Annotated in this window: 57 protein-coding genes, 1 other RNA gene and 2 pseudogenes (2 of these 60 cut by a window edge); 34 read left to right on the plus strand and 26 right to left on the minus strand. The window is 53.9% G+C overall.

Going from position 1 to position 55,988, the window contains the following annotated elements; genetic code table 11:
* On the minus strand, positions 1 to 53 hold the beginning of the coding sequence (locus tag EBC_RS06565) for an ACP phosphodiesterase (protein WP_013201008.1). The gene continues 529 nt to the left of window position 1, outside the view; 53 of the gene's 582 nt are visible here — the first part of the coding sequence; the start codon lies at positions 51 to 53; the stop codon falls past the left edge of the window.
* Between the two features lie 181 nt (positions 54 to 234).
* Here EBC_RS06565 and queA point away from each other — a divergent pair, with 181 nt between their 5' ends.
* From queA to secF, 5 genes are all read left to right on the plus strand, one after another.
* The gene (gene queA, locus EBC_RS06570) at positions 235 to 1,305 is read left to right on the plus strand and encodes a tRNA preQ1(34) S-adenosylmethionine ribosyltransferase-isomerase QueA (RefSeq protein ID WP_013201009.1); all 1,071 of its coding nucleotides are present in this window, start codon (positions 235 to 237) and stop codon (positions 1,303 to 1,305) included.
* Positions 1,306 to 1,388: 83 nt separating this feature from the next.
* Positions 1,389 to 2,513: a tRNA guanosine(34) transglycosylase Tgt gene (gene tgt, locus EBC_RS06575; protein ID WP_013201010.1), complete on the plus strand. Its 1,125-nt coding sequence runs from the start codon at positions 1,389 to 1,391 to the stop codon at positions 2,511 to 2,513.
* Positions 2,514 to 2,537: 24 nt separating this feature from the next.
* Complete coding sequence (yajC, locus tag EBC_RS06580; protein ID WP_013201011.1) at positions 2,538 to 2,870, plus strand: preprotein translocase subunit YajC; 333 nt, start codon at positions 2,538 to 2,540, stop codon at positions 2,868 to 2,870.
* Between the two features lie 27 nt (positions 2,871 to 2,897).
* The gene (gene secD / locus EBC_RS06585; RefSeq protein WP_013201012.1) at positions 2,898 to 4,745 is read left to right on the plus strand and encodes a protein translocase subunit SecD; all 1,848 of its coding nucleotides are present in this window, start codon (positions 2,898 to 2,900) and stop codon (positions 4,743 to 4,745) included.
* Positions 4,746 to 4,755: 10 nt separating this feature from the next.
* Entirely contained in the window at positions 4,756 to 5,724 is a 969-nt protein-coding gene (secF, locus tag EBC_RS06590; RefSeq protein ID WP_013201013.1) for a protein translocase subunit SecF, read from the plus strand.
* A 45-nt stretch (positions 5,725 to 5,769) separates the two neighbouring features.
* Here the strand turns inward: secF and EBC_RS06595 are convergent, their stop codons facing one another.
* Together EBC_RS06595 and lysM are read right to left on the minus strand one after the other, a co-directional pair.
* Positions 5,770 to 6,342: a SadB/YajI family lipoprotein gene (locus EBC_RS06595; RefSeq protein WP_013201014.1), complete on the minus strand. Its 573-nt coding sequence runs from the start codon at positions 6,340 to 6,342 to the stop codon at positions 5,770 to 5,772.
* Positions 6,343 to 6,369: 27 nt separating this feature from the next.
* Positions 6,370 to 6,807 (minus strand): peptidoglycan-binding protein LysM, encoded by a 438-nt coding sequence (lysM, locus tag EBC_RS06600; RefSeq protein ID WP_013201015.1) that lies wholly within the window; start codon positions 6,805 to 6,807, stop codon positions 6,370 to 6,372.
* A 213-nt stretch (positions 6,808 to 7,020) separates the two neighbouring features.
* Between lysM and nrdR the strand changes: the two genes are divergently transcribed.
* The 6 genes from nrdR to pgpA all read left to right on the plus strand — a co-directional run bounded on the left by nrdR (position 7,021) and on the right by pgpA (position 11,089).
* On the plus strand, positions 7,021 to 7,470 hold the full coding sequence (gene nrdR / locus EBC_RS06605; protein ID WP_013201016.1) for a transcriptional regulator NrdR: 450 nt from the start codon (positions 7,021 to 7,023) through the stop codon (positions 7,468 to 7,470).
* 3 nt (positions 7,471 to 7,473) lie between these two features.
* Entirely contained in the window at positions 7,474 to 8,580 is a 1,107-nt protein-coding gene (ribD, locus tag EBC_RS06610; protein WP_013201017.1) for a bifunctional diaminohydroxyphosphoribosylaminopyrimidine deaminase/5-amino-6-(5-phosphoribosylamino)uracil reductase RibD, read from the plus strand.
* A gap of 84 nt (positions 8,581 to 8,664) precedes the next feature.
* Positions 8,665 to 9,135, plus strand: a complete 471-nt coding sequence (ribH, locus tag EBC_RS06615; RefSeq protein ID WP_013201018.1) for a 6,7-dimethyl-8-ribityllumazine synthase — start codon at positions 8,665 to 8,667, stop codon at positions 9,133 to 9,135.
* 16 nt (positions 9,136 to 9,151) lie between these two features.
* Positions 9,152 to 9,571, plus strand: coding sequence for a transcription antitermination factor NusB (gene nusB / locus EBC_RS06620; protein ID WP_013201019.1), 420 nt, complete (start codon positions 9,152 to 9,154; stop codon positions 9,569 to 9,571).
* Between the two features lie 56 nt (positions 9,572 to 9,627).
* A complete protein-coding gene (gene thiL / locus EBC_RS06625; protein ID WP_013201020.1) occupies positions 9,628 to 10,605 on the plus strand; it encodes a thiamine-phosphate kinase in 978 nt (325 codons plus the stop codon).
* Complete coding sequence (gene pgpA / locus EBC_RS06630; protein WP_041691923.1) at positions 10,583 to 11,089, plus strand: phosphatidylglycerophosphatase A; 507 nt, start codon at positions 10,583 to 10,585, stop codon at positions 11,087 to 11,089. The genes thiL and pgpA overlap by 23 nt, the downstream gene beginning before the upstream one ends.
* A gap of 58 nt (positions 11,090 to 11,147) precedes the next feature.
* Here pgpA and EBC_RS06635 read toward each other — a convergent pair.
* The 4 genes and pseudogenes from EBC_RS06635 to xseB all read right to left on the minus strand — a co-directional run bounded on the left by EBC_RS06635 (position 11,148) and on the right by xseB (position 15,238).
* A pseudogene (locus EBC_RS06635) lies at positions 11,148 to 12,114 on the minus strand (aldo/keto reductase).
* 97 nt (positions 12,115 to 12,211) lie between these two features.
* The gene (gene dxs, locus EBC_RS06640; protein WP_013201022.1) at positions 12,212 to 14,077 is read right to left on the minus strand and encodes a 1-deoxy-D-xylulose-5-phosphate synthase; all 1,866 of its coding nucleotides are present in this window, start codon (positions 14,075 to 14,077) and stop codon (positions 12,212 to 12,214) included.
* Between the two features lie 19 nt (positions 14,078 to 14,096).
* Positions 14,097 to 14,996 (minus strand): (2E,6E)-farnesyl diphosphate synthase, encoded by a 900-nt coding sequence (gene ispA / locus EBC_RS06645; protein ID WP_013201023.1) that lies wholly within the window; start codon positions 14,994 to 14,996, stop codon positions 14,097 to 14,099.
* Entirely contained in the window at positions 14,996 to 15,238 is a 243-nt protein-coding gene (xseB, locus tag EBC_RS06650; protein ID WP_013201024.1) for an exodeoxyribonuclease VII small subunit, read from the minus strand. The genes ispA and xseB overlap by 1 nt, the downstream gene beginning before the upstream one ends.
* A gap of 230 nt (positions 15,239 to 15,468) precedes the next feature.
* On the opposite strand from xseB, the gene thiI reads away from it, so the two are divergent.
* Positions 15,469 to 16,917 (plus strand): tRNA uracil 4-sulfurtransferase ThiI, encoded by a 1,449-nt coding sequence (gene thiI, locus EBC_RS06655; protein WP_013201025.1) that lies wholly within the window; start codon positions 15,469 to 15,471, stop codon positions 16,915 to 16,917.
* A gap of 95 nt (positions 16,918 to 17,012) precedes the next feature.
* On the opposite strand, the gene yajL is transcribed toward thiI, so the two are convergent.
* Positions 17,013 to 17,618, minus strand: a complete 606-nt coding sequence (gene yajL / locus EBC_RS06660; protein ID WP_041691924.1) for a protein deglycase YajL — start codon at positions 17,616 to 17,618, stop codon at positions 17,013 to 17,015.
* Entirely contained in the window at positions 17,572 to 18,492 is a 921-nt protein-coding gene (panE, locus tag EBC_RS06665) for a 2-dehydropantoate 2-reductase (RefSeq protein ID WP_013201027.1), read from the minus strand. The genes yajL and panE overlap by 47 nt, the downstream gene beginning before the upstream one ends.
* A 162-nt stretch (positions 18,493 to 18,654) precedes the next feature.
* On the opposite strand from panE, the gene EBC_RS06670 reads away from it, so the two are divergent.
* Positions 18,655 to 19,146 carry a YajQ family cyclic di-GMP-binding protein gene (locus EBC_RS06670; protein ID WP_013201028.1) on the plus strand — a complete coding sequence of 164 codons (492 nt, stop codon included), beginning with the start codon at positions 18,655 to 18,657 and terminating at the stop codon, positions 19,144 to 19,146.
* A gap of 55 nt (positions 19,147 to 19,201) precedes the next feature.
* Here the strand turns inward: EBC_RS06670 and EBC_RS06675 are convergent, their stop codons facing one another.
* The 8 genes from EBC_RS06675 to EBC_RS06710 all read right to left on the minus strand — a co-directional run bounded on the left by EBC_RS06675 (position 19,202) and on the right by EBC_RS06710 (position 28,082).
* A complete protein-coding gene (locus EBC_RS06675) occupies positions 19,202 to 20,569 on the minus strand; it encodes an MFS transporter (protein ID WP_013201029.1) in 1,368 nt (455 codons plus the stop codon).
* A gap of 127 nt (positions 20,570 to 20,696) precedes the next feature.
* Positions 20,697 to 21,584 (minus strand): heme o synthase, encoded by an 888-nt coding sequence (cyoE, locus tag EBC_RS06680; RefSeq protein ID WP_013201030.1) that lies wholly within the window; start codon positions 21,582 to 21,584, stop codon positions 20,697 to 20,699.
* A gap of 14 nt (positions 21,585 to 21,598) precedes the next feature.
* Entirely contained in the window at positions 21,599 to 21,928 is a 330-nt protein-coding gene (locus tag EBC_RS06685; protein WP_013201031.1) for a cytochrome o ubiquinol oxidase subunit IV, read from the minus strand.
* The gene (locus EBC_RS06690; RefSeq protein WP_013201032.1) at positions 21,928 to 22,542 is read right to left on the minus strand and encodes a cytochrome o ubiquinol oxidase subunit III; all 615 of its coding nucleotides are present in this window, start codon (positions 22,540 to 22,542) and stop codon (positions 21,928 to 21,930) included. The genes EBC_RS06685 and EBC_RS06690 overlap by 1 nt, the downstream gene beginning before the upstream one ends.
* The gene (gene cyoB / locus EBC_RS06695; RefSeq protein WP_013201033.1) at positions 22,532 to 24,523 is read right to left on the minus strand and encodes a cytochrome o ubiquinol oxidase subunit I; all 1,992 of its coding nucleotides are present in this window, start codon (positions 24,521 to 24,523) and stop codon (positions 22,532 to 22,534) included. The genes EBC_RS06690 and cyoB overlap by 11 nt, the downstream gene beginning before the upstream one ends.
* A 4-nt stretch (positions 24,524 to 24,527) precedes the next feature.
* On the minus strand, positions 24,528 to 25,454 hold the full coding sequence (cyoA, locus tag EBC_RS06700; protein WP_013201034.1) for a cytochrome o ubiquinol oxidase subunit II: 927 nt from the start codon (positions 25,452 to 25,454) through the stop codon (positions 24,528 to 24,530).
* A 519-nt stretch (positions 25,455 to 25,973) separates the two neighbouring features.
* Entirely contained in the window at positions 25,974 to 27,455 is a 1,482-nt protein-coding gene (gene ampG, locus EBC_RS06705) for a muropeptide MFS transporter AmpG (protein ID WP_013201035.1), read from the minus strand.
* A 48-nt stretch (positions 27,456 to 27,503) separates the two neighbouring features.
* Positions 27,504 to 28,082: a lipoprotein gene (locus EBC_RS06710; RefSeq protein WP_013201036.1), complete on the minus strand. Its 579-nt coding sequence runs from the start codon at positions 28,080 to 28,082 to the stop codon at positions 27,504 to 27,506.
* A gap of 294 nt (positions 28,083 to 28,376) precedes the next feature.
* On the opposite strand from EBC_RS06710, the gene bolA reads away from it, so the two are divergent.
* From bolA to EBC_RS06755, 9 genes are all read left to right on the plus strand, one after another.
* Positions 28,377 to 28,691, plus strand: a complete 315-nt coding sequence (bolA, locus tag EBC_RS06715) for a transcriptional regulator BolA (protein ID WP_013201037.1) — start codon at positions 28,377 to 28,379, stop codon at positions 28,689 to 28,691.
* A 322-nt stretch (positions 28,692 to 29,013) separates the two neighbouring features.
* Positions 29,014 to 30,318 carry a trigger factor gene (tig, locus tag EBC_RS06720; RefSeq protein ID WP_013201038.1) on the plus strand — a complete coding sequence of 435 codons (1,305 nt, stop codon included), beginning with the start codon at positions 29,014 to 29,016 and terminating at the stop codon, positions 30,316 to 30,318.
* A 337-nt stretch (positions 30,319 to 30,655) separates the two neighbouring features.
* Positions 30,656 to 31,279: an ATP-dependent Clp endopeptidase proteolytic subunit ClpP gene (gene clpP, locus EBC_RS06725; protein WP_041691925.1), complete on the plus strand. Its 624-nt coding sequence runs from the start codon at positions 30,656 to 30,658 to the stop codon at positions 31,277 to 31,279.
* Positions 31,280 to 31,398: 119 nt separating this feature from the next.
* The gene (gene clpX / locus EBC_RS06730; protein ID WP_013201040.1) at positions 31,399 to 32,673 is read left to right on the plus strand and encodes an ATP-dependent protease ATP-binding subunit ClpX; all 1,275 of its coding nucleotides are present in this window, start codon (positions 31,399 to 31,401) and stop codon (positions 32,671 to 32,673) included.
* Positions 32,674 to 32,864: 191 nt separating this feature from the next.
* A complete protein-coding gene (lon, locus tag EBC_RS06735; protein ID WP_013201041.1) occupies positions 32,865 to 35,219 on the plus strand; it encodes an endopeptidase La in 2,355 nt (784 codons plus the stop codon).
* Between the two features lie 214 nt (positions 35,220 to 35,433).
* On the plus strand, positions 35,434 to 35,706 hold the full coding sequence (gene hupB / locus EBC_RS06740; protein ID WP_013201042.1) for a nucleoid-associated protein HU-beta: 273 nt from the start codon (positions 35,434 to 35,436) through the stop codon (positions 35,704 to 35,706).
* Positions 35,707 to 35,951: 245 nt separating this feature from the next.
* Positions 35,952 to 37,823, plus strand: coding sequence for a peptidylprolyl isomerase (ppiD, locus tag EBC_RS06745; RefSeq protein WP_013201043.1), 1,872 nt, complete (start codon positions 35,952 to 35,954; stop codon positions 37,821 to 37,823).
* Between the two features lie 139 nt (positions 37,824 to 37,962).
* Positions 37,963 to 38,295 carry a helix-hairpin-helix domain-containing protein gene (locus EBC_RS06750; RefSeq protein WP_041691926.1) on the plus strand — a complete coding sequence of 111 codons (333 nt, stop codon included), beginning with the start codon at positions 37,963 to 37,965 and terminating at the stop codon, positions 38,293 to 38,295.
* A gap of 110 nt (positions 38,296 to 38,405) precedes the next feature.
* Positions 38,406 to 38,807: an acyl-CoA thioesterase gene (locus EBC_RS06755; RefSeq protein ID WP_013201045.1), complete on the plus strand. Its 402-nt coding sequence runs from the start codon at positions 38,406 to 38,408 to the stop codon at positions 38,805 to 38,807.
* Here EBC_RS06755 and queC read toward each other — a convergent pair.
* Together queC and EBC_RS06765 are read right to left on the minus strand one after the other, a co-directional pair.
* A complete protein-coding gene (queC, locus tag EBC_RS06760) occupies positions 38,799 to 39,494 on the minus strand; it encodes a 7-cyano-7-deazaguanine synthase QueC (RefSeq protein WP_013201046.1) in 696 nt (231 codons plus the stop codon). The genes EBC_RS06755 and queC overlap by 9 nt on opposite strands.
* Positions 39,495 to 39,560: 66 nt before the next feature.
* Positions 39,561 to 41,261 (minus strand): SgrR family transcriptional regulator, encoded by a 1,701-nt coding sequence (locus EBC_RS06765; protein ID WP_013201047.1) that lies wholly within the window; start codon positions 41,259 to 41,261, stop codon positions 39,561 to 39,563.
* Positions 41,262 to 41,362: 101 nt separating this feature from the next.
* Between EBC_RS06765 and cof the strand changes: the two genes are divergently transcribed.
* Complete coding sequence (gene cof / locus EBC_RS06770; RefSeq protein WP_013201048.1) at positions 41,363 to 42,184, plus strand: HMP-PP phosphatase; 822 nt, start codon at positions 41,363 to 41,365, stop codon at positions 42,182 to 42,184.
* A gap of 69 nt (positions 42,185 to 42,253) precedes the next feature.
* On the opposite strand, the gene EBC_RS06775 is transcribed toward cof, so the two are convergent.
* Complete coding sequence (locus tag EBC_RS06775; RefSeq protein ID WP_013201049.1) at positions 42,254 to 43,288, minus strand: PLP-dependent cysteine synthase family protein; 1,035 nt, start codon at positions 43,286 to 43,288, stop codon at positions 42,254 to 42,256.
* Positions 43,289 to 43,400: 112 nt separating this feature from the next.
* On the opposite strand from EBC_RS06775, the gene EBC_RS06780 reads away from it, so the two are divergent.
* The 5 genes from EBC_RS06780 to amtB all read left to right on the plus strand — a co-directional run bounded on the left by EBC_RS06780 (position 43,401) and on the right by amtB (position 49,368).
* Positions 43,401 to 43,859: an Lrp/AsnC family transcriptional regulator gene (locus EBC_RS06780; RefSeq protein WP_013201050.1), complete on the plus strand. Its 459-nt coding sequence runs from the start codon at positions 43,401 to 43,403 to the stop codon at positions 43,857 to 43,859.
* A gap of 47 nt (positions 43,860 to 43,906) precedes the next feature.
* Positions 43,907 to 45,676, plus strand: coding sequence for a SmdA family multidrug ABC transporter permease/ATP-binding protein (locus EBC_RS06785; protein WP_013201051.1), 1,770 nt, complete (start codon positions 43,907 to 43,909; stop codon positions 45,674 to 45,676).
* Positions 45,669 to 47,432 (plus strand): SmdB family multidrug efflux ABC transporter permease/ATP-binding protein, encoded by a 1,764-nt coding sequence (locus EBC_RS06790; RefSeq protein WP_013201052.1) that lies wholly within the window; start codon positions 45,669 to 45,671, stop codon positions 47,430 to 47,432. Before EBC_RS06785 ends, EBC_RS06790 begins: the two co-directional genes overlap by 8 nt.
* Before the next feature lie 272 nt (positions 47,433 to 47,704).
* Positions 47,705 to 48,043 carry a P-II family nitrogen regulator gene (gene glnK, locus EBC_RS06795; protein WP_007886947.1) on the plus strand — a complete coding sequence of 113 codons (339 nt, stop codon included), beginning with the start codon at positions 47,705 to 47,707 and terminating at the stop codon, positions 48,041 to 48,043.
* Positions 48,044 to 48,063: 20 nt separating this feature from the next.
* Complete coding sequence (amtB, locus tag EBC_RS06800; RefSeq protein WP_013201053.1) at positions 48,064 to 49,368, plus strand: ammonium transporter AmtB; 1,305 nt, start codon at positions 48,064 to 48,066, stop codon at positions 49,366 to 49,368.
* A gap of 88 nt (positions 49,369 to 49,456) precedes the next feature.
* On the opposite strand, the gene tesB is transcribed toward amtB, so the two are convergent.
* A complete protein-coding gene (gene tesB, locus EBC_RS06805) occupies positions 49,457 to 50,323 on the minus strand; it encodes an acyl-CoA thioesterase II (protein ID WP_013201054.1) in 867 nt (288 codons plus the stop codon).
* Between the two features lie 221 nt (positions 50,324 to 50,544).
* Between tesB and EBC_RS06810 the strand changes: the two genes are divergently transcribed.
* The gene (locus EBC_RS06810; protein ID WP_013201055.1) at positions 50,545 to 51,102 is read left to right on the plus strand and encodes a YbaY family lipoprotein; all 558 of its coding nucleotides are present in this window, start codon (positions 50,545 to 50,547) and stop codon (positions 51,100 to 51,102) included.
* 24 nt (positions 51,103 to 51,126) lie between these two features.
* On the opposite strand, the gene EBC_RS06815 is transcribed toward EBC_RS06810, so the two are convergent.
* A complete protein-coding gene (locus EBC_RS06815; RefSeq protein ID WP_013201056.1) occupies positions 51,127 to 51,438 on the minus strand; it encodes an MGMT family protein in 312 nt (103 codons plus the stop codon).
* A gap of 236 nt (positions 51,439 to 51,674) precedes the next feature.
* On the opposite strand from EBC_RS06815, the gene ffs reads away from it, so the two are divergent.
* Positions 51,675 to 51,771, plus strand: an RNA gene (gene ffs, locus EBC_RS24790) — signal recognition particle sRNA small type.
* Positions 51,772 to 51,829: 58 nt separating this feature from the next.
* On the opposite strand, the gene EBC_RS06820 is transcribed toward ffs, so the two are convergent.
* From EBC_RS06820 to EBC_RS06830, 3 genes are all read right to left on the minus strand, one after another.
* Entirely contained in the window at positions 51,830 to 52,048 is a 219-nt protein-coding gene (locus EBC_RS06820; RefSeq protein ID WP_013201057.1) for an HHA domain-containing protein, read from the minus strand.
* A gap of 29 nt (positions 52,049 to 52,077) precedes the next feature.
* Positions 52,078 to 52,458 carry an Hha toxicity modulator TomB gene (gene tomB / locus EBC_RS06825; RefSeq protein ID WP_013201058.1) on the minus strand — a complete coding sequence of 127 codons (381 nt, stop codon included), beginning with the start codon at positions 52,456 to 52,458 and terminating at the stop codon, positions 52,078 to 52,080.
* Between the two features lie 144 nt (positions 52,459 to 52,602).
* On the minus strand, positions 52,603 to 52,956 hold the full coding sequence (locus EBC_RS06830; protein WP_013201059.1) for a hypothetical protein: 354 nt from the start codon (positions 52,954 to 52,956) through the stop codon (positions 52,603 to 52,605).
* Positions 52,957 to 53,246: 290 nt separating this feature from the next.
* Here EBC_RS06830 and EBC_RS26230 point away from each other — a divergent pair, with 290 nt between their 5' ends.
* From EBC_RS26230 to EBC_RS06845, 4 genes and pseudogenes are all read left to right on the plus strand, one after another.
* Entirely contained in the window at positions 53,247 to 53,372 is a 126-nt protein-coding gene (locus tag EBC_RS26230; RefSeq protein WP_258166976.1) for a hypothetical protein, read from the plus strand.
* Positions 53,372 to 54,058 carry a metal ABC transporter ATP-binding protein gene (locus tag EBC_RS06835; RefSeq protein ID WP_013201060.1) on the plus strand — a complete coding sequence of 229 codons (687 nt, stop codon included), beginning with the start codon at positions 53,372 to 53,374 and terminating at the stop codon, positions 54,056 to 54,058. Before EBC_RS26230 ends, EBC_RS06835 begins: the two co-directional genes overlap by 1 nt.
* On the plus strand, positions 54,058 to 54,927 hold the full coding sequence (locus EBC_RS06840) for a metal ABC transporter permease (protein WP_013201061.1): 870 nt from the start codon (positions 54,058 to 54,060) through the stop codon (positions 54,925 to 54,927). Before EBC_RS06835 ends, EBC_RS06840 begins: the two co-directional genes overlap by 1 nt.
* A pseudogene (locus tag EBC_RS06845) lies at positions 54,924 to 55,803 on the plus strand (metal ABC transporter substrate-binding protein). The gene EBC_RS06840 and the pseudogene EBC_RS06845 overlap by 4 nt, the downstream one beginning before the upstream one ends.
* 92 nt (positions 55,804 to 55,895) lie before the next feature.
* Here the strand turns inward: EBC_RS06845 and ykgO are convergent.
* Positions 55,896 to 55,988, minus strand: partial view of a type B 50S ribosomal protein L36 gene (ykgO, locus tag EBC_RS06850; RefSeq protein WP_013201062.1) — the 3' portion only. Its footprint extends 48 nt past the window's final position; the window shows 93 of its 141 coding nt (coding positions 49-141); the start codon falls outside the window, past its right edge; it ends in the stop codon at positions 55,896 to 55,898.

A 55,988-nucleotide genomic window follows, 5' to 3' on the forward strand; every position in this document is an offset into this window, starting at 1 on the left:
AACAGGGAGCTTTCGGCCAGCGAGGCCAGGTGGAGGTGCGCAAGAAAGTTCATCCGGGGAGTATATCGCCTAATCCGCTGGTGGTGTAGTTGCGTTAGCCGGTGCAGGAACGCTGGATGAATGCGGCTCTGGCAGGACTCCGGAGGTGTTCCCGGCGCGTGCGGCATTAGATTGTTTAGAAATGGCGGGATTTCAGCTAGAATGTGCGCCCTGATTTCCCAACAGTGAATGACCATGCGCGTTGCCGATTTTTCGTTTGAGTTGCCCGAATCTTTGATTGCCCATTATCCGCAGGCCCAGCGCAGCGGATGTCGTCTCCTTTCCCTTAACGGGCCGGACGGCGAGTTGTCTCATGGCATCTTTACGGATTTGCTGGATAAGCTCACCCCTGGCGACCTGCTGGTGTTCAACAACACCCGCGTTATCCCTGCGCGCGTGTTTGGTCGTAAAGTCAGCGGCGGCAAAATTGAAGTGCTGGTTGAGCGCATGCTCGATGACCATCGCGTGCTGGCCCATGTGCGGGCGTCGAAAGCGCCTAAGCCGGGTGCAGAGTTACTGCTCGGCGATGATGAAAGCGTCAAAGCGACGATGGTTGCCCGCCACGATGCGCTTTTTGAACTGCAGTTTGACGATGAGCGCGCGGTGCTCGATATCCTCAATGCGGTGGGGCATATGCCGCTGCCGCCTTATATTGACCGTCCTGATGAAGACGCTGACCGTGAGCTGTATCAGACCGTCTACAGCCAGCGGCCAGGTGCTGTCGCTGCGCCAACGGCCGGCCTGCATTTCGATCAGCCCATGCTCGACGCGCTGCGTGAAAAGGGCATCGAAACGGCCTTTGTCACCCTTCACGTTGGGGCAGGGACCTTCCAGCCCGTGCGGGTTGACAGCATTGAAGACCACATTATGCACGCGGAGTATGCCGAAGTGCCGCAGGATGTGGTGGATGCGGTGCTGGCCTGTAAAGCCCGTGGCAACCGCGTGGTGGCCGTAGGCACCACTTCCGTACGTTCGCTGGAAAGCGCCGCGCAGGCGGCTCAGGATGCGCTGATCGCGCCGTTCTTCGACGATACCAAAATCTTTATTTTCCCCGGCTACCAGTATCAGGTGATTGATGCGCTGGTGACCAATTTCCACCTGCCGGAGTCCACGCTGATTATGCTGGTCTCGGCGTTTGCGGGTTACCGCAATACGATGCACGCCTACCAGCAGGCGGTGGCAGAGCAGTACCGATTCTTCAGCTACGGCGATGCGATGTTTATCACCCGCAATCCCGAGGCTGTTACCGAGCAGGTTGGCGAATAACACCCAACCGGCAGTATCCTCAGCCGTGCACCCTGTGCGGCTGATAACACTTAACATCAGACTGTATCTCTGGTGGAGGCAACGTGAAGTTCGAATTAGATAAAACTGACGGGCGCGCGCGCCGTGGCCGTCTGATCTTCGATCGCGGCGTGGTGGAAACCCCGGCATTTATGCCCGTGGGCACTTACGGCACGGTAAAAGGCATGACGCCGGAAGAAGTGATTGATACCGGTGCACAGATCATCCTCGGCAACACCTTCCACCTGTGGCTGCGTCCTGGCCAGGAAGTGATGAAGCTGCACGGCGATCTGCATGACTTTATGAACTGGAAAGGCCCGATCCTTACCGATTCCGGCGGCTTCCAGGTGTTCAGCCTCGGCGACATCCGTAAAATCACCGAAGCCGGCGTGCACTTCCGCAATCCGATCAACGGCGATGCGATCTTCCTCGACCCGGAAAAGTCGATGGAGATCCAGTACGATCTCGGTTCTGACATCGTGATGATCTTCGATGAATGTACCCCCTATCCTGCTGACTGGGATTACGCCAAGCGCTCGATGGAGATGTCACTGCGCTGGGCGCAGCGTAGCCGCGATCGCTTTGATTCTCTTGAGAATAAAAATGCGCTTTTCGGCATAATCCAGGGTGGGGTTTACGAAGATTTACGAGATGTCTCGGTAAAAGGGCTGGTAGAGATTGGCTTTGATGGTTACGCTGTGGGCGGCCTGGCGGTCGGTGAGCCAAAAGAAGATATGCACCGTATTCTGGAGCATGTCTGCCCGCAGATCCCGGAAGACAAACCCCGTTACCTGATGGGCGTCGGTAAACCTCAGGATCTGGTGGAAGGCGTACGTCGCGGAATCGATATGTTCGACTGCGTGATGCCTACCCGCAACGCGCGCAACGGCCACCTTTTTGTGACCGACGGCATCGTAAAAATCCGTAATGCGAAGTATAAAGATGACACCGCAACGCTGGATGCGGAGTGTGATTGCTACACCTGTCGCAATTACAGCCGTGCCTACTTGCATCATCTTGATCGTTGTAACGAAATACTGGGTGCGCGTCTGAACACCATTCACAACCTGCGCTATTACCAGCGTTTAATGGCTGGTTTACGTCAGGCGATTGAAGACGGTAAGTTAGAGCACTTTGTGACTGAATTCTACGACCGGACGGGTAACACGGCTCCGCCACTATCCGTTTGATAATTAAACAATGAGGGAAATTTAATGAGCTTGTTCATTTCTGACGCAGTGGCAGCAGCTGGCGCGCCGTCTCAGGGAAGTCCTTATTCACTGGTTATTATGCTGGTGGTTTTTGGTCTGATTTTCTACTTCATGATCCTGCGCCCGCAGCAAAAACGCGGTAAAGAGCACAAGAAGCTGATGGACTCCATCTCTAAAGGTGATGAAGTGCTGACCACCGGTGGCCTGGTTGGCCGCGTCACCAAAGTGGCTGACACCGGTTATGTTGCTATCGCGCTGAACGAAACTACTGAAGTGGTAGTTAAACGTGACTTCGTGGCTGCCGTTCTGCCGAAAGGTACGATGAAGGCGCTTTAATTTTTTGTTTTCCCTAAGGGAACTGCCGTGTTAAACCGTTATCCTTTGTGGAAGTACATCATGCTGATCGTCGTGTTACTCGGCGGCCTGCTGTACGCACTTCCCAACCTGTATGGTGAGGATCCGGCCGTTCAGATCACTGGTGCGCGCGGAAGCGCCGCCAGTGAGCAGACGCTGGTTCAGATCCAAGATGCCTTGAAGCAAGATAATATCCAGAGCAAATCCATTGCACTGGAAAATGGCGCAATTCTGGCGCGTTTCGCAAACGGTGACGTGCAGCTGCGTGCCCGTGATGCCATTACCAAAGTGTTGGGTGAAGACTTCGTTGTCGCGCTTAACCTTGCTCCCGCAACGCCAACCTGGCTGACCTTGCTGGCCGCAGAGCCGATGAAACTCGGTCTCGATCTGCGCGGCGGCGTACACTTCCTGATGGAAGTCGATATGGATACCGCTCTGGGTAAACTCCAGGAGCAGAACATCGATAACCTCAGAAGCGATCTGCGTGACAAAAACATTCCTTATACCAACGTTCGCAAAACCGACAATTACGGTCTGGAAATTCGTTTCCGTGATGCCGCGTCGCGTGATGCTGCCGTCAGCTATCTGTCGGACCGCCATCGTGACCTGGTGATCAGCGGAACCAGCGGTAATACCCTGCGAGCGGTGATGACTGACGATCGTCTGCGTGAAGCCCGTGAATATGCGGTTCAGCAGAACATCAATATCCTGCGTAACCGTGTTAACCAGCTTGGCGTAGCCGAACCGCTGGTTCAGCGTCAGGGTTCCGATCGTATTGTGGTTGAGCTGCCTGGTATCCAGGACACGGCCCGTGCGAAAGAAATTCTGGGCGCGACCGCCACGCTGGAATTCCGTCTGGTGAACACCACTGTTGATCCAACCGCTGCGGCTAACGGCCGTGTACCGGGTGATTCAGAAGTGAAAAACACCCGTGACGGTCAGCCAGTGACCCTGTACAAGCGCGTGATCCTGACCGGTGACCACATTACTGACTCCACGTCGAGCCAGGATGAGTACAACCAGGCACAGGTGAACATCTCGCTGGACAGCGCAGGCGGTAACATCATGTCCAACTTCACCAAGGATAATATCGGTAAGCCGATGGCAACGCTGTTTGTGGAATACAAAGACAGCGGTAAGAAAGATGCCAACGGCCGTGCGATCCTGGCGAAGCAGGAAGAGGTGATCAACGTTGCGAACATCCAGTCCCGGCTGGGTAACAGCTTCCGTATTACCGGCATCAGCAACCCGAACGAAGCCCGCCAGCTGTCACTGCTGCTGCGTGCCGGTGCGTTGATTGCGCCAATCCAGATTGTTGAAGAACGTACCATTGGTCCAACCATGGGTGCGCAGAACATCACTCAGGGTCTGGAAGCCTGTCTGTGGGGCCTGATCGCCTCTATCGTGTTTATGGTGGTTTACTACCGTAAGTTCGGTGTGATTGCCACCTCGGCGCTGGTGGCTAACCTGGTGCTGATTGTCGGCATCATGTCGCTGCTGCCGGGTGCAACGCTGACCATGCCGGGTATTGCCGGTATCGTATTGACGCTGGCGGTTGCGGTGGATGCGAACGTACTGATTAACGAGCGTATCAAGGAAGAGATCAAGAATGGACGTTCCATTCAGCAAGCTATCCATGAAGGCTATAAAGGCGCGTTCTCCAGTATTGTCGATGCCAACGTCACCACGCTGATCACTGCAATTATTCTGTATGCGGTGGGCACCGGGTCAATCAAAGGCTTTGCAATTACGACCGCGATTGGCGTCGTGACCTCGATGTTTACCGCCATTGTCGGTACCCGTGCCCTCGTCAACCTGTTGTACGGCGGCAAACGCATCACCAAGCTGTCTATCTGAGGAGTGCGTTGTGGCACAGGACTATACCGTTGAACAACTGAACTACGGGCGTAAAGTTCATGACTTTATGCGCTGGGATAAAGTGGCCTTTACCATTTCAGCTCTGCTGCTGATCGCGTCCTTTGCGATCATGGGACTGAAAGGGTTTAACTGGGGCCTGGATTTTACCGGCGGAACCGTTATTGAAATCACCCTGGAGAAACCAGCGGATATTGACAGCCTGCGCGGTGCGCTGGAGAAGTCAGGATTCGTCGATCCTCAGGTACAGAACTTCGGCAGCAGCCGTGACGTGCTGGTGCGTATGTCCCCTAACGAGGGCAATGCGGGCCAGGAGCTGGGTAACAAGGTGGTGAGCATCATCAACCAGGCCAGCGAGCAGAACGCCACGGTTAAGCGTATCGAATTTGTTGGGCCAAGCGTGGGTAGCGATTTGGCGCAGGCTGGCGGCATGGCGCTGCTGGTGGCGCTGATTGCCATCCTGATCTACGTCGGTTTCCGCTTTGAGTGGCGACTGGCGTTAGGTGCGGTGCTGGCACTGGCGCATGACGTGATCATCACCATGGGTATCCTCTCTCTGTTCCATATTGAGATTGATTTAACCATCGTGGCGTCACTGATGTCGGTTATCGGTTACTCGCTGAACGACAGTATCGTGGTATCGGACCGTATTCGTGAGAACTTCCGCAAGATCCGTCGCGGCACGCCTTACGATATCGTTAACGTCTCGCTGACGCAGACGTTAAGCCGTACCATCATGACCTCGGCGACCACGCTGATGGTGGTGCTGATGCTGTTTATCTTCGGCGGCGCGCTGCTGGAAGGCTTCTCGCTGACGATGCTGATCGGGGTTTCTATCGGGACCGTTTCCTCTATCTACGTGGCTTCAGCGCTGGCGCTGAAACTCGGCATGAAGCGTGAGCACATGCTGCAGACCAAAGTAGAAAAAGAGGGTGCCGATCAACCTTCGATTATGCCGTAAGCTGTGACGTTACGATGAGAAAGGGCCGCGAAAGCGGCCCTTTTTTTATGGCGCGGTGGCCGGTTTTGGCGGGTCTTGCAACACGATATCGTGAACCCTGATATAGCCCAACTGCTCAGGGGTGATATTGCTCAGGCGTAAGGGCACGGTAACTTCACTGCGCGCCAGCAGCGAGTCTTTCACCGTCAGTGACTGACTCTGGCTGTCTACCTGCAGCGGTTTACCGGTAGTGGGGTCCATTTCGCCCCATTCAACCTGCGCGGTAAAGGCCGGTATGGTGTTATCCGCTGCCGAGCGGATATGCAGAATGGCACGGGTGCCGTTAGCATCACCTTCAATCTGGCTGAGGGAAAGGCGGACTTCGCCAGCCTGGCTCTTCAATGCCACTGCCGTTTTAGTGGCGGGCAGCAACCAGGCACCCTGGTTTAAGGTACTGTTCAGCATGTTTTGCTGTTCAAGGCTGGCAGCCTGTTGAGTGAGCTGCTGCATTTCAATATTGAGTTTACCGACCTGATTATGCAGTTTGTTCAGCTCTGGCTGCTGCTTGGGTGCTGCACAACCCGCCAGCATCAATGCTGCGACCAGCAGCAGAGGTTTTTTCTTTAAGTCTTTCGCCATACCCGCTCAGAGCTCCTTGCCGTCAATTTATTCTGGAATGCGCAATGTCTGCCCGGGATAAATTTTATTCACATCAGACAGCATCGGCTTGTTAGCTTCAAATATCTTATTGTATTTATTAGCATCGCCATAGACTTCTTTCGAAATGGCGCTCAGCGTGTCGCCTTTTTTCACCGTGTAGAAACGGGCTTCCGTGGCGGGTTGCTCCACGTTTACGTTGTCTTCCACTGCGGTGATGCCGGCGACGTTACCGACAGCAATCAGCACTTTCTCTTTCAACTCCTGTGAAATGGCATCGCCACTGATGCTGGCTTTGCCGTCGGCAACCTTCACGTCAATCTTGTCGCTGCCGGGCAGGTTGAGCTTGGTGATGTGCTCCTGCAGCTTTTTGTTCTGGTCATCGCCTCCGGTGACGGAGTCCCACAATTTCTCACCTGCTTCTTTTACGAAGTTAAACAATCCCATATATCCTCCGGTTTATCCTTGGTTAGAGAAGAAATAACGCTATACAACCTGCTTATTATAGCGGGTAAAGCGTTAAGCCACGTCAGGACACGCGCAGGTTCTGAGCGGCGAGGCAACATTCGCCAAAGGCACGGAAAGGGCGATGACGTTATTTTGTTAGTAGCCACTTCGCGCTACACTGTGGGCCAATTTCCAGGATTATCAGGAATTATCATGCATTGCCCGTTCTGTTCTGCTGTGGATACCAAAGTGATCGACTCCCGTTTGGTTGGGGAAGGCACTTCGGTGCGCCGTCGTCGCCAGTGTCTGGTGTGCCATGAACGTTTTACCACCTTTGAGGTGGCCGAACTGGTGATGCCTCGGGTCGTTAAAAGCAATGATGTCCGCGAACCCTTCAATGAAGACAAGCTGGCCAGCGGCCTGATGAAAGCGCTGGAGAAGCGTCCGGTCAGCTCTGACGATGTGGAAAATGCCATCAGTCATATCAAAAGCCAGCTGCGCTCCACCGGCGAGCGTGAAGTGCCGAGCAAAATGATCGGCAATCTGGTGATGGATGAGCTGAAAAAACTGGATAAGGTGGCCTATATCCGCTTTGCCTCCGTCTACCGCAGCTTCGAAGATATTCGCGAGTTTGGCGAAGAGATTGCCCGTTTACAGGATTAAACCATGAGCGATGAAATCTGGATGGCGCGCGCCCTTGAGCTCGCCCGCCGTGGCCGGTTTACCACCACGCCCAATCCGAATGTCGGCTGCGTGATTGTCCGCGATGGCGTGATGGTCGGCGAAGGCTACCATTTTCGCGCCGGTGAACCGCATGCTGAAGTCCACGCGCTGCGGATGGCTGGCGATAAGGCGCAAGGGGCAACGGCCTATGTCACCCTTGAACCCTGTAGCCACCACGGCCGGACGCCACCTTGCTGTGATGCGCTGATTGCCGCGGGCGTCAGCCGGGTTATTGCAGCGATGCAGGATCCCAATCCGGAAGTGGCCGGTCGCGGGCTATATCGCCTGCAGCAGGCGGGCATTGAGGTCAGCCATGGGCTGATGATGCAGGAAGCAGAAGCACTTAATCGCGGCTTCCTGAAGCGGATGCGAACCGGTTTCCCATGGGTGCAGTTGAAGCTCGGCGCCTCTCTCGATGGCCGCACGGCGATGGCCAATGGCGAAAGCCAGTGGATCACCTCAGCAGAAGCCCGCCGCGACGTTCAACGCCTGCGCGCCCAGAGTTCGGCTATCCTCAGCACCAGCGCCACCGTATTGGCCGATAATCCGTCGTTAACCGTGCGCTGGCAGGATTTAGCCGCGGATACCCAGGCCGCGTATGCCGAAGCGGATCTGCGCCAGCCGGTACGGGTGGTGATTGACAGTCAAAATCAGGTGACGCCTGAGCACCGTTTGATTTCCCAGTCCGGTGAGACCTGGCTGGCACGCCAGCAGGCAGATAACCTGAACTGGCCGGAGAACGTGGAGCAGTTCCTCGTTCCGCGCCATAATGACCATACCGATTTAGTGTCGCTGATGATGCTGCTGGGTCGCCGACAGATCAATACGGTCTGGGTGGAAGCCGGCGCAAAACTGGCCGGCGCACTGCTTACCGCGGGCGTCGTGGACGAGTTGATTGTCTATATGGCACCGAAATTACTGGGAGATAATGCACGCGGTCTGTGCCATTTACCGGGCATAGCACATCTTGCTGACGCTCCCGCCTTCACCTTCAGCGATAGTCGCCAGGTTGGGCCCGACATTCGCCTGACGCTGACGCCTGACTCTTAGCTTTTAAAAGCGGAGCAGAGCGGTGAAGAGTATGATAGAATCCGCCCCCCTGCGGGGCCATAACTGAACCCTGAAAGGAAGATTATGAACGTTATTGAAGCTGCTGTTGCTACTCCTGACGCGCGCGTTGCCATCGTCATTGCGCGTTTCAACAACTTTATCAACGACAGCCTGCTGAGCGGTGCCCTTGATGCGTTAAAGCGCATCGGCCAGGTGAAAGATGAAAATATCACCGTGGTGTGGGTGCCAGGCGCCTATGAAATGCCAATGACCGCACGTGCGCTGGCTAAAGCCGGTAAGTACGACGCTGTTGTCGCCCTCGGAACCGTTATTCGTGGCGGGACTGCCCACTTCGAATATGTCGCTGGTGAAGCCAGTTCTGGCCTGGCCAGCGTCGCGATGAACAGCGATATTCCGGTCGCATTTGGTGTCCTGACGACTGAAAACATCGAACAGGCCATTGAACGTGCCGGAACCAAAGCGGGTAATAAAGGCGCAGAAGCTGCCCTGACCGCACTAGAAATGATTAACGTATTGAAAGCCATCAAAGCCTGATTTTAAGGGGAATTTCGTGAAACCTGCTGCTCGTCGCCGCGCCCGTGAATGTGCTGTCCAGGCGCTTTACTCCTGGCAGTTGTCTAAAAACGACATCTCTGATGTCGAATATCAGTTTCTGGCGGAGCAAGACGTCAAAGACGTTGATATCAGCTACTTCCGCGAGTTGCTGGTAGGCGTTGCAACCAACAGCGCATACCTGGATGGCCTGATGAAGCCGTACCTGTCGCGTCAGCTCGAAGAGCTGGGCCAGGTAGAAAAAGCCATCCTGCGTATCTCGCTGTTTGAGCTGAGCAAGCGTGCCGATGTTCCCTACAAGGTGGCCATCAATGAGGGCATTGAGCTGGCGAAAGTGTTCGGCGCCGAAGACAGCCATAAGTTTGTCAATGGCGTGCTGGATAAAGCCGCTCCCTACATCCGCCCCAACAAGAAGTAATCCTCCAAGGCCGGTCTGACCGGCCTTCTTCATTTTTCAAACTCGGAACGCATAGTATGGCATGTGGCGAATTCGAACTTATCGCGCGTTATTTCGATCGTGTGACAAGCTCCCGTCGCGATGTGGAAAAGGGCATCGGCGACGACTGCGCATTACTGACGCTGTCTGAAAAACAGACCCTCGCTATCAGCACCGATACGCTGGTAGAAGGCGTTCACTTCCTGCGTGATATCCATCCTGCCGATCTGGGCTACAAAGCGCTGGCGGTTAACCTCAGCGATCTGGCTGCAATGGGCGCCGATCCGGCCTGGCTGACGCTGGCCTTAACCCTGCCATCCGTCAACGAAGCCTGGCTGAAGGACTTCAGCGACAGCCTGTTTGAGCTGCTCGACTACTACGATATGCAGCTGATTGGCGGTGACACCACGCGTGGGCCGCTGAGCCTGACGCTGGGCATTCATGGCCTGGTGCCGCAGGGCAGGGCGCTGAAACGTTCAGGTGCCCGTCCCGGCGACTGGATCTACGTCACCGGCACGCTGGGCGACAGTGCCGCAGGCTTAGCGCTGCTGCAACACCTCGTGAAGATTAACGATCCGGTGGCGCATGAAATGCTGATCAAACGCCATCTGCGTCCGATGCCGCGTATTTTGCAAGGACAGGCGCTGCGCGACCTGGCCAGTTCGGCGATCGATCTGTCCGATGGGCTGATTTCCGATCTGGGTCATATCCTGAAAGCCAGCGACTGCGGCGCCAGACTGAATCTGGAAGCCTTGCCGCTTTCTGAAGTGATGAAACTGCACTTCGAGCCAGAGCAGGCGATCCGCTGGGCGTTAAGCGGTGGCGAAGATTACGAACTGTGCTTCACCGTGCCGGAGATTAACCGTGGCGCGTTAGACGTGGCGCTGGGGCATTATGGCGTGCCGTTTACCTGTGTGGGTCAGATCGCCCCACAATCCGAAGGCTTGGTGCTGTTACAGGACGGCAAGCCCGTCGAAAAAGACCTGAAAGGATTTGACCATTTTGGCCGCGAATAAGGATGTGGCGAAAAGCCGCCTGAAAATGAGCAACCCCTGGCATCTGCTGGCCACCGGTTTTGGCAGCGGACTCAGCCCCTATGTCCCGGGCACCATGGGCTCGCTGGCTTCGATCCCGTTCTGGTATCTGATGACCTTTTTGCCGCAGGATATTTACTCGCTGGTGGTGATGTTCGGTATCTGTATCGGGGTCTATCTTTGCCACCGTACGGCGAAAGATATGGGCGTTCACGATCACGGCAGCATTGTCTGGGATGAGTTTATCGGCATGTGGATCACGCTGATGGCGATCCCGGTCAACAGCTGGCAGTGGGTGCTGGCGGGGTTTGTGATCTTCCGTATTCTGGATATGTGGAAGCCGTGGCCAATCCGGTGGTTCGATCGCAACGTGCACGGTGGCATGGGGATTATGGTCGACGATATCATCGCCGGCATTCTCTCCGCGGGCATTCTCTATTATGCCGGGCTGCATTTTACGTTCTGAACCGCGTGTTCTGAAGCGGCAGGATAAGAAAGGGCGACGTAACCGTCGCCCTTTTTCTTTACTCGAAGCCGACCACGTTATGCGGCTGGTAGGCACTTTCAAGCTGGATAATCTCTTCCAGCGTCAACTCAACGTCAACCGCCTGTACCAGGTCGGCGAGCTGTTCGGTTCTTGATGCGCCGATGATCGGGGCAGTGACCGCCGGCTTAGCCAGCATCCACGCCAGCGCGACCTGCGCGCGGCTGATGCCCTTATCTTCCGCAATCGCGGCCACCCGGGCGGCAATCGCGCCGTCGTTCTCTTCGGTTTTGTCATACAGCGTGCTGCCGAACTCATCAGAGACGGAACGCGCGGTGGTTTCGCCCCATGGACGCGTCAGGCGGCCTCGCGCCAGCGGACTCCACGGCAATATTCTCGGCCTGACACAGCGGATGCATTTCCCGCTCTTCTTCACGCTGGATCAGGTTGTACTGGTCCTGCATGCTGACAAAGCGTGTCCAGCCATGTAAATCTGCGGTGTACAGTGCTTTAGCGAACTGCCAGGCGAACATCGAGGATGCGCCGATGTAGCGAGCCTTGCCCGATTTCACCACGTCGTGCAAGGCTTCCAGCGTCTCCTCCAGCGGGGTGTTGTAATCCCAGCGGTGGATTTGCAGCAGGTCGACGTGATCCATCCCCAGCCGGCCAAGGCTGTCGTCAATGGATTGCATGATATTCGCGCGAGAAAGACCGCCCGAAAGGTTGCTCATCGGGAAGTAGACTTTGGTGGCGACCACGACCTCGTCGCGGCGGGCAAAATCTTTCAGCGCGCGGCCAACAATCTCTTCACTACTGCCATCGGAATAGCTGTTAGCGGTATCGAAGAAGTTGATGCCGGATTCCAGCGCTTGCTTGATCAGCGGGCGACTGCTCTCTTCAGGAAGTGTCCAGGCGTGGCGGCCTCGATCGGGTTGACCGAAGGTCATACAGCCCAGGCAAAGGCGGGAAACCGTCAGATCGGTTGTGCCCAGTGTGGTGGTTTTCATGCGAGCTCCTGCCAGTCGGTTGGCGGCGTTAAGCCGGTAAAGAACTGAATAAGCATAGCAGGAGAAAAGCTCCCCGGACGGGGAGCATTGTGCGGAATTACTGCGCGAGCCAGTCGGTGATTTGCTGCTCAATGCCTTCTGCATCAAGCAGATAGTCATGGCGGATCTCATCCTGGGTGCCCTGCGGGATAAACTCATCAGGCAGCCCGACGGTCAGAACCGGGACCAGCAGGCGCCTGGCCATCAGCAGTTCAATTACACCACTGCCTGCGCCACCTTTGATCGCGCCTTCCTCCAGCGTAATCAGCGCTTCATGGCTGGCAGCCAGCTCAATAATCAGCGCGTCATCCAGTGGTTTCACAAATCGCATATCGACCAGCGTGGCATTCAGCTTTTCAGCAACCGCTGCCGCTTCTGGCAACAGGGTGCCGAAATTGAGGATCGCCAGCTTCTCGCCTTCGCGTTTGACCAGGCCTTTACCCAGTTGCAGCGAGGCAAGCGGCTTCAGTTCTGCGCCGGTTCCGGTGCCGCGTGGATAACGTACCGCGCTTGGCCCCTGCGAATAGTGGTAGCCGGTGTACAGCATCTGACGGCATTCGTTTTCATCGCTTGGCGTCATGATCACCATATTCGGGATGCAGCGCAGGAACGAGATATCAAATGCGCCCTGATGGGTCTGTCCGTCAGCACCGACAATACCGCCACGGTCGATGGCGAACAGCACCGGCAGCTTCTGGATCGCCACGTCATGGATCAGCTGATCGTAGGCGCGTTGCAGGAAGGTGGAGTAAATCGCCACCACCGGCTTATAACCCCCGATCGCCAGACCGGCAGCAAAGGTCACCGCGTGCTGCTCAGCGATGGCCACATCGAAATACTGGCCAGGATAATCGCGTGAGAAGCTGACCATGCCAGACCCTTCACGCATGGCTGGCGTGACCGCCATCAGCTTGCTGTCATCGGCGGCGGTTTCGCTCAGCCACTGCCCGAAGACTTTAGAGTAGCTTGGCAGCCCTTCAGCCGCTTTTGGCAGCAGGCCGCTGGCAGGATCGAACTTAGGCACCGCATGCCAGGAGATCGGATCCTTTTCTGCCGGGGCGTAGCCTTTGCCCTTTTTAGTCATGATATGCAGGAACTGCGGGCCTTTCAGCTCGCGCATATTCTTCAGCGTTTGCACCAGTGCCAGCACGTCGTGACCGTCGACCGGGCCGATGTAGTTAAAGCCCAGCTCTTCAAACAGGGTGCCCGGCACGACCATCCCTTTCAGGTGCTCTTCCGTACGCTTCACCAACTCTTTGATTGGCGGCAGGCTGCCCAGCACTTTTTTGCCCCCTTCACGCAGGCGTGAATAGGTTTTGCCGGACAGGATTTGCGCCAGACGATTGTTCAGCGCGCCGACGTTTTCTGAAATCGACATTTCGTTGTCATTCAGCACCACCAGCATATCGGTTTTGATGTCGCCCGCATGGTTCATGGCTTCAAACGCCATCCCCGCCGTCAGCGCACCATCGCCAATCACGCATGCCGTGCGGCGGTTTTTGCCTTCTTTCTCTGCCGCGACAGCCATACCCAACCCGGCGCTGATCGACGTCGAGGAGTGCCCAACGTTCAGCACATCAAACTCGCTTTCATCGCGCCACGGGAACGGGTGCAGCCCATTTTTCTGGCGAATGGTGCCAATACGATCGCGTCGTCCGGTGAGGATTTTATGCGGGTAGGCCTGATGGCCGACATCCCACACCAGATGATCAAAAGGCGTGTTGTAAACGTAATGCAGCGCGACGGTCAGTTCCACCACGCCAAGACCAGAGGCAAAGTGGCCGCTGGAGCGGCTTACGCTGTCGAGTAAATACTGACGTAGCTCATCACAAAGTCTTGGCAGGCTCTCTTTGGGGAGCGATCGTAATTCTTGTACCGTGCTGGCCAACGCCAGCGTCGGATATTTTGCAGTATCAAAACTCATCAGAGACTCATTGTGGAAGTTATTTATTGCGTTCAATTATGTAACTTGCCAGCGCTTGTAATGACGTTGTAGTAAAAGAGTGCGCGGCAAGTGTTTCTAATGCGCTGAGTGACTCCTGATAGAGGTCCCACGCTTTGGCCCGTGCGCCGTCGAGTCCCATCAGGGCCGGGTAGGTACTTTTGCCTAAATGCTGATCGGCTCCCTGCCGTTTGCCGATAATGGCGGTATCACCCACCACATCTAAAATGTCGTCCTGCACCTGGAACGCCAGACCAATCGCATTGGCATAACGATCGAGTGCGGGCAGGGCAGCGCGCCCACGTTCTCCGGCGGCTAAAGCGCCCAGACGAACGGCGGAGCGAATTAACGCCCCGGTTTTATGGCGGTGAATTTGCTCCAGTGCGGCCAGATCAACCTGCTGGCCTTCGGCAGCCAGATCCAGCGCCTGTCCGCCGCACATCCCTGCCACGCCACTGGCCTGAGCCAGTTCTGAAAGCATCGCCACGCGGTATTCTGCGCTCACGCCTGGCATCGGTGTATCGGCCAGAATTGAAAAGGCCAGCGTTTGCAGAGCATCGCCGGCCAGGATCGCCGTATCCTCGCCAAACTTAATGTGGCAGGTCGGTTGGCCACGGCGCAAGCTGTCATCATCCATCGCCGGCAGATCGTCATGGATCAATGAATAGGCATGAATGCATTCAACGGCTGCCGCGGGCGCATCCAGCGCGGCATCGTCCGCGCCGAGCATTTCTCCGGTGGCGTACACCAGAAAAGGACGTAAACGTTTACCCCCCAATAATGCCCCATATTCCATGGCATTAACCAGCGGGGAATTCTGAAACGGCAGTGGCGCGATAAAACGCTGTAAAGCCTGATTCACACGCGTGTGGTGCGCGGTCAGTAAATCGCTAAAATCCATTACTCATTTTCCGGCGTGAAGGGCTGCAGGTCAGCGTCTTTATCGTCGCTCAACAGGATCTGCACGCGCTGTTCAGCGGCCTGCAGTTTTTGCTGGCCCGCACGTGCGAGCTGCACGCCGCGTTCAAATTCATTCAGCGCTTCTTCCAGCGGCAGGTCACCGCTTTCAAGACGGGATACAATCTGCTCCAGCTGCTGCAGAGAGGTTTCGAAGCTGGCTGGCTGTTCGGCTTTTTTAGGCATAATGGCGTTCTGCTCAGTCGTTTTTTTAGCGTGAAGCCGCCCATGGTAGCCGACTCGAAATGATTAGCAAAATAATGATGCTGCTAACGGATGAAGAAGCAGTGAGCGGACAGGTGTGATACACTCGAGTATTGAATGTAAAGGGCTACAAGCTGCTTTGCAATACCCTCATTTTACCAGCTAAGTGCGTCCCATTTCAGCACTTAATTGCTTAACGAACCCATGCCGCCATGAAGTTTATCATTAAGTTATTCCCCGAAATCACCATCAAAAGTCAGACCGTTCGCCTGCGTTTTATTAAAATCCTGACGACGAATATCCGTAACGTGCTGAAGGACAGCGATGAAACGCTGGCCGTGGTCCGTCACTGGGACCATATCGAAGTGCGTTCAAAGGACGATAGCAAGCGTTCCGTACTGGTTGAAGGGCTGCAGCGCATCCCCGGCATTCACCATATCCTCGACGTGGAAGATCGTGCTTATACCGATATGCACGACATCTTTGAGCAGACGCTGGAGCTGAACCGCGATCGTATTGAAGGGAAAACCTTTGCTGTCCGCGTGAAGCGCCGGGGCAAGCATGATTTCAGCTCGCAGGATGTGGAGCGTTACGTTGGCGGCGGGCTCAATCAGCACGTGGCCAGCGCCCAGGTGAAACTGAATCACCCGCAGGTGACGGTGAATCTGGAAATTGAAGACGATCGTATGCTGTTAGTGACCGGCCGTCATGAAGGCATCGGTGGCTTCCCGATCGGCACTCAGGAAGATGTCCTGTCGCTGATTTCCGGCGGCTTCGACTCCGGCGTATCCAGCTATATGCTGATGCGTCGCGGTTGCCGCGTGCATTACTGCTTCTTCAACCTTGGCGGCGCAGCGCACGAAATCGGCGTTCGTCAGGTGGCGCATTATCTGTGGAACCGTTTTGGTCGCTCGCACAAGGTGCGTTTTGTGGCGATCAACTTCGAGCCGGTGGTCGGTGAGATCCTCGAGAAAGTGGAAGACGGTCAGATGGGCGTAGTGCTGAAGCGCATGATGGTGCGTGCCGCATCTCAAATCGCCGAGCGTTATGACGTGCAGGCGCTGGTAACCGGTGAAGCGCTTGGCCAGGTGTCCAGCCAGACGCTGACCAACCTGCGCTTAATTGATAACGCCAGCGACACGCTGATCCTGCGCCCGCTGATTTCCCATGATAAAGAGCACATCATTAATCTGGCGCGTCATATCGGTACGGAAGATTTTGCCCGTACCATGCCGGAATACTGCGGTGTGATTTCCAAAAGCCCAACCGTCAAAGCGGTCAAGGCGAAGATCGAAGCGGAAGAGCAGAACTTCGATTTTGCTATTCTCGATCGGATGGTCGCAGAAGCCACCAACGTCGATATCCGTCGTATTGCGGAAGATACCGAGCAGGAAGTGGTTGAAGTCGAAACGGTGGTGTCATTCGGCCCGGAAGATATGGTGCTGGATATCCGTTCTGCCGATGAGCAGGACGATCGTCCGCTGGAGCTGGAAGGGGTGGAAGTGAAAGGCCTGCCGTTTTATAAGCTCAGTACCCAGTTCGGCAATCTGGACCAAAGCAAAACCTGGCTGCTTTACTGCGATCGCGGCGTAATGAGCCGTCTGCAGGCCCTTTACCTGCACGAGCAGGGCTTCAAAAATGTGAAGGTCTATCGTCCGTAGTGGGCAGTGGAGCTGACTTATCCCGTCAGCTCCACCCTTGCCAGCAGGCACTTTCCCCGCCTGCCGGCACCTCACGCTATTTCTTTGCGTCGATCCTATTCAATCCACTCGCGGTAATCATAAATTCCGGCAGCGACCACCAGCTGTTTCGCCACTTCATGGGCTTTATCCCGGCCCAAAATCAGGTCGATTAACTTCAGCGCGAAGTCGATAGAGGTGCCCGGTGCCTGGCTGGTCAGGAGATTGACGCGCGGATCCCACACCACCCGTTTATCCATCCACTTCTCATCCGGAATGGTCTCTCTCAGACCCGGAAAACCGGTCATATTGCCGATCGGGAACAGGTTATGGGGGATCAGCACCGTGCCGGCGGCGGCACAAATCGCGGCAACAATACGGCCTGAGAGATGGAACTGGCGCACCGTTTCAACCAGTAGCGGGCTGTCGCGGAAGGCTTCAGCACCTTTCAGGCCGCCGGGCAGCACGATGGCGGCAAAATCATTATCTGCCACCTCCACCAGCGGCGCATCGGCAATCAGCCTGACGCCGCGCGAGCAGCGGATTTCTCTGCTGCCGTCATCCGTCACGCTGGCAGTGGTCACGTTCAGCCCGGCGCGCACCAGCAGGTCGATAGTGGTGACCGCTTCCGTTTCTTCACTGCCAGGTGCCAGGCAAACCAGTACCGATGCGTTCTCGCTCATAATCTTGTTCCTTTCGCTTAATCAATTCATAAAGTCGGCTATTTTCAGGTGTTGCCAGGCCTTGTGCCCGCGCTCGTCGGATGACGTAGCCGGTAATGTAATCTATTTCTGTGCGACGTTCGGCGCGGATGTCCTGCAGCATGGAAGAGGTATTGGCGGCGGTGGAGTTGATCACGTCCAGCACATAGTCGAGCAGCCCTTCACGCGAGGTATGCTGGCCTTCGCGTTCCATCACCATCGCCACTTCATTGCACAGCGCCGAGACTTCATCCAGATGATTAAGCAGTTCACCATTGGTGCAGTCGTACTGCACGGTCAGCGGGTTAATCACGCAATTAACAGCGAGTTTTTGCCATGCGGCGGAGGCCACATTATTGTGCCAGGCCACATCCGGCAGCGCCTGCTGCAACACCTCTGCCAGATCGCTGAGTGCCGCCGCATCGGCAGAGGTTGGGCCGATGTGGGTGATGCCGGCCGCCACGTGGACGATCACCGTACCGTCGCGTTTCGCCGCATGCGTGGTGATACCTCGCAGTAGCGGCTGATGCAGGGCTTTCAGTTCATCCAGCGTCCCCATGCCGTTATGCAGCAGCAGGATCGGGCAGTCATCGCGCAGGATAAACTGCAAATTCTTCACCGCCTCGGAAACCTGCCAGGCTTTGAGGGTGACGAGCAGCAGGTCGCTTTCCGCGAGGAACTTTGGATCGTTGGCTATGCATGTCTTATTGATCGTCGTGCCATTCAGATCGATGACGTTGACGGAGCAGTAGGGCTGCGGCACCCGCAGCCAGCCCTGTACATCATGTCCCTGAGCGTCGAGGGCAGCTAACCAGATTTGCCCTAATGCACCGCATCCCAGTACGGTAATCTTCATACGTCCTCCCCGCGTGCGGGTTGCGTTAGTACCACCTTGCTGTCAGCCCATCATGGCGCCGCGCAGGTTTGTTATCCTTATTATAGCTTTCAACGCCGATGGTTTTTTTAACGGCGCTAAGTCGGTATTATGCATGTCACTTTAGGATCAGGAGAATACATCATGCCATCTTTCGATATCGTTTCAGAAATTGACATGCAGGAAGTCCGAAATGCGGTGGAAAATGCCAACCGCGAAATCTCAAGCCGTTTCGATTTTCGTAACGTGACCGCCAGCTATGAGCTGATTGAGAAAAACGAGTCTATCAAGGTGTTAAGCGAGTCTGACTTTCAGGTTAAACAGCTGATTGATATTCTGCGCGAAAGGCTGCTGAAGCGTGGCATTGAAGGCGCGGCGCTGGAGATCCCGGAAGAGATTGAGCACAGCGGTAAAACCTGGAGCGTGGAAGCCAAAATGAAAAAAGGCATTCCTGCGGATGTGGCGAAAAAGCTGGTTAAGCTGATCAAAGACAGCAAAATCAAAGTGCAGACGCAGATTCAGGGTGAAGAATTACGCGTGACGGGGAAATCTCGTGATGACCTGCAGGGCGCAATGGCGCTGGTGCGTGGTGGTGATTTGGGACAGCCTTTCCAGTTTAAAAACTTCCGCGACTAAGCGATCCCAGACAGCGGGGCTTTTCAGGGCCGCGCTGGCTGGTTATCTGCATCGATCAGGCCGCTTCGGCGACCAGCTTTTCGATCTCTGCGCGGTTGGTCACCTTGCTGTCGATCTTCACGTAAGCACTTTTCTCTTCCGGCACGATAAACACCGCGGCCACGCCCGGTTGCGCTTTAAGACGCTGCTCCAGCACGCTCTTGTCTAAGGTACTGTCATCCAACATGATGCGTAAGCTGCTGACATACGGCGGTTCCTTCATTGTACAGCTCACCAGTAGCCAGATCGCCGCCACCAGGCTGCCGACCACGAACACCGATTGCGCATCAAAATGACCGAATACCCAACCGCCCATGCTGCCGCCAATGGCCACGCCTAAAAACTGGCTGGTGGAATAGAGGCCCATTGCGGTGCCTTTATAACCCGGCGGTGACTCTTTACTGATCAGCGACGGTAAAATGGCTTCCATCAGGTTAAAGCCAATAAAGAACAGCTGCACACCGACCACCAGCGTCCAGAAATTACTTCCCGCACCCCACAGCACGATCTCTGCAATCAGCATCAGAGCAACACAGCTGACAAATACCCGCTTCATGCGACGCTTCACTTCCGCGTAAATGATAAACGGGATCACGCCGCAGAAGGCGACCAGCATGGTGACCAGATAGACTTTCCAGTGCTGCTCCGCAGGGAAACCTGCGCGCTCAAACTCACCCGGTAGGGCGACGAAGCTCGACATCAGCAGAATATGCAGGCACAGGATGCCAAAGTTCAGCTTCACCAGGCGCGGATTGGTCAGCACGGCTTTGAAGGTGCCTTTCACCATGCCCGATTCGCGATTCAGAATATGGTTCGGCGTCGACGGCACCACCCACAGGGTGATCACAATGCCTAAGGTCGCCAGACAGGCGATCATCCAGAACAGCGCATGCAGGCCAAGAGCATGGGTAATGATCGGGCCCAGCACCATCGCAATGGCAAAGGTCACGCCGAAGCTGATACCAATAAAGGCCATCGCTTTGGTACGGTTCTGTTCACGGGTTAAATCGGAAAGCAACGCCATCACCGCGGCGGCAATCGCACCGGAACCCTGCAACGCACGGCCCAGGATCACGCCCCAGATGGAAGTGGTGCTCGCGGCAATGACGCTGCCGAGAACGAAAATCAGGAGTCCACCGACGATTAACGGTTTGCGGCCAATACGGTCCGACAATAATCCGAAGGGGATTTGGAAAACGGCTTGCGCTAAACCGTAGATGCCAATGGCGAGTCCAATCAGTGCTTCACTTGCTCCCTGCAATGCCATGCCGTAAGTGGTCAGGACGGGCAAGACCATAAACATTCCCAACATACGCAGGGAAAATACCGTCCCCAAACCCCATGTCGCACGCAACTCGACTGGAGTCATTTTATTATCGTTCATTACTACCTCAGTTTATCTGGTCGACGTATTTTAGGCGGCGGGGGAGGGTGGGTAAAATAATACTTGTCGCGAAGTGGTAACAAAAAGAAAGGGCGCGATAATCGCGCCCTTTATGATGAGGTCTGTGTTACCTGACCATCGTCAGCAGGTCTTTCGAGGCCGGAGCCATGAAATCGACCGACATCATAACGCTCAGTGCGGTAATGGCGACGATAGAGAAGACAAACAGCTTACGGGCCCAAACGCGATCGTTCTGCGTTTTGTAACCTGAAAGCGCCATCCCCAACCACCACACGCTGACTGCCGCAGCAACCACCAGATATTTGTAGCCGGCATAACCGCCCAGCGTCAGCATCAGGGTGGCAACCATAAAGGCGATGATGTACATCGTAATATGGTTTTTTGCCACGGAGATGCCTTTTACCACCGGCAGAACCGGGATATTCGCTGCCTGGTAATCTTTAAAGCGGAAGATCGCAATCGCATAAGAATGCGGCATCTGCCACAGGCTAAAGATAGCCAGCAGGATCAAGGCACCCGCATCGAAATGGCTGGTGACGGCACAGTAGCCAATTACCGGCGGCGCAGCGCCAGAAAGACTACCAATCAACGTGCCGTACACAGAATTGCGCTTCATGTACAGGCTGTAAACGCCGACATAAACCACAAAGCCCATCACCGCCAGCCACATGGCCAGCGGGTTTGCTCCGAAATACAACAACGCGAATCCAGCAATACCCAGAACGGTTGCATAAACCAGAGAGACTGTCGGAGAAATGAGGCCTTTAACCAGCACTCGATTTCTGGTCCTCTCCATTTTTACGTCGATGTCACGGTCGATAAAGTTGTTATAAACACAACCTGATGCGACCACCAGCGAAACGCCGACTAAGGTGGAGAGAAACAGGGGATAGTCGATGCTGCCTTTCGAGGCCAGCAGGAACCCCCCAATCACAGAAATTAAATTTCCGAAAATAATTCCTGGTTTCGTTACTTGCAGGTATTGCTTAATCATCACGGGTAACTCGGTTAGTTGGCCATCATGTTGTAGTTGAGGTTCCACATGATCCACAGCGAGCCAACAACTACTATCAAGATGATAATTGCAGAGAACACAATTGCCACCAGGTTCCATCTTTCTTCAGAGGAAGTGTTTAAGTGCAGGAAGTAGACCAGATGCACCAGCACCTGGACAATCGCACACACAATCACCACACCCAGGATGGTCGCTTTTGAAGCGCCGCCGTCCATCACCATCCAGAAAGGGATTGCCGTCAGAATGATCGACAGAATAAAGCCGATCATATAAGACTTCACGCTACCGTGTGAGGCACCATGTTCGTTCGTAGAATGACTCATTACATGGCTCCCATCAGGTAGACAATGGTGAATACACAAATCCATACCACATCCAGGAAGTGCCAGAACAGGCTCAGACACAGGATACGGGTACGGTTAGTCGGCGTCAGACCACGTTTGGAGACTTGGTACATCAGTACCGCCATCCAGATCAGGCCAGAGGTTACGTGCAGACCGTGCGTCCCAACCAGCGTGAAGAACGCTGACAGGAAGCCACTGCGCTGCGGACCAAACCCTTCCATAATCAGGTGATGGAATTCATAGATTTCCATCGCGATGAAACCGGCACCGAACAGGAAAGTCAGCATCAGCCAGCTAATCACTGAGCCTTTGCTGCCTTTGTTCATGCTGATAACTGCAAAACCATAGGTAATGGAGCTCAACAGAAGCAGGGCGGTTTCACCGAGAACGAACGGCAGTTCGAAAATATCTTTACCAGCCGGGCCACCCGCGGTGCTGTTAACCATCACACCGAAGGTTGCAAACAGGGTGGCAAAGATGATGCAGTCGCTCATCAGGTAGATCCAGAAGCCAAAGACTTTATTGGCTCCTGCATCGTGATGCCCATGCTCCGCATGGGCGTCGTGGTGCTTAGTCAGAGTTTCAGTCGACATTTTTCAGACCTGCTTTGCTAATTTCGTCAAAGTGCTGATTCTCGATTTTTTCGATCTCGGCAACGGGAACGTAATAATCAACGTCTTCGTCAAAGCTCTTGATGATCCAGGTTAAGATCATACCGAGGAACGACAGACCTACCAGCCACCAGATGTGCCAGATAGCTGCGAAACCAAACACCAGGCTGAATGCACCGATCACCACACCAGCGCCGCTGTTCTTCGGCATGTGGATCTCTTCGTAGTGCGCAGGCTGTTTGTACGCTTCGCCTTTTTCCTTCATTTCCCAGAACGCATCGCGCTCGTGGATAACAGGCACTTCAGCAAAGTTGTAGAACGGTGGTGGTGAAGAGGTTGCCCACTCCAGCGTACGGCCGCCCCATGGATCGCCGGTCACATCACGCAGCTGCTCACGGTCACGTACCGAGACCCAGAACTGAGTGATTTGGCACAGCACACCACACGCGATCAGCGCAGCACCAAACGCTGCTACAACAAGCAGTGGGTGGAACTGTGGATCGATATCCTGGCTCAGGCGACGGGTCATCCCCATGAAGCCCAATACGTACAGCGGCATAAAGGCAACGAAGAAACCAATGATCCAGAACCAGAAGGCGCGGATGCCCCATTTTTCGTTCAGGCAGAAGCCGAACGCTTTAGGGAACCAGTAAGTCACACCTGCGAAGCAACCGAATACCACACCACCGATAATCACGTTATGGAAGTGAGCAATCAGGAACAGACTGTTGTGCAGCACGAAGTCAGCACCTGGCAACGCCAGCAGAACACCGGTCATACCACCGACAGAGAAGGTGACCAGGAAGCCTACGGTCCACAACATCGCAGAGTGCATCTGAATGCGGCCCTGGTACATGGTGAACAGCCAGTTGAAGATTTTAACGCCGGTAGGAATGGCGATAATCATCGTCATAATACCGAAGAAGGCGTTAACGTTCGCGCCCGCGCCCATGGTGAAGAAGTGGTGCAGCCACACGATGAAGGACAGGATGGTAATTACAATCGTTGCCCAAACCAGTGAGGTGTAACCAAACAGGCGCTTTTTAGAGAAGGTTGCTACCACTTCGGAGAACACACCGAAGACCGGCAGAACCAGAATATACACTTCCGGATGTCCCCAAACCCAAATCAGGTTTACGTACATCATCATGTTGCCGCCCATTTCATTGGTGAAGAAATGGAAGCCCAGATAACGATCCAGGGTCAGCAACGCCAGCGTCACGGTCAGAACCGGGAAGGAAGCGATAATCAGAACGTTAGTACACAGCGACGCCCAGGTGAAGACAGGCATCTTGAACATGGTCATGCCAGGTGCACGCATTTTCAGGATAGTAACGAAGAAGTTAATACCTGTTAATGTCGTACCGATCCCCGACAGCTGAAGACTCCATATCCAGTAGTCAACACCGACCCCCGGACTGTACTCAGCGCCGGAAAGCGGTGGATAAGCCAGCCAGCCGGTCTGAGCAAATTCGCCCACACCCAGTGACAGGTTAACCAGCACCACACCGACAGCCGTGAACCAGAAGCTCAGGTTGTTCAGGAACGGGAAGGCCACATCGCGCGCCCCGATCTGCAGAGGAACAGCAATGTTCATCAGACCGATAACAAATGGCATCGCTACGAAGAAGATCATGATCACGCCGTGAGCGGTGAAGATCTGGTCGTAGTGATGAGGCGGTAAGAATCCTGCCTCGCCGGCCGAAGCCAGTACCTGCTGGCTACGCATCATCACCGCATCGGCAAAACCGCGCAGCAGCATGACGAAGGCCACGATGATATACATGATACCGAGTTTTTTATGGTCGACAGACGTCAGCCACTCAGACCACAGGTATTGCCACTTACCGAAATAAGTGATTGCTCCAGCGACTGCCAGACCACCAAGAATGATGGCGGCGACCGTAATCACGATAATCGGTTCGTGATACGGTACTGCATCAAGGGTTAATTTTCCCAACATCGTATTATTCCTCGGCTCCCGCTTTAGGGGCTTCGTTCATGTCCATGCCTTCGTGTCCTGACATGTCCATTTTCCCGTGGCTCATCTTGAATTTGCCAATCACTTGCTTGAACAATTCAGGATTTGCGGTAGAGAAGAACTCAACCGGATGGTTTTCGCTTGGCGCTGCCAGTTTCTCGAAGTCATCCATGGTTGTCAGCGTATTGGATGAGTCTTTCACTTTTGCTACCCACTGATCGAATGACGCATTATCAGGAGTGGCAATCGCTTTGAACTTCATACCAGAGAAGCCGCGACCACTGAAGTTGGAGGAGATACCGTCAAACGTGCCTGGTTCATTCGCAATCAGATGCAGTTTAGTCTGCATGCCCGCCATAGCGTAAATCTGGCTACCGAGGGTAGGAATAAAGAAGGAGTTCATAACGGAGTTAGACGTGATCTTGAAGCTGACCGGCGTATTCGCAGGGAATGCGATTTGGTTAACTGTTGCAATACCCTGCTCCGGGTAAATGAACAGCCATTTCCAGTCCAATGCAACCACATCAATCTCAATCGGCTTCACATCGGAAACCAAAGGCTTGCTTGGATCAAGCGCGTGGGTAGATTTCCACGTCAGGATCGCAAGGAAGATAATGATCAAAATGGGAACAGTCCACACCACGGCTTCCACTTTATTAGAGTGTGACCAGTTAGGGCTGTATTTTGCATTGGTATTGGATGCCCGATATTTCCAGGCGAACACCACTGCCATCAAGACTGCGGGAATAACGACGATCATCATCAAGCCGAAGGCTGTCAGTATCAGCGAACGTTGCTCCAGTGCAACCTGTCCTTTGGGATTTAACAATGCACTATCACAGCCACTTAACAATAAAGTGCCTGCAATTAATGACAAAATCCCCAAACTTTTATTGTATTTCCTGAGTCTCATTTAACGACCTCAATGACAAGGGCTCTATTGTCGTTTAAGTGTGGCGGCATTTTACGGGAACGTTTCAGTACTGTAAACCAGCAACATCTTGTGTCAGCGCCGTGTTGACACCTTTTGCAAACACAGTCACAGATGTTGCCGAAGGTGACAAAATATGAATGCCAGCAAGGGTTTGCCTCTAATATAACAAAAACCAATGATAACCGCGTTTTTTAACAGGTCTCTGCTATAAACAGCGAAATTGCCACTCAATTATTTAACATACCCGCATCATTTGTGTGATTTAGTTTATACAATAATAATAACGTACCGGGTTTTAATAGTCTGTGGCAGAGAAATGTAAAGGTGAAAACCTTTTAGGAAATAACGGAAGGCGGGAAAATGTGACAATGCACTAATTGTTAAAAAAAGGCGGTTTTTCGAACGGTGCCGCCGTTTTTTCGCCCGCTAAAAAGGGCGCTATTGTTAAATGTTTGTGCCGGCCCGAAGCGTTATTTTTTTGCCTGAGCCAACATAACTTTACTTTTGCTGTGTAGCCGGGCGCTGAGCGACGAAGTCTAACAAACTGCCGGTGACAATGCCCAACAGCGCCAGAATGGCCCCTGATTCAAACAGAACGCTAATGATTGAGCCCGCATCCAGCAGGTTTGTTGCGCGTAATGCCAGCAAAATCAGTCCTGCCACTACCAACGCTGAACCCAACTTCAAGGCGCGTAATGCCCATTTATATCCGGAAGCGAAGCGGGTTCGCGGTAAAAATGACTGATGGGTTTGCGCATGTTCCAGCGTGGTTCGGCATCCGGCCAGCAATAGCAAACCGGGCAGAGCTGCCACCACTGAGAAGGCATAAAACGTCGGCCAGCCCCAGCTCTCAACAAACCATCCTGCCACCGGGCCAACATACACCCGGCCAACGGCGGACAACGCGGAGAGCAGGGCAAATTGCGTGGCGGAGAAAGACTTATTACACAACGTCATCAGCAGCGCCACAAAGGCGGCGGTGCCCATACCGCCACACAGATTCTCGACAAACACGGCCGCTGCCATGCTGTAAAGATGTTTGTCGGTGACGGCCAGAATCCAGTACGCCAGGTTTGATACCGCCTGCAGGATGCCAAACAGCATCAGCGCCCGGAACAGGCTCAGGCGCTGCATCAGTACGCCGCCGTAAAGCGCGCCAATTATCGTGGCGATCAACCCAAGGGTTTTATTCACCAGCCCCACGTCGCCGGCATCAAAGCCAACGCCACGGATCAGGAAAATGGTGGTCAGGCTGGCAGCAAACGCATCACCCAGCTTATAAAGGACAATAAGAGAGAGGATCAGCCAGGCATTGTTGCGGTTGAAGAAGTCGCGCAGCGGGGCAATGACCGCCTCTTCAAGGCTGTGGGGGCGGGCAACGGGATCGCTGGGCTCTTTCGCTAACAGCGTGGCGATTACCCCAGGCACCATCATCGCCGCCATCAGCCACCAGATCGCCTGCCATCCGAGATATCGGTCTGCAAGCCATAGCGCCAGTCCGCCTGACACCAACATCGCCAGACGATAACCAAGGACGCTGATCGCCGCACCGCTACCGCGTTCTTCGGCGGGCAGCACATCGGTCTTCCAGGCATCAAAGACAATATCCTGCGAGGCGGAACAGAAGGCAACCAACACCGCGAGCGCCGCCAGCAGGGTCAGATTGCGTGAGGGATCCATAAATCCCATCAGGGCAATCCCGACAATCAACAGGATCTGCGTCACCAGTAACCAGCCACGACGACGGCCTAAAAACGGCGGCGTGTAGCGGTCCATCAACGGAGACCAGAGGAATTTGAACACGTAGGCCTGCCCGACCAGAGAGAAGAAGCCTATCGTTTTGATATCGACGTTTTCGACGGCCATCCACGCTTGCAGCGTTCCCGATGTCAGCGCGAGCGGCAGACCGGAGGCAAAGCCAAGGAGCAGAAGAAGGGCGGCATTTCGTTGGGTAAAAATCTGGAGGTAATGGCTGGGCATACGAACCTTAAAACAAAGCCCGCCGGGATCCCGACGGGCACTGGCCAATTAACGGGCGTTTTGCTTGATAAACTCGTGGATGCTGGTGTCCTGAGCCATATCAGAAATCACGTCGCTCAGCGTGGAGTTAACCGCGTTAGTGATTTTAGCGTTGGTGGCTGAGAAGGCGCCTTCAACACTGTAGGTCTGGCGGTAGTTCTTCACTTGCTTGTTGCCGTTTTTCGCGGTGGCAACAATCGAAATATCGGCTTTCGTGGTGATGCTGTAGCGCACATTACCTTCGGTAACGTCGGCATACAGGTTATTCACGATGATCTGCAGGTCAACGGCGCCATTAGGACCGATCATGTAACCACGAGCACCCATCTGCTTCTCCAGCGTTTCCTGCAGCAGGAAGCGCAGATCGCGTGAAGGGGTCAGGGTAACCAGCTGTCCGTCGCGGTTAACTTTCGCCAGTGCCTGATCGCTACGCTGATCGGCGCCGTTGATGCTAACAGTGATGCCGGTCAGGCTGGGATCCTGCTGAGGCAGCTGAATTTTTGGCGAAACGGTGAGTGTGTTGCTGTTGCTTGCACAGCCAGCCAGAATTAACACGGCCAGCAGAGGGAATAATAATTTTTTTAACATGCTTATTTTCTCAATGACGAAGGTTGTAGTGCTGACAAAACTGCGGTCATCATAGCATTGCCTGTAACAAGGGGAAGCCCCGATAGCGCGTAAATTCATCGCCTTGCACTTTTAAGGCTGACGCCAGGCACGGGAACTTCGACCGTTTAATAACGGAGTGGTTGCAGCAGCAAAGATGAAAATGCACAGTAGCGGGCATTAAACGGCGGATATTTTTCGTGAACCCAGCAGGGTTTGGTAAAAAACCAGCTAATATTTAAAGAGATGGGGCCACCGTCTTAGAGGAGTCCAGGTATGATCCGCGAAGAAATAGAAGAAAAGTTAAGAACGGCGTTAGCGCCTGTTCATCTGGAAGTTCATGACGAAAGCTATCGTCATAACGTCCCAGCGGGTGCAGAGAGTCATTTTAAAGTGGTTATTGTGAGCGACCATTTTATCAACCAGCGCTTTTTAATGCGTCACCGTACTATTTATAGTGCGCTGGCAGCAGAACTGGCTGGAAGCGTTCACGCGCTGGCTCTACATACCTATACCGTTAAGGAGTGGGAGGGGTTACAGGACACCGTTCCATCCTCACCCAACTGTCGCGGAGCGGGAACGCTTGCCTGATAGTGCACTTTTCAACCAAGGCGGCCTGCGGGCCGCTTTGTCATTTCTGACGTTAAATCCCCAGCGCACCCCCGTTTTCTGCCATTTATGAGAGAAAAGCAACGAAGTTAGCGAAATGTCAGGGTTGAGCAGCCTCGACTCGCTTAAACGTTGTCGCTATAATGCTGCGTCTATTTTTTTCCGGAATATCTTCGGGACCCTTTTGGTACAGCGACTACGATTCTGACACCAGAGGCCATCCCGGTTCTTAGTCTCACTCTGTTTCTTGCGGAGCAGAGAGGGTCTGAAGTTGACCGAGCACGTGATTTTTTGAGGTAATAAGATGCAAGCTTCAGTAGAAACAACTCAGGGCCTGGGCCGTCGCGTTACGATTACCGTTGCTAAAGATGTGATCGAAAACGCGGTGAAAAGTGAGCTGGTCAGCGTATCTAAAAAGGTACGTATCGACGGTTTCCGCAAAGGGAAAGTGCCGATGACTGTCGTAGCACAGCGCTACGGTGCCTCTGTTCGCCAGGACGTTCTGGGCGAACTGATGCAGCGCAACTTCGTTGACGCCATCATCAAAGAGAAGATCAATCCGGCTGGCGCACCTAAATACGTGCCAGGCGAATACAAAGAAGGTGAAGACTTCACTTTCGCGGTTGAGTTTGAAGTGTACCCGGAAGTTGAGCTGAAAGGTCTGGACGCAATCGAAGTTGAAAAACCGGTTGTTGAAGTGACTGACGCTGACGTTGACACCATGCTGGACACGCTGCGCAAGCAGCAGGCCACCTGGAAAGAAACTGACCGCGCAGCAGAAGCTGAAGACCGTGCCACTGTAGACTTCAGCGGTTCAGTAGACGGCGAAGAGTTCGAAGGCGGCAAAGCGTCTGACTTCGTACTGGCAATGGGCCAGGGTCGCATGATCCCAGGCTTCGAAGAAGGCGTTGTTGGCCACAAAGCGGGCGAAACCTTCACTATCGACGTAAACTTCCCGGAAGATTACCACGCTGAAAACCTGAAAGGGAAAGCAGCGAAGTTTGAAATCGTCCTGAAGAAAGTGGAAGAGCGTGAGCTGCCAGAATTCACTGCTGAGTTCATCAAACGTTTCGGCGTTGAAGATGGTTCAGTAGACGGTCTGCGTGCTGAAGTGCGTAAAAACATGGAGCGCGAGCTGAAAGGCGCCGTGCGTAACCGTGTGAAGACTCAGGCTATCGACGGTCTGGTCAGCGCGAACGACATCGACGTGCCAGTTGCACTGATCGATGGCGAAATCGACGTGCTGCGTCGCCAGGCTGCACAGCGCTTTGGCGGTAACGAGAAGCAAGCTTTCGAGCTGCCTCGTGAACTGTTTGAAGAGCAGGCTAAACGCCGCGTAGTGGTTGGCTTGCTGCTGGGCGAAGTGATTCGTACCCACGAGCTGAAAGCTGATGAAGACCGTGTGAAAGAGCTGATCGAAGAGATGGCTTCTGCTTACGAAGATCCATCAGAAGTGGTTGAGTTCTACAGCAAGAATAACGAGCTGATGAACAACATGCGTAACGTTGCGTTGGAAGAACAGGCAGTGGAAGCTGTGCTGGAGAAAGCCAAAGTGACCGAGAAGGCCACTAACTTCCAGGAACTGATGAACCAGGCGCAACCAGCCTGATCCACTGATTCTGTAAGCTAAATAAAAGCCCGCAGTTATGATGACTGCGGGCTTTTTGCTTTTATCCGTTGCCCGGACGTGCCTTAGTGCGCTTATTCGCTCATTAAACCGGCAAAATATCAACTAAGCTGTTTTTCCTGGTTAGCAGTTGATAAAAACGTTGTTATGCTTGAATCAGCGGGGCAACATCCCCAAATAGACTATTATGGCGTACTGAGTCCTGTCTTGATTGTCCCCGGTCAGTGTGGGGAATGTAATGGAAACATAGTGTTCCGGATCGCTCTCAAGTAGAATCGGTACGGAGTGTTGCCAAATGAAATTTATCCAGGAGACGGTAATGTCATACAGTGGCGAACGTGAACAAACTGCACCTCATATGGCTTTAGTGCCGATGGTGGTCGAACAAACCTCTCGCGGAGAGCGTTCTTACGACATCTTTTCCCGCCTGCTCAAGGAACGTATTATTTTCCTGACCGGACAGGTTGAAGATCATATGGCGAACCTGATCGTCGCTCAGATGCTGTTTCTGGAAGCTGAGAACCCGGAAAAAGACATCCACCTTTATATCAACTCTCCTGGCGGTGTGATCACTGCAGGGATGTCGATCTACGACACCATGAAGTTCATCAAGCCAGACGTCAGCACCATTTGTATGGGCCAGGCCTGTTCAATGGGCGCGTTCCTGCTGACCGCAGGGACCAAAGGCAAGCGTTATGCGCTGCCTAACTCTCGCGTGATGATCCACCAGCCGCTGGGCGGATATCAGGGTCAGGCAACTGACATTGAAATCCACGCGCGCGAAATTCTGAAAGTGAAAGCGCGTATGAACGAGCTGATGGCAGAACATACGGGCAAAACTCTTGAAGAAATCGAGAGAGACACGGAACGTGACCGTTTCCTGTCAGCGAGCGAAGCTGTAGAGTATGGGTTGGTAGATTCCGTTCTGACGCATCGCACGTAAGCCTGATGCCCATCTGTCGTCTATAGTTATGGATGGGCTAGAGCAACGAATGAGGGTGCCGCAAGGCGGCATCATCGCCGCAACACAGTGCGGACGAAGATAACAGAAGAGGTTAACTGATGACTGAGAAGCGCAAAGACGGTTCAGGAAAGCTGCTGTACTGCTCTTTCTGCGGCAAAAGCCAGCATGAAGTGCGCAAGCTGATTGCCGGCCCGTCAGTGTATGTCTGCGATGAGTGTGTCGATCTATGCAATGACATCATTCGCGAAGAGATTAAAGAAGTTGCGCCGCATCGTGAACGTAGCGCACTGCCGACGCCGCATGAAATCCGCCATCACCTCGACGATTACGTTATCGGCCAGGAACGGGCGAAAAAAGTGTTGGCCGTAGCGGTCTATAACCACTACAAACGCCTGCGCAACGGTGACACCAGTAATGGCATTGAGCTTGGCAAAAGTAACATTTTGCTGATCGGGCCTACCGGTAGCGGTAAAACGCTGCTGGCGGAAACCCTGGCTCGCCTGCTGGATGTGCCGTTCACAATGGCGGATGCCACCACGCTGACCGAAGCCGGTTATGTTGGTGAAGACGTCGAAAACATCATTCAGAAACTGCTGCAGAAATGTGACTATGACGTGCAGAAAGCACAGCGCGGCATTGTTTACATCGATGAAATCGATAAGATTTCCCGTAAATCTGACAACCCTTCCATTACCCGTGATGTTTCGGGCGAGGGTGTTCAGCAGGCGCTGTTGAAGCTGATTGAAGGCACTGTGGCGGCGGTGCCACCTCAGGGCGGACGTAAGCATCCACAGCAAGAGTTCCTGCAGGTTGATACCTCCAAGATCCTGTTTATCTGTGGCGGTGCGTTCGCCGGGCTGGACAAGGTGATTTCTCAGCGCGTAGACACCGGTACGGGGATTGGCTTTGGTGCCACCGTGAAGGGCACGGCAGAGAAAGCCACTGAAGGTCAGCTGCTGGAGCAGGTCGAGCCAGAAGATTTGATCAAATTCGGTCTGATCCCAGAGTTCATCGGTCGTCTGCCAGTCGTGGCAACCCTGAGCGAGCTGAGTGAAGAAGCGCTGATTCAGATCCTGCGTGAGCCGAAAAACGCCCTGACCAAGCAGTATCAGGCGTTGTTTAATCTTGAAGGTGTGGACCTGGAATTCCGTGAAGAAGCGCTGACGGCGATCGCCAAAAAAGCCATGTCACGCAAAACCGGTGCCCGTGGCCTGCGTTCCATTGTGGAAGGCGCGCTGCTGAATACCATGTATGACCTCCCTTCAATGGACGATGTTGAAAAAGTGGTGATTGACGATTCAGTGATCGATGGCCAGTCTGAGCCAATGCTGATCTACGGAAAACAGGAAGCTCAACAAGCTTCTGGTGAATAAATAACCACATCTTTCCAGTCAGTTATCATAAAAAGGGGGAATTTATTCCCCCTTTTGCTTTTCTCTCGCGGATAACATTGAATGTCTTACATTCATCCCCATATACTCAACTACCTGTGGGTAAAACTGCACTTTAGTGGTCTGTTGCGGTTCCCATCACCCTGGCGGAAATTAAACTAAGAGAGAGCTCTATGAATCCTGAGCGTTCTGAACGCATTGAAATCCCTGTGTTGCCGTTGCGTGACGTAGTGGTTTATCCGCACATGGTAATTCCGTTGTTTGTCGGTCGTGAGAAATCGATTCGCTGCCTTGAAGCCGCCATGGATCATGATAAAAAAATCATGCTGGTCGCCCAGAAAGAAGCTTCAACGGATGAACCTGGCATTAACGATCTCTTTTCTGTAGGGACCGTCGCCTCTATTCTGCAAATGCTCAAGCTGCCAGACGGTACGGTTAAAGTGCTGGTAGAAGGCCTGCAGCGTGCGCATATCACAACGCTTGCGGATAATGGTGACCATTTCACCGCGCAGGCTGAATACCTGGCGTCCCCTGAAATCGATGAGCGCGAGCAGGAAGTGCTGGTGCGCACCGCAATTAATCAGTTTGAAGGCTATATCAAACTGAATAAAAAAATCCCTCCTGAAGTGCTGACCTCGTTGAACAGCATTGAAGATGCTGCACGTCTGGCTGATACCGTTGCGGCACATATGCCGTTGAAACTGGCCGACAAACAGTCCGTGCTTGAGATGTCAGACGTCAATGAGCGTCTGGAGTATCTGATGGCGATGATGGAGTCAGAGATCGATCTGCTCCAGGTGGAAAAACGTATCCGCAATCGCGTCAAAAAGCAGATGGAAAAAAGCCAGCGCGAGTACTATCTGAACGAGCAGATGAAGGCTATTCAGAAAGAACTGGGCGAAATGGACGATGCGCCTGACGAAAATGAAGCGCTGAAACGCAAAATCGACGCGGCAAAAATGCCGAAAGAAGCGCGTGATAAAACCGAAGCCGAACTGCAGAAGCTGAAAATGATGTCTCCGATGTCAGCGGAAGCGACCGTGGTACGCGGTTATATCGACTGGATGGTTCAGGTGCCGTGGAATGCCCGTAGCAAGGTCAAAAAAGACCTGGTGAAGGCGCAGGAAACGCTGGATACCGACCACTTCGGTCTGGAACGCGTGAAAGATCGCATCCTGGAATATTTGGCAGTACAGAGCCGCGTCAGCAAAATTAAAGGGCCAATCCTCTGTCTGGTTGGGCCTCCGGGTGTGGGTAAAACCTCACTGGGCCAGTCTATCGCCAAGGCGACGGGCCGTAAGTATGTTCGTATGGCGCTGGGCGGCGTGCGTGATGAAGCGGAAATTCGCGGTCACCGTCGTACCTATATTGGTTCTATGCCGGGCAAATTAATCCAGAAAATGGCCAAAGTGGGCGTTAAAAACCCGCTGTTCCTGCTGGATGAAATCGACAAAATGTCCTCGGACATGCGCGGCGACCCGGCTTCAGCGCTGCTTGAAGTGCTGGATCCGGAACAGAACATTGCCTTTAACGACCATTACCTGGAAGTGGATTACGATCTCTCCGACGTGATGTTCGTGGCAACGTCCAACTCGATGAACATTCCTGCGCCGCTGCTGGACCGTATGGAAGTTATTCGTCTGTCGGGTTACACCGAAGACGAGAAGCTGAATATTGCTAAGCAGCATTTGCTGTCCAAGCAGATCGAGCGTAACGCCCTGAAAGACAGTGAAATCACCGTCGATGACAGCGCCATCGTCAGCATCATTCGTTACTACACGCGTGAAGCGGGTGTGCGTAGCCTTGAGCGCGAGCTGTCCAAACTGTGCCGTAAAGCGGTGAAGACCTTGCTGATGGACAAAACCATCAAGCATATTCTGATCAATGCTGACAACCTGAAAGACTACCTCGGCGTTCAACGTTATGACTACGGTCGTGCGGACAACGAAAACCGCGTCGGTCAGGTAACCGGTCTGGCGTGGACGGAAGTGGGTGGCGATCTGCTGACCATCGAAACGGCTTGCGTACCGGGTAAAGGTAAACTGACCTATACCGGTTCACTGGGCGAAGTGATGCAGGAATCTATCCAGGCGGCGTTGACCGTGGTGCGTGCCCGCGCTGAGAAGCTGGGTATCAACGGTGACTTCTACGAGAAGCGTGATATTCACGTTCACGTCCCGGAAGGCGCGACGCCGAAAGATGGTCCAAGTGCGGGTATAGCAATGTGTACCGCGCTGGTGTCCTGTCTGACCGGTAACCCGGTGCGTGCCAATGTGGCGATGACCGGTGAGATCACTCTGCGTGGTCAGGTTCTGCCAATTGGTGGACTGAAAGAGAAACTGCTGGCTGCACACCGTGGTGGTATCAAAACGGTGTTGATCCCGGATGAAAACAAGCGCGATCTGGAAGAGATCCCGGACAACGTTATCGCCGATCTGGACATCCATCCGGTGAAGCGCATCGAAGAAGTCCTGACACTTGCGCTGGTCAATGCCCCTTATGGCATGCAGGTTGCGACCGCAAAATAGTGATTTAAGGCAAAAACAGGCCAAAAGCCGGGCTGGCAAGCAAATTGGGACTTGCCAGCTTTTTTTTGTGCCGCTAATTTAGAGAGCTGCTAGGCCAATGACGGCTGTTGCCGTTTTCGGCATGACAGGAATACTGAATCCAAATAATTGATGCGCGTTCGTCGCGGGTGGGAAGCCCGACTGCGAAGTGAATAATAAAAGAGGGGATTATTGAGTGAATAAGTCACAGTTGATCGACAAAATTGCTGCAAGCGCCGACATTTCTAAAGCGGCAGCGGGACGTGTTTTAGATGCTTTCATGGGCTCAGTGTCAGATTCACTGAAAGAAGGCGATGAAGTTGCACTGGTAGGCTTCGGCACGTTCTCCGTGCGTGAGCGCTCAGAGCGTACCGGCCGTAACCCACAGACCGGTAAAGAAATCACCATCCCAGCGGGTAAAGTACCAGGCTTCCGTGCCGGTAAAGCGCTGAAAGACGCCGTTAACTAATGGCGGTATGTTTCCACTGAGGCAATTTCTTCGGTGGAGAGTGAGGATTGTGTTCGCGTTCTCATGTACCATACGGGGCACATCAAAAAAACTGATGTGCCTTTTTTTATGTTTCAATGACATTTGCGAATTGCGGTTGTCATAGTGGCGTGCGGTTTGCTACGCAGCGGCGTGGAGCGTCCCCGGGAAGACGGGACGAAAGCGCAAGGGTTTACATTCACACTACAGCGGAGTGTTGTCACACCATGATGGACAATTTACGCGCGGCGTCGAACCATGTCGTGCTCAAAATTATATTGGCATTGATCATTCTGTCTTTCGTTTTGACCGGGGTGGGCAACTACCTGATCGGCGGTAACGGAGATTACGCCGCCAAGGTTAACGGACAGGAAATCAGCCGTGCACAGCTCGAGAACGCCTTCTCAAATGAACGTTCACGTCAGCAGCAGCAGTTGGGCGAACAGTTCTCCCAGCTCGCCGGAAACCCTGCCTACATTCAGCAGATCCGCCAGCAGGCGCTGTCTCAGCTGGTCGATGAATCGCTTCTGACCGGCTATGCCAAAGATCTCGGCCTGGCCATCAGCGATGATCAAATCAAACAGGCTATTTTCAACCAGTCGGCTTTCCAGACCAACGGCAAGTTTGATAATACAAAATACCTGGGCCTGATCAATCAGATGGGCTTCACCGCCGATCAATACGCTGAAGCGCTGCGTAAGCAGTTGACCACCCAACAGCTGATTGCTGCGGTGACCAACACCGACTTCATGCTGACCGGTGAAACTGACGCACTGGCTGCGCTGGTTTCTCAGGAGCGTCTGGTTCGCGAGGCGACGATCAATGTGGCGGCACTGGCCGCTAAACAGACCGTCAGCGCGGAAGAGATCAAAAACTATTACGAGCAGAACAAGAACAACTTCATGTCTCCTGAGCAGTTCCGCGTTAGCTACATCAAGTTAGATGCGGCTTCGATGCAGGAAACCGCCAGCGAGGCTGATATCCAGAGTTGGTACGATCAGCATCAGGCTGATTACACTCAGCCGCAGCGTAGCCGTTACAGCATTATCCAGACCAAAACCGAAGCGGAAGCGCAGTCGGCTCTGGATGCAATGAAAAAAGGCGGTGACTTTGCCGCGCTGGCTAAAGAAAAATCTGCTGACCCAATTTCTGCCCGTAACGGTGGCGACATGGGCTGGCTTGAGCCAGACACCACGCCGGATGAACTGAAAAGTGCCGGTCTTAAAGAGAAAGGTCAGCTGTCAGGGGTGATCAAGTCGTCTGTCGGCTTCATCGTTGCCCGTCTGACGGATGTTCAGCCACAGCAGATCAAGCCGCTGGCTGCCGTCCATGACGACATCGCTGCAAAAGTGAAGCAGGAAAAAGCGATTGATGCTTACTACAAACTGCAGCAGAAAGTGAGCGATGCGGCCACCAATGACAATGAGTCACTGGCGGGTGCAGAGCAGGCTGCTGGTGTGAAGGCGGTGGAAACGGGCTGGTTCAGCCATGATAATCCGCCTGCTGAGCTGAACTTCAAGCAGGTTGAGCAGGCCATCTTCAATGGCGGCTTAGTCGGCGAGAACGGCGCACCTGGCAGTAACTCGGACATCATTACGGTCGATGGCGATCGTGCGTTCGTGCTGCGTGTTAGCGAGCACAAGCCTGAAGCGGTGAAACCACTGGATCAGGTCACGGCACAGATCACCGATACGCTGAAAACGCAGAAGGCGCAGGCTCAGGCGAAAGCGCAGGCGGATAAACTGTTGGCCGATCTGAAAGCAGGCAAGGGTGATGAGGCGATGAAAGCCGCTAACCTGAGCTTCGGCAGCCAGAAAACGCTGACCCGCAACGGTCAGGATGCCGTAACCCAGGCCGCATTCACCATGAGTCTGCCAGCGAAGGACAAACCTTCTTACGCGACCAGTGAAGATGGTGAAGGCAACGTGCTGTTGGTGGCGCTGGATCAGGTGCGTAGCGGTTCAATGCCGGACGCGCAGAAGAAGGCAATGGTTCAGGGGATCACGCAAAACAACGCGCAGATCACCTTCGAAGCCATGCTGAGCAACCTGCGTAAAGAAGCCAAAATCAAATACGGTGCAGCCGCGCAGGCCCAATAAGCCTCGCAAATTTCCTGCAACGACATGCAATACCAAAGGCCGCTTTCGCGGCCTTTTCCATTTCTCTAATCCGCCATTTGTTTACCGAATTCTTCCGCTGTACCGTGGCGTTGCTGTCACACACATGGAGGAATACAGCATGAAACACCCACTTATCGCGTTATGTTTTTTTACCGCAATGAGCGCAGGCATCCTGACTGCAATACCGGTAAAAGCGGCAGAAACGACATCGGCGGCGTCTGCTCAGGTCGCTACGGAAAGTACGGCCACTGCAAGCGACAAGGTAAGCCTGAATCAGGCTACCGCCCAGCAACTGGCCGCGGCATTGAATGGCGTCGGGCTCAAAAAAGCCGAAGCCATTATCAGTTACCGCGAGCAGTACGGCGCGTTTACCGATATTGAACAACTGAAAGAAGTGCCCGGCATGGGCAATGCGCTGGTGGAGAGAAATCTGTCACGGCTGAAATTGTGACTTAACTCGCGACTTTAACGCATTATCTGCTGAAGGCCGGAAACGGCTGCTAACCTGTAGAGGTCATACCAGTTGGGTGACTTCTACTTTTTTATAAGGGCAGCGTAACTATGCATACCACCATCAAAGTCCGTGGCTATCATCTGGATGTTTACCAGCACGTCAATAATGCCCGCTATCTGGAGTTCCTTGAGGAGGCCCGTTGGGAGTGGCTGGAACGCCTGGAGTCGTTCAACTGGCTGCAGGAGAACCAACTGGCGTTTGTGGTGGTCAACATCAACATTAATTATCGCCGGCCAGCGGTGATGGGCGATGTGTTAGACATCCACAGTAAGTTGCTCCAGCTGGGCGGGAAAAGTGGCGTGATTGGTCAGACCGTGACGCTGGCCCCAGCGGGTGAAGTGGTGGCCGACGCCGCGCTGACGTTTGTCTGCATCGATCTGCGCACACAAAAGGCGCAGCCGATGGAAGGAGAACTGAAAAGAAGAATGGAAGAGATGCTGTCAGCGTAGGCCGGTTTTGCGTTTCATTTCGGCCATCACCGCGTGCCCGTTGGCCTGATACTCGTTCAAACCCTTCGCGCGAAGATGGCACGCAGCGCATTCGCCACAGCCGTCACCTTTCTCGCCGTTGTAGCAGGTCAGCGTTTCATTGCGTACCAGCGGCAGTTGCTGCCAGTAGTCGGCCAGCGCCCAGGTTTCAGCTTTGTTCAGCCACATCAGCGGCGTTTCAAAGCGCACAGACCTTGCCATGCCGAGTTCAATCGCATGGTTCAGCGCCTTAACAAACTCATCGCGGCAGTCTGGGTAGCCGGAGAAATCGGTCTCACAGACGCCCGTGATCACCGCTTCCGCCTCAACCTGATAAGCATAAATGGAGGCGAGGGTGAGGAACAGGATATTGCGGCCCGGCACAAAGGTGCTCGGCAAGCCGCTGGCATCGGGATCGTAAGCCGGTACCGGGATGCTTTCACGCGTCAGGCTGCTGACCGCCAATTCATTTAACATGGTTACATCGAGGACTTTGTGCGCGCGTGCGCCCAAAGAAAGTGAAAGCTCGCGGGCAATATCGATTTCCGCACGATGGCGCTGGCCGTAATCGAAGGTGATGCAATGCACCTCATCATACTGTTGCAAAGCCTGAATCAGACAGGTTGTTGAATCCTGTCCACCGCTGAAAACCACCACTGCACGTCTCATTTTAATCACCTTAGTCATCTGTTAGGCCGTATGGTACTGCCTGTGGCGGCAGAAGGGTAGTTTTGCTCAGGGAATGGTGACCGGCGGTGGGATCCACGCGCGGGAAAAATCAAACCATCCCCAGGCATTTAAGGCGATATCTTCCACGTCCGGTGGGGCACTCACCTGATAACGATAGTTGAACAGCGGCGTAATCACCGACTGCGCCATCAGCTGATGAAAGGCCTGTTGCAGTCCGGTCAGCCGCTCGGCTTCGACGTTATTGCACTGGATCTGCTCGAGCGTGTTCAGCAGTTGCTGATGAGTCACCTCACCCAGCAGCGTCGGCCAGAGAGGATCCAGTTTTAGCCAGCTCTCCAGGGTGAACGCCGGCGCTTCACCAATCAGGCGATCGCCCATAATGATGTCAGCCGTTTCCAGACCGCTATACCCCTGCCAGTTTTTCGCTGGATGAAAGTGCAGTCTTAGCTGGCAACCTTCCTCCGCCAGCACCTGTTGCAGCTTTTCGGCCATCGCATGCAGTTCCACCGGCAGGTGATAGTGCAGGTTCAGCGTAGCGGGCAATTCCGTTTCTTCCTGGGCGCTAATCTCTGGCACCGGCCAGCCGGGCAGCATCTCCAGACTCGGGGTAATCAGACCTTCCTCCAGAGGCAGTTCTTCAATCACCTTCTTACTGCGGATCAGCGCCAGTATTTTTTGTGCCTGAGCGGGGGAAAGGGCGCCGTTCTGCTTCAACGCCAGGTAACAAAATCCCAGGCTAATCCGACGGCTGACCGGGCGTAAAAGCGACAGTTCATGTTGCTCACCAATTGCTATCTGCACCGGATGGCGGCAGCTGGTCCCGAGGGTTTTGTCGAAAAGCTGTGGCGTGATCCAGTACTCCACCATCTGCATGAGTGGCTGATTGCCATAATAACGCTCGTGATTTTCGATTCTGACCAGCTCCGGTGACCAGTGACTCAATTTCCACGGACCGGATCCAATAGCAGGATCGTCCGGATGCGTCAGCAGGCAGAGCACCGTGGCCAGGCGCCAGGTGAGCCAGTAATCGGGGCGATGCAGATCGATTTGCAGGCACATCGATTGAGGAAGAGAGAGGGATTTTACGCTGGCTAACTGCTTTGCCCCAGCCGGGCTGTCGATGACCCTTTGCAGGTGCTGCATGATTTGCTGCGATGTCACCCGCTCGCCGCTGTGCCAGTAAAGCTGCGGACGCAGAAAGAAAAACCAGCTTAAACCATCCTCACTGCATTGCCAGTGGTGAGCCAGATCGGCAACAACGCGATCGTCCTGAAAACGCGTCAGGCCGGAAAAAATTTGCCCGGCAAGATGTTGTTCAGCACGCCCAGGCATATCCAGTGGATTGAGGGGATCCAACGGACGGTAATAAGGAATACGTAACGTGGGGCGATCGTCCAGCCACTGACCGCCCATAAAGGGTTTGAGCAACTGATTAAGCTGTTCCGGTGCGATCTGTACCAGTTCCAGCGCCTGATGTGACAAGCCTTGATCTAACTGCTGCTGAAAAAGGATTGTTCTGAGCTGAGTCGGAGACTGAAAAAATTCTAGCTGACCGCATTTACCGCGCCCGGACTGAGCCTGCCAGCGCAACCAGCCGGCCGACTGCCACTGGCCCAATAGCGTGCGCACATGGCGCTCGCTGCAAATACAGCGCCCGGCAATCTCCGCCACGCTGGTTAACTGAGGCTCGCCCAGGCTGGCCTGCCACAGCCGTTGATATTGATTGAGTCGGTTTAACTGGCGCATCGAAATAAACCCGGAACACTTTTTCAGAAGTATTCACTATTAGTTCCGTAAATACCAGGTGATACTCAGCACTCGATGAAAAAACAGGCACTGGAGAAATAATGGCTCGTCTGGCGGCGTTTGATATGGATGGTACCTTGCTGATGCCTGACCATCAGCTGGGAGAACGAACTCTGACGGCGCTGCGTGCGCTGGATGAAAAGGGCGTATTACTGACCTTTGCTACCGGTCGCCACTGGCTGGAAATGCAGCCGCTGATCGCGGATTTTAAATTGAAGGCCTACCTGATCACCGGCAATGGCACGCGAGTACACGATCAGCAGGGCAACTTACTTTCCGCCTGCGATCTGTCGCCTGATGTGGCGGAAGAGGTCATTCATACGCACTGGGACACTACCGCCAGCCTGCATGTTTTTAATGATGATGGCTGGTTAACCGAGTTCGACGTGCCGCACATTCTCCACGCCCATCAGATGAGCGGTTTCCGCTATCAGCTTGCCGATCTGAAACGCCTGCCGGCACATATGATCACGAAAACCTGTTTCATCGCCGATCACGACGAGCTTTGCCAGCTCAAGGGACAGTTGGAAGATGCGCTGGGCGATCGTGCTCACATCTGTTTCTCTGCGCGGGATTGTCTTGAAGTCCTGCCGCCAGGCTGCAACAAAGGCACTGCGCTGGATTCTCTCTCGTCTTCGCTGGGTTTTACGCTGGCAGATTGCATGGCGTTTGGCGATGCCATGAACGATCGTGAGATGCTGGAAACGGTCGGTCGCGGATTCATTATGGGTAACGCGATGAGTCAGCTGAAAGCCTTACTGCCGCATTTACCGGTTATCGGACATTGTGAAACGCAGGGCGTGTCGCATTACCTCAATCACTGGCTTTCCACCCCAAACCTCGCTTATTCCCCCGAATATTGAGGTCATTATGCCGGACAGGGTGGTCCGGCGCTTAACGCTGATGTTTGCCGGGCGGGAAAGCCCGGCGTTTTAGTTAAGCATGTTCTGCCATGGCGTAATATCGCCGATGTTTTCCGCGACCCACTCCGCATTGTAATAGCTGTCCAGATAGCGTTCACCGCTGTCACACAACAGCGTGACGATGGCGCCTGTACGCTGCTCTTCCGCCATTCTGCTGGCTATCTGCAACGCTCCCCACACGTTGGTGCCGGTTGACGCGCCAGGCTTACGGCCGAGCTGTTTTTCCAGCCAGAGCATAGTGGCAATACTCGCGGCATCCGGCACGCGGATCATCTCATCCACCACGTCAGCAATAAATGAAGGTTCGACGCGCGGGCGACCGATCCCCTCAATCTTCCCGCCGGTGGTGTTGCGCAGGGTTTTATCCCGCTGATGCCAGTAATCGTAAAACACCGAATTTTCAGGATCGACCACCGTCAGCCGGGTAGCGTGTCCCTGATAGCGCAAATAGCGGCCAATGGTTGCCGAGGTGCCGCCGGTGCCAGCGCTCATCACGATGCTTTCCGGCACCGGGAAGGGTTCGTTCTGCATCTGCTGGAAAATGCTGTCTGCAATATTGTTATTACCGCGCCAGTCAGTGGCCCGTTCGGCATAGGTAAACTGATCCATAAAGTGGCCGTTCAGCTCACGGGCCAGCTGCTCGGATTCAGCATACATCTGGCAGGGATCGCTGACGAAATGGCAACGGCCGCCGTAGAAGGTAATCTGCTCAACCTTACGTTTTGCCGTGGTGGCGGGCATAACGGCAATAAAAGGCAGGCCCAACAACCGCGCGAAGTAGGCTTCAGAAACCGCAGTGCTGCCCGAAGAAGCCTCGATAATTGGCGTACCTTCTTTTATCCAGCCGTTGCACAAGCCATACAAAAACAGCGAACGCGCCAGGCGGTGCTTAAGGCTGCCGCTGGGATGCGTGCTCTCGTCTTTCAGATACAGCCAGATGCCGGGATAGGCTGCCAGCGGCAGGCGGATCAAATGCGTATCGGCTGAACGTTGAATGTCGGCATTGATCTCTTTAATAGCGTGCGATACCCATAAATCTGACATGTTCTTTCCCCGGCAAAATTTGTTAAAGAGTACGGCATTAATCGGAAAAAAGGTTTACTCTCTTTCCTGTAAAATGGCCCCTTAAGAGAAAATTATTCTCCGGAAATCGGCAATGACAGATAAAACTGACCTTAAGCTGTTGGCGCTGCTGCAGCAGGACTGCACGTTATCGCTGCAGGCGCTGGCTGATGCGGTGCATTTGACCACCACGCCCTGCTGGAAACGGTTGAAAAGGCTGGAAGATGAAGGCTATATTCGCGGCCGGGTCGCGTTGCTTGATGCCGATAAACTCGATCTGTCATTGACCGCCTTTATGCTGATCAAAACCCAGCAGCACAGCAGCAGCTGGTATCAGCAATTTGTTGAGGTGGTGCAGGCGATGCCCGAGGTGATGGGCTGTTATCGTATGGCCGGAGAATACGATTATCTGCTGCGCATTCAGGTGGCTGATATGAAAACCTATGATGCCTTCTATAAACGTTTAGTGAACGGGGTTCCAGGATTGCTGGATGTGACTTCGAGCTTTGCGATGGAAGAGATAAAATACACTACCGCGCTGCCATTAAAATGAGCAGGCGCCGGCGTTAACCCTGCTCAATCTTAACCAGGACGTTTTCTGTGCGACTGTTTAGCCAATTAAGCTGGTATTTTATTCGTGAGTGGCGCCGCTACCTTGGGGCCGTTGCGTTACTGATTGTGATTGCCATTCTGCAATTGTTGCCGCCAAAAGTGGTCGGCATGGTTGTCGACGGCGTTTCTCATCAGCAGATGAGCACCTCTCAGTTGATGATGTGGATCGGCGTGATGCTGATCACCGCCGTGGTGGTTTATCTGCTGCGCTATGTCTGGCGCGTATTGTTGTTCGGGGCCTCTTACCAACTGGCGGTCGAACTGCGTCAGGACTTCTACCGCCAGCTGAGCCGCCAGCATCCCGAATTTTATCTGCGCCATCGCACGGGCGACCTGATCGCGCGGGCCACTAATGATGTCGATCGCGTGGTGTTTGCCGCTGGCGAAGGGGTGCTGACGCTGGTGGACTCACTGGTGATGGGGCTGGTGGTACTGTTTGTGATGAGTACCCAAATCAGCTGGCAGTTGACCCTGCTGGCGCTGTTGCCGATGCCGATCATGGCGATAGTGATCAAGCGCTACGGCGACCAGTTGCACAACCGCTTTAAGCTGGCTCAGGCCGCGTTCTCTTCGCTGAATGATCAGACGCAGGAAAGCTTAACCAGCATCCGCATGATCAAGGCATTTGGTCTGGAAGATCATCAGTCCGGTCAGTTTGCCGATATTGCCAAAGACACCGGCCGCAAGAATTTGCGGGTAGCGCGCGTCGATGCCCGCTTTGATCCGACCATTTATATCGCGATTGGCATGTCTAACCTGCTGGCCATTGGCGGTGGCAGCTGGCTGGTCTGGCACGATCAGATGACCTTGGGGCAACTGACCAGTTTTGTCATGTACCTGGGCTTAATGATCTGGCCGATGCTGGCGCTGGCCTGGATGTTTAACATTGTTGAGCGCGGCAGCGCTGCCTGGAGCCGCATCCGCTCGTTGCTGTCTGAAGCGCCTGCGGTGGAAGACGGCAGCAAAACCCTGCCAGAAGAGCGCGGATCGCTGCAGATCGCCATTCGCGAATTCTGCTACCCTGGCGCGCAAAATCCCTCGCTCCGGCACGTCAATGTCCACCTGAAACCGGGACAAATGCTCGGGCTGTGTGGGCCAACGGGGTCCGGGAAAAGCACCTTGCTCAGCCTAATCCAGCGCCATTTTGATATTTCCCAGGGCGACATTCGTTTCCACGGCATTCCCTTACCGCAGCTGCGGCTTGATAGCTGGCGGGGGCGTCTGGCCGTGGTCAGTCAGACTCCTTTCCTGTTTTCCGATACCATCGCCAACAATATCGCGCTGGGACGGCCAACCGCCAAGCCGGCGGATATTGAGCAGGCGGCCAGGCTGGCGAACGTTCACGACGACATTTTGCGTCTGCCAAAAGGCTATGACACTGAAGTGGGCGAGCGTGGCGTGATGCTTTCCGGTGGACAGAAACAGCGTATTTCAATCGCGCGGGCACTGTTGCTGGATGCTGAGATCCTGATCCTCGATGATGCACTCTCGGCGGTAGATGGTCGTACTGAACATCAAATCCTGCATAACCTCCGGCGCTGGGGGCAGGGAAGAACGGTGATTATCAGCGCGCACCGCTTATCTGCCCTGACCGAAGCCAGCGAAATTCTGGTGATGCAGAAAGGCGCGGTGACCCAGCGTGGAGAGCATGAACAACTCGCCGCTGAATCCGGCTGGTATCAGGATATGTACCGTTATCAGCAGCTGGAAGCGGCACTGGACGAAGAAGAGATCGAAAAGGGAGTGCCACATGGCTAATCTTGCCCACCTCTGGCCGACCCTTAAGCGGTTATTGAAATACGGATCGCCGTGGCGTAAATCGCTCGGCCTGGCGGTATTACTGCTGTGGATTGCCGCCGCCGCCGAGGTGATGGGGCCCATCCTTATCAGCTACTTTATTGATAATATGGTCGCCAAACATAATATGCCGTTGGCGTTAGTCTCCGGGCTGGCGACCAGTTTTATCCTGCTGCAAATTCTCGCGGCCTCGCTGCATTACTGGCAGGCGCTGCTGTTTAACCAGGCCGCAGTGGGCGTGGTTCAGCAACTGCGTATGGACGTGATGGATGCGGCCTTAAGACAGCCGCTGAGTGCGTTTGATACCCAACCGGTAGGGCAAATCATTTCCCGCGTTACCAATGACACCGAAGTGGTGCGCGATCTGTACGTCACGGTGGTTGCCACCGTCTTACGCAGTGCCGCGCTGATTGGGGCGATGCTGGTGGCGATGTTCAGTCTTGACTGGCGCATGGCGCTGGTGGCGATCACCATCTTCCCGGCCGTGCTGACGGTGATGCTGATTTATCAGCGTTACAGCACGCCGATTGTCCGTCGCATGCGCAGCTATCTGGCTGATATCAATAATGGCTTCAATGAAGTGATTAACGGCATGAGCGTGATCCAGCAGTTCCGCCAGCAGGCGCGCTTTGGTGAGCGTATGGGTGAAGCCAGCCGCTCGCATTATCTGGCGCGTATGGAAACGCTGAAGCTTGATGGTTTCCTGCTGCGTCCGCTGCTCAGCCTGTTCTCTGCCCTGATCCTTTGTGGACTGATGCTGCTGTTTGGCTTCTCGTCAGCGGGCAGCATTGAGGTCGGCGTTCTGTATGCCTTTATCAACTACCTCGGCAGGCTCAATGAACCGCTGATCGAACTCACTACGCAGCAGTCTATGCTGCAGCAGGCGGTGGTGGCAGGTGAGCGCATCTTTGAACTGATCGATGCCCCGCGCCAGGATTACGGCACGGATACCCGGCCACTGACCTCGGGGTCCATCTCGGTCAGGGATCTGACTTTCGCTTACCGCGACGATCGCAATGTGCTGAGCGATATCTGCCTTGACGTCCCGTCGCGTAACTTCGTGGCGCTGGTCGGCCATACCGGCAGCGGTAAAAGCACGCTGGCCAATCTGATGATGGGTTACTACCCGATTCAGCACGGTGAAATTTGTCTGGATGGTCGACCGTTAAGTACGCTCAGCCACAGCGTTTTACGTCAGTCGGTGGCGATGGTTCAACAGGATCCGGTGGTCCTGGCGGATACCTTCTTTGCTAACGTGACCCTGGGGCGCGATATCTCTGAAGAGGCGGTGTGGCAAGCGCTGGAGACGGTGCAGCTGGCTGAACTGGCGCGCGGCCTGTCTGAGGGCATCCATACTCGTCTTGGCGAGCAGGGGAATAACCTTTCCGTCGGGCAAAAGCAGTTGCTGGCGATGGCTCGGGTGCTGGTGGCTTCGCCGCAGATTTTGATCCTCGATGAAGCAACGGCCAATATCGATTCTGGCACTGAACAAGCCATCCAGAAGGCGCTGAAAGCCGTGCGCGAAAAAACCACGCTGGTGGTCATTGCACACCGGCTTTCAACGATTATCGACGCCGATACCATCCTGGTTCTGCACCGTGGTCGTGCTGTCGAACAGGGGAATCATCAGACGCTGCTGGAAAAACAGGGCCGTTACTGGCAAATGTACCAATTGCAGCAGGTCGGCGATGAACTGGAAGCGGGCGAGGCGGTGTAAAGACTGCCGCTTCGCTGCACCAGGAACAGGCGCATAACCGGCCGAATTCCCGCTTTTGCACATAATTAACGCGCGACGCACCGTAATGGTGCGTTTTTTGTTGGCTACATTCTGCTTCACCTCCTTCTGTTTTTCTCTGCTTTGCTCAGCAACACTGAGCCAGACTGACTAATCGTCTGAAAAATGCCAATTTTTAATTTATGGCACAGCCTTTGCTTTAATCAATCCGTGTTGGGCGAAACAACCGTATTCAATATCTGGAGGGGGATCATATGAAGCTGGTTACCGTGGTAATTAAACCGTTTAAGTTGGAAGACGTGCGTGAAGCACTTTCCTCTATCGGTATTCAAGGGCTGACCGTGACCGAAGTGAAAGGCTTTGGTCGCCAGAAAGGGCATGCAGAACTTTATCGCGGTGCAGAATACAGCGTGAACTTCCTGCCAAAAGTAAAAATAGACATTGCGATTGCAGACGACCAGCTGGATGAAGTGGTTGATGTGATCAGCAAGGCTGCCTACACCGGCAAAATCGGTGACGGTAAGATTTTTGTTGCGGAACTGCAGCGAGTTATCCGTATTCGCACTGGCGAAACTGACGAAGCAGCACTGTAATCTCGGGGCTAAGAATGTTGATGGGATGGGATAAAATGAATAAAAAAATTGCTCTGTTCGGCCTCGCCAGTCTGGCTCTGTTACCGTCGCTTGCGATGGCTGCAGCACCGGCAGTGGCTGATAAAGCTGACAACGCCTTTATGATGATCTGCACCGCGCTGGTGCTGTTCATGACGTTGCCGGGTATTGCCCTGTTTTACGGCGGTCTGCTCCGCGCTAAAAACGTGCTTTCCATGATGACTCAGGTCTCTGTGACCTTCGCGATGGTGTGCGTATTGTGGATGCTTTACGGTTATTCACTGGCCTTCAGTGAAGGTAACGCCTTCTTCGGTGGCTTCAGCATGGCGATGTTGAAAAACATCCAGCTGACCTCACTGGTAGGCACCTTCTACCAATATATCCACGTCTCCTTCCAGGCTTCGTTCGCCTGTATCACCGTGGGCCTGATTGTTGGATCGATTGCTGAGCGCGTTCGCTTCTCAGCGGTACTGATCTTCGTTGCTATCTGGCTGACCTTCTCGTATCTGCCTATTGCACACATGGTCTGGTCAGGCGGTTTGCTGGCCCAGGACGGTGCGCTGGACTTCGCAGGCGGTACCGTTGTGCACATTAACGCCGCAGTTGCTGGTCTGGTGGGTGCTTACCTGGTGGGTAAACGTGCTGGTTTCGGCAAAGAAGCCTTTAAGCCTCACAATCTGCCAATGGTCTTTATGGGTACGGCGATTCTGTATGTGGGCTGGTTTGGCTTCAACGCTGGCTCAGCCAGTGCAGCTAACGAAATTGCCGGTCTGGCGTTCCTGAACACCGTTATGGCAACAGCTGGCGCGATGCTGAGCTGGACCTTCGGTGAGTGGGCTCTGCGTGGCAAACCTTCACTGCTGGGCGTCTGCTCTGGTGTGATTGCCGGTCTGGTCGCGATTACTCCTGCCTGTGGTTATGTTGGTGTGGGTGGTGCGCTGATTATCGGCATCGTCGGCGGTCTGGCAGGTCTGTGGGGTGTTACCATCCTGAAGAAATGGCTGCGTGTGGATGACCCATGTGACGTGTTCGGCGTTCACGGCGTCTGCGGCATCGTAGGCTGTATCCTGACCGGCGTCTTCGCCTCTTCTTCACTGGGTGGCGTAGGCTATGCACCTGGCGTGACCATGGGCCATCAGGTCTGGATCCAGATCTTCAGCGTCGGTGTGACCATCGTCTGGACCGGTGTGGTCGCCTTCGTGGCCTTCAAAATTGCTGACATGATTGTGGGTCTGCGTGTTCCGGAAGATCAGGAACGCGAAGGTCTGGACGTCAACAGCCATGGCGAGAATGCTTACAACCAGTAAGCCCGTATCAAGAAAAGCAGTGCGCTAAAAGTAGAATAAAAAAACGGCTCCTTCGGGAGCCGTTCGTTTTTCCGCTCTTCAGGTGACGTTATTTCACTTCGCGCACCCGCATCACGCCTTCCTGAACCGTAGACGCGACCAGCGTACCGTCCTGAGTGTAAAACTCACCACGAACAAAACCACGCGCACTCGACGCAGAGGTGCTCTCCACGCTGTACAGCAGCCATTGATTGAGATCGAACGGACGGTGGAACCACATTGAGTGATCGATGGTAGCGACCTGCATACCCGGTTCGAGGAATCCTTTACCGTGCGGTTGCAGTGCTACCGGCAGGAAGTTGAAGTCGGAAGCATACCCCAACAGATACTGATGGATGCGCCGGTCTTCAGGCATCACGCCGTTTGCCCGCAGCCAGACGTGACGGGTCGGTTCATCCACGTGGCCTTTAAGCGGGTTATGAAACTTAACCGGCCGGATTTCAAAAGGCTTCTCGGAGAGAAACTTGTCACGCGCTTTCTCGGGGATATAGCTGGCAAGCTGCTTTGCATAGTCGGCTTCGCTGGGCAGGTTATCAGGACCCGGCACCTCAGGCATCGATTTTTGATGCTCAAAGCCGCTTTCTGGCCCCTGGAATGAGGCGGTCATATAGAAAATAGGCTGTCCGTTCTGAACGGCTTTCACCCTTCTGGCGCTGAAACTCTGCCCGTCACGCAGCGTTTCCACATCATAAATAATCGCCTTCTGGCTATCGCCCGGGCGTAAAAAATAGCTGTGGAAAGAGTGAATGATGCGGTCTGCCGGAACGGTCTGTTTGGCGGCATACAGCGCCTGGCCGACAACCTGGCCACCAAAGACCTGGCGTAATCCCAGATCCTCACTCTGGCCACGAAAAAGGCCCTCTTCAAGCTTTTCCAAATCCAACAGGTTTAACAGATTTTGCAGGGCCTGGCTCATAGCGTGGATCCTCAGTAAACGACTGGAGGATAGTTTGCGAGATCCGACCAGTTACCGTCAACGGGGCAGGGCAATTATCTTTTAAGAAGAAGAGAGAAGGGTGCGCTTCCAGGCAGAAATCAGTAAGTTGTGCCAGAATTAAAGCTAACGGAACAGTGATTCACTGTTTACAGGCTAACTGAGACCTCAATTTCACCATTGATCTTAAGGAGATTACATCAATGAAAGTCTGGCCAATGTTAACTGGCGCCGCACTGGCGGTGGCACTCTCAGGATGTGCCGATAAAGGAAAAGATGTGCCGACGGCAACGCTGGCTTCACAGGTCGCCGGCGAGCAGGCGACGCTGCGTCAGCCTAATGTCAGTGGTTCTATCTACATTCGTCAGAAAGTGGCGCTGCCGCCTGACGCCGTGCTGACCGTGACGTTATCGGATGCCTCCATGGCAGATGCACCTTCTAAGGTCATCTCCCAGCGCGTGGTGAGAACCGATGGCAAACAGGCACCGTTCAACTTTATTCTGCCGTACAACCCTTCACAGATTCAGCCTAATGCGCGCATTCTGTTGAGTGCGGCCATTACGGTTGACGGCAAAATGATGTTCATCACCGACAGTGTCAAACCGGTGATCAACAATGGTGGCAACAAGCAGGAGTTGTTATTAGTGCCGGTGCCATCAATGGCGATGCCAACGCTACCGGGTGCTGCCACTACCGTGCCATCAACGTCGCCGACGCAGGTCAATCCTTCGTCGTCCGTTCCCGCCCCAAGTTCAATGTAGTTACAGCCGCCCCTTCTGGGGCGGTTATCCTTCCCAACGGTACTGCTTCAACGCGATTTTTCCTTCCGCACTGACCTCAATCCCTTCTTCCAGTAATGCATAACGCTGTCGATCCAGATCATCCCCAGTCAGCGAGATTTCACCCAACCGGTTAATCACCCGATGCCAGGGAAGTTTGCTGCCCTCGGGAAGGCGCTTTAATACGCCGCCGACCTGACGCGCGGCACGCGGCGAGCCTGCCAGCCGTGCAATATCACCGTAGGTGGTGACTTTGCCATAGGGAATAGCGGCAAGGATTTGGTAGATGCGTTGTTGAAAGCTGTCAAAGTGTTCCATCTGTTCTCCCTCTGTCGACGTCAACAGTAATCGAAAGTGCGGAACATCTGAAGCGATTTCATGATGTTATAAGAGAGCCTACGGCTTAACCCGTATCGGCTTTGAAAACAATCAGATAGGAATTTTTTAACGGAGTTGAACAAGAAAGCAACGGTCATCAGGAGCAGGCTTGCAATTGCCTGGGGCTTCATTGATAATGCCCTCGCTCCATCTGATGGAGCACTCAATGGGGGCCCGGTTGGTTCTCCCGCAATGCTAATTTGTGAACTCGGTCAGATCCGGAAGGAAGCAGCCGTAGCAGATGACGCGTGTGCCGGGATGTAGCTGGCAGGGCCCCCACCCAATTCTGCCCTCGTATGCCAGCCAGTCCATCCTGCAATCAAACTCAAACTTATCGAACGAACTTCCAAACTGCTACCGGGATTTTATCGTAGAGTTTATTCATCGTCAGTTCGGCCAGACGATGATCAGCCGCAGAATAAAACACAGCCAGTTCATTATCGGATAATTCGTATTTGTTTTTTTCGATTACGCGCTCGAGGGTGTCGATTGACCGACACCGTCTTAAACGCATCAGATAATCAGTTTTAGTAAGAAGTTTATCTGTCATTGTTAAACCGTAGAAAAAATAATGGGTTGCTAAAATGAATGGCTCGTCTGTACGGGCACGAGAGCGCATTCCTCGGCGAAAATGTTAAACAAGCGTTTTGCTGATTTTTGCCAGCGCTGCAAATCCTGAACATTAATGCCGTAATTACTAAAGAGCATAAACGTATCATCGAGATATTCATCAATCTGACTAATCAGGTCACTATCTTCGAGATGTTTAATTTTGTAATTCATGGTGAAGGCAGCAATATGCTCAATCAGATCATTGAGCTGTAAATTGACTGCAGCAGTAGGATCGTTAACCCAGCCGTGATGACTATCGCCTAACGTCGCCAGGCTTTCATCGTACAAATTTTCACACACAAATTTCAGCTGGGCGATATCATGCCTTTTTGGTGAGTATTCGTCCATCTTTTTCCCCTCCATAGCGAGTGAAAGATGCCGTCAGCGCGGGCTTTCAGCGATTGGTATGCCAGGAGCGATAATTAACGTTAACCTAAATCTATTAATAAATATAACGTAATAAAGCTGTATTTGTAATGCTATTACGCAATATTACAATTCGTCAGCGGTACTGGTCTGTTGATTATCGATGAAATCAAAGGTCAGCAGGCCTGATTGCCATTCAAAATTGACTGTTTCAGTTGTGGTCTGGTCTGCATCTATATCGAGACAGGCGTTGAATACGTTCCAGCGGAAGCTGTAAGTCATCTTATAACGCGATTCACCTGAATATTCTATAGAAATAATTTTCATACTTTCGGGAACATATTGCGCATTCTGTGAATACCATAACAGCGAACCCGTTAACTCTACTTCTATTTTGGGAATAATCCGTTGAAGGTTATCTGATAACGTTAACAGATCGTCTTCATTGCCTGAGTAAGAAAAGGGAATAGTTTTGCGCATTTTTCCCCCACAGTGTTAATTAGCGCTTATAGAGATAATTGGTCTGCCTGTGAAAATAAGCAAGTGCCTTTAGTGTCTTCTAAACTATCTTAATGATTTGGCTATTAATTATCTTAGTAGATAATGTCATGTCCCGCGACAGTAAAACTAAAGAAGTTGAAAAAAGTTTATATAACCCTGGGTAATGGAAGGCATTATTTAAGTAATAATTAGATACACTTTGTCTGAACCCGCCAGAGCCAGAGATTGTATGATATTGTTATGTTATAACATAATGATGGTCGCAATCGATGTCCTCTCTTCCTGTCTTTCTTCGCTACGGCACCTTACTTACCCACTCAGCGCTGGTGCGCCTGCTGTTGTCTGCTGCGGTGGTCGTGTTACTGGCTGCGTTAACTTATTGGGCTGTTGCCTGATGATTACCCTTAATCAACTGACGGTAGGTTATCAGGGGCGCGCGGTGACGCCGGCTCTGCAAGGGGAGTTTGCTCGCGGTTCGATGACCGCGCTGGTGGGGGCCAATGGCTCTGGCAAATCCACGCTGCTGAAAACCCTGGCCGGTCTGTTGCGTCCGGTAAGCGGATCGTTGAGCTTGCCAGCGCCGCGGACAAGTCTTGCCTGGATGCCACAGCAATCAGAAATTGAGAAGACCTTTCCACTCCACGTATTTGATTTGGTGGCGATGGGCTGCTGGCAAAAGTGTGGCTGGTTCGGCGCGATTAATCGCACGATGCGCAATCAGGTGATGACCGCGCTGGACAGGGTAGGAATGCTGCAGTTTGCCACCGCCCAACCCGGCACCTTATCGGGTGGACAGTTGCAGCGCGTGCTGTTTGCCCGTCTGTTGGTGCAGGATGCGGACCTGCTGATGCTGGATGAGCCTTTCGCCGGCGTCGACAGCCAGACTACCGCGCTGTTATTGCAGCTGCTGCAGGAACGGCATCAGGCTGGCTGTACGCTGATTGTCGTGCTGCACGATATGGCCACCGTCGAAAAATACTTCCCGCAAACGCTGCGGCTTAAAAGCAGCCACGCTGAATGGTCCGGTTCCGGCTCAGCCGTTACCCAGCTGAATTTTAACCGCAGCCTGGGAGCATCATGATGCTGGCGATGTTCCATCCTTTTATTGAATTCGGCTTTATGCGCCGTGCCCTGGTGGCCTGCATTGCGCTTTCTCTCAGCGCCACGCCCTTAGGCGTCTTTTTGCTGCTGCGCAGAATGAGCCTGGTGGGTGACGCACTGTCACACGCCGTCTTACCGGGCGCGGCAATTGGCTATCTGATATCGGGCTTGTCTCTGGTGGCGATGGGAACCGGAGGCGTGATTGCCGGGCTTTCTGTTGCGTTGTTGTCTGGCGCGGTCAGCCGCTATACGCCGCTAAAAGAAGATGCCAGCTTTGCCGGCTTTTACCTTGGCTCGCTGGCGCTGGGGGTGACGTTGGTCTCCTTGCGCGGCTCCAGCGTGGATCTGTTGCATGTGCTGTTCGGATCGCTGTTAGCGGTAGATAACCCCTCAATCCTGCTGGTCTGCGTCATTTCGGCTGTTTCTTTATTAGTGCTGGCGCTGATTTACCGCCCGCTGGTAATCGACGCCTTTGACCCTGGTTTTCTGCGCGCGCAGAACCGCTGGACGGCGCCGCTGGTCCACAGTCTGTTTCTGATGCTGGTCGTCACCAATCTGGTGGCGGGTTTCCAGGTGTTGGGCACCCTGATGTGCGTCGGCCTGATGATGCTACCGGCAGCCGCGGCCCGTTTCTGGGGCAAAGGACTGCCGGGCATGATGGTGTCAGCGATGATCCTCGCGCTGATAGCCAGCTTCAGCGGGCTCATTGCCTCCTTCTACCTGTCACTGCCTGCCGGTCCGGCGGTGGTGTTAAGTGCCGCGATCCTGTTTTTTATCTCGATTTTAGTGGGGCCGTGCGGCGGAATTTTCCGTCAGCGCCCGTTTTCAGTTGGTAAGGAGAAAGTATGAAGAAGTTACCTGTAGCGCTGGCAGTGGCGGGGATTTTACTCACCCCAATGGTGATGGCTAAAACGGTCAACACCGTTGCCAGTTTCTCGGTTCTGGCAGACATCGTGAAAGAAGTGGGCGGCGAACACGTTAAGGTGAAAAGTCTGGTCGGGCCGGATGGCGACCCGCACAGCTTTGAACCGACGCCTCAGGACAGCCAGGCGCTGGCAAAAGCAGATGTGGTTTTTCGTCAGTGGCCTCGGGCTGGAAGGGTGGATGGATCGCCTGATTAGCGCGTCGGAATATAAAGGTAAGGTGATCGTCTCCTCTGAGGGGATTGAGACCCGCTCAATGGAAGAAGACGGTAAAACCATTACCGATCCGCATGCCTGGAACAGCATGAAGAATGGCGTGGTGTACGCCAACAATGTGATGAACGCGTTGATAGCCGCCGATCCAGAGGATGCGGCCTATTTCCGTCAGCAGGGATCGGCCTATATTGCCCAGTTAACCAAACTGGACAGTTGGGCGGCGAAAAGCTTTGCGGCAATCCCGCAGGCTAAACGCAAAGTGCTGACCAGCCATGATGCATTTGGCTATTTTGGTCAGCGTTATGGCGTCAGTTTCCTGTCACCGGTGGGCTTCTCTACCGAGTCTGAAGCCAGTGCATCAGACGTGGCAAAACTGATCACCCAGCTTAAAACCGAGCATATTCGCAGCTATTTTATCGAGAACCAGACCGATCCCCGCCTGGTGAAGCAGATTGCTTCTGCCTCCGGTGCGCAGTCGGGTGGTGAACTTTACCCGGAAGCGTTGACTAAAAAAGGTGGCGCGGCAGATACCTATGTCGCTGCCTTTAAGCATAACGTCAACGCGATGGTTGCCAGTATGAAATAGTGATGCTGACGGTCAGCATGCTGGCCGTCCGTTTCAGCGATAAAAAAAGCGGGCCACAATGATTGCGGCCCGCTTTTTCAGTGCTGAACAGATCAGCGCTTTTTCTTGCCACCCTGAACCGCTTTAAAGCGCGGGTTACTTTTACAGATAACGTAGACACGACCATGACGGCGGACAACTTTGCA

This window comes from Erwinia billingiae Eb661, from assembly GCF_000196615.1.
In the GTDB taxonomy this organism is placed as follows: domain Bacteria; phylum Pseudomonadota; class Gammaproteobacteria; order Enterobacterales; family Enterobacteriaceae; genus Erwinia; species Erwinia billingiae.

Excerpts from the sequence above, each read along its gene's own strand:
- queA (WP_013201009.1), top strand. The coding sequence starts at position 235 with ATGCGCGTTGCCGATTTTTCGTTTGAGTTGCCCGAATCTTTGATTGCC.
- yajC (WP_013201011.1), top strand. The coding sequence starts at position 2,538 with ATGAGCTTGTTCATTTCTGACGCAGTGGCAGCAGCTGGCGCGCCGTCT.
- EBC_RS06595 (WP_013201014.1), bottom strand. The coding sequence starts at position 6,342 with ATGGCGAAAGACTTAAAGAAAAAACCTCTGCTGCTGGTCGCAGCATTG.
- lysM (WP_013201015.1), bottom strand. The coding sequence starts at position 6,807 with ATGGGATTGTTTAACTTCGTAAAAGAAGCAGGTGAGAAATTGTGGGAC.
- nrdR (WP_013201016.1), top strand. The coding sequence starts at position 7,021 with ATGCATTGCCCGTTCTGTTCTGCTGTGGATACCAAAGTGATCGACTCC.
- ribD (WP_013201017.1), top strand. The coding sequence starts at position 7,474 with ATGAGCGATGAAATCTGGATGGCGCGCGCCCTTGAGCTCGCCCGCCGT.
- ribH (WP_013201018.1), top strand. The coding sequence starts at position 8,665 with ATGAACGTTATTGAAGCTGCTGTTGCTACTCCTGACGCGCGCGTTGCC.
- thiL (WP_013201020.1), top strand. The coding sequence starts at position 9,628 with ATGGCATGTGGCGAATTCGAACTTATCGCGCGTTATTTCGATCGTGTG.
- dxs (WP_013201022.1), bottom strand. The coding sequence starts at position 14,077 with ATGAGTTTTGATACTGCAAAATATCCGACGCTGGCGTTGGCCAGCACG.
- ispA (WP_013201023.1), bottom strand. The coding sequence starts at position 14,996 with ATGGATTTTAGCGATTTACTGACCGCGCACCACACGCGTGTGAATCAG.
- xseB (WP_013201024.1), bottom strand. The coding sequence starts at position 15,238 with ATGCCTAAAAAAGCCGAACAGCCAGCCAGCTTCGAAACCTCTCTGCAG.
- thiI (WP_013201025.1), top strand. The coding sequence starts at position 15,469 with ATGAAGTTTATCATTAAGTTATTCCCCGAAATCACCATCAAAAGTCAG.
- yajL (WP_041691924.1), bottom strand. The coding sequence starts at position 17,618 with ATGAGCGAGAACGCATCGGTACTGGTTTGCCTGGCACCTGGCAGTGAA.
- panE (WP_013201027.1), bottom strand. The coding sequence starts at position 18,492 with ATGAAGATTACCGTACTGGGATGCGGTGCATTAGGGCAAATCTGGTTA.
- EBC_RS06670 (WP_013201028.1), top strand. The coding sequence starts at position 18,655 with ATGCCATCTTTCGATATCGTTTCAGAAATTGACATGCAGGAAGTCCGA.
- EBC_RS06675 (WP_013201029.1), bottom strand. The coding sequence starts at position 20,569 with ATGAACGATAATAAAATGACTCCAGTCGAGTTGCGTGCGACATGGGGT.
- cyoE (WP_013201030.1), bottom strand. The coding sequence starts at position 21,584 with ATGATTAAGCAATACCTGCAAGTAACGAAACCAGGAATTATTTTCGGA.
- EBC_RS06685 (WP_013201031.1), bottom strand. The coding sequence starts at position 21,928 with ATGAGTCATTCTACGAACGAACATGGTGCCTCACACGGTAGCGTGAAG.
- EBC_RS06690 (WP_013201032.1), bottom strand. The coding sequence starts at position 22,542 with ATGTCGACTGAAACTCTGACTAAGCACCACGACGCCCATGCGGAGCAT.
- cyoB (WP_013201033.1), bottom strand. The coding sequence starts at position 24,523 with ATGTTGGGAAAATTAACCCTTGATGCAGTACCGTATCACGAACCGATT.
- cyoA (WP_013201034.1), bottom strand. The coding sequence starts at position 25,454 with ATGAGACTCAGGAAATACAATAAAAGTTTGGGGATTTTGTCATTAATT.
- ampG (WP_013201035.1), bottom strand. The coding sequence starts at position 27,455 with ATGCCCAGCCATTACCTCCAGATTTTTACCCAACGAAATGCCGCCCTT.
- EBC_RS06710 (WP_013201036.1), bottom strand. The coding sequence starts at position 28,082 with ATGTTAAAAAAATTATTATTCCCTCTGCTGGCCGTGTTAATTCTGGCT.
- bolA (WP_013201037.1), top strand. The coding sequence starts at position 28,377 with ATGATCCGCGAAGAAATAGAAGAAAAGTTAAGAACGGCGTTAGCGCCT.
- tig (WP_013201038.1), top strand. The coding sequence starts at position 29,014 with ATGCAAGCTTCAGTAGAAACAACTCAGGGCCTGGGCCGTCGCGTTACG.
- clpP (WP_041691925.1), top strand. The coding sequence starts at position 30,656 with ATGTCATACAGTGGCGAACGTGAACAAACTGCACCTCATATGGCTTTA.
- clpX (WP_013201040.1), top strand. The coding sequence starts at position 31,399 with ATGACTGAGAAGCGCAAAGACGGTTCAGGAAAGCTGCTGTACTGCTCT.
- lon (WP_013201041.1), top strand. The coding sequence starts at position 32,865 with ATGAATCCTGAGCGTTCTGAACGCATTGAAATCCCTGTGTTGCCGTTG.
- ppiD (WP_013201043.1), top strand. The coding sequence starts at position 35,952 with ATGATGGACAATTTACGCGCGGCGTCGAACCATGTCGTGCTCAAAATT.
- EBC_RS06750 (WP_041691926.1), top strand. The coding sequence starts at position 37,963 with ATGAAACACCCACTTATCGCGTTATGTTTTTTTACCGCAATGAGCGCA.
- EBC_RS06755 (WP_013201045.1), top strand. The coding sequence starts at position 38,406 with ATGCATACCACCATCAAAGTCCGTGGCTATCATCTGGATGTTTACCAG.
- queC (WP_013201046.1), bottom strand. The coding sequence starts at position 39,494 with ATGAGACGTGCAGTGGTGGTTTTCAGCGGTGGACAGGATTCAACAACC.
- EBC_RS06765 (WP_013201047.1), bottom strand. The coding sequence starts at position 41,261 with ATGCGCCAGTTAAACCGACTCAATCAATATCAACGGCTGTGGCAGGCC.
- cof (WP_013201048.1), top strand. The coding sequence starts at position 41,363 with ATGGCTCGTCTGGCGGCGTTTGATATGGATGGTACCTTGCTGATGCCT.
- EBC_RS06775 (WP_013201049.1), bottom strand. The coding sequence starts at position 43,288 with ATGTCAGATTTATGGGTATCGCACGCTATTAAAGAGATCAATGCCGAC.
- EBC_RS06780 (WP_013201050.1), top strand. The coding sequence starts at position 43,401 with ATGACAGATAAAACTGACCTTAAGCTGTTGGCGCTGCTGCAGCAGGAC.
- EBC_RS06790 (WP_013201052.1), top strand. The coding sequence starts at position 45,669 with ATGGCTAATCTTGCCCACCTCTGGCCGACCCTTAAGCGGTTATTGAAA.
- glnK (WP_007886947.1), top strand. The coding sequence starts at position 47,705 with ATGAAGCTGGTTACCGTGGTAATTAAACCGTTTAAGTTGGAAGACGTG.
- amtB (WP_013201053.1), top strand. The coding sequence starts at position 48,064 with ATGGGATGGGATAAAATGAATAAAAAAATTGCTCTGTTCGGCCTCGCC.
- tesB (WP_013201054.1), bottom strand. The coding sequence starts at position 50,323 with ATGAGCCAGGCCCTGCAAAATCTGTTAAACCTGTTGGATTTGGAAAAG.
- EBC_RS06810 (WP_013201055.1), top strand. The coding sequence starts at position 50,545 with ATGAAAGTCTGGCCAATGTTAACTGGCGCCGCACTGGCGGTGGCACTC.
- EBC_RS06815 (WP_013201056.1), bottom strand. The coding sequence starts at position 51,438 with ATGGAACACTTTGACAGCTTTCAACAACGCATCTACCAAATCCTTGCC.
- EBC_RS06820 (WP_013201057.1), bottom strand. The coding sequence starts at position 52,048 with ATGACAGATAAACTTCTTACTAAAACTGATTATCTGATGCGTTTAAGA.
- tomB (WP_013201058.1), bottom strand. The coding sequence starts at position 52,458 with ATGGACGAATACTCACCAAAAAGGCATGATATCGCCCAGCTGAAATTT.
- EBC_RS06830 (WP_013201059.1), bottom strand. The coding sequence starts at position 52,956 with ATGCGCAAAACTATTCCCTTTTCTTACTCAGGCAATGAAGACGATCTG.
- EBC_RS26230 (WP_258166976.1), top strand. The coding sequence starts at position 53,247 with ATGTCCTCTCTTCCTGTCTTTCTTCGCTACGGCACCTTACTTACCCAC.
- EBC_RS06835 (WP_013201060.1), top strand. The coding sequence starts at position 53,372 with ATGATTACCCTTAATCAACTGACGGTAGGTTATCAGGGGCGCGCGGTG.
- EBC_RS06840 (WP_013201061.1), top strand. The coding sequence starts at position 54,058 with ATGCTGGCGATGTTCCATCCTTTTATTGAATTCGGCTTTATGCGCCGT.